This window comes from Streptomyces sp. NPDC048275 (assembly GCF_040652275.1).
GTDB lineage: Bacteria > Actinomycetota > Actinomycetes > Streptomycetales > Streptomycetaceae > Streptomyces.
On the sequence record NZ_JBEZLR010000023.1, the window covers coordinates 1 to 56,258 of the forward strand.

52 protein-coding genes and 6 pseudogenes (1 of these 58 running past the window's edge) are annotated in these 56,258 nt (G+C 69.7%); 35 read left to right on the plus strand and 23 right to left on the minus strand.

Going from position 1 to position 56,258, the window contains the following annotated elements:
* The 4 genes and pseudogenes from AB0D57_RS16210 to AB0D57_RS16225 all read right to left on the minus strand — a co-directional run.
* A pseudogene (locus AB0D57_RS16210) lies at nt 1-200 on the minus strand (hypothetical protein); the annotation flags it as partial.
* Between the two features lie 152 nt (nt 201-352).
* The gene (locus tag AB0D57_RS16215; RefSeq protein WP_362072189.1) at nt 353-1,381 is read right to left on the minus strand and encodes a hypothetical protein; all 1,029 of its coding nucleotides are present in this window, start codon (nt 1,379-1,381) and stop codon (nt 353-355) included.
* A 428-nt stretch (nt 1,382-1,809) separates the two neighbouring features.
* The gene (locus AB0D57_RS16220; RefSeq protein ID WP_266594332.1) at nt 1,810-2,181 is read right to left on the minus strand and encodes a fic family toxin-antitoxin system, toxin component; all 372 of its coding nucleotides are present in this window, start codon (nt 2,179-2,181) and stop codon (nt 1,810-1,812) included.
* Nucleotides 2,178-2,435 carry a hypothetical protein gene (locus AB0D57_RS16225; protein WP_266683082.1) on the minus strand — a complete coding sequence of 86 codons (258 nt, stop codon included), beginning with the start codon at nt 2,433-2,435 and terminating at the stop codon, nt 2,178-2,180. The genes AB0D57_RS16220 and AB0D57_RS16225 overlap by 4 nt, the downstream gene beginning before the upstream one ends.
* A gap of 155 nt (nt 2,436-2,590) precedes the next feature.
* Here AB0D57_RS16225 and AB0D57_RS16230 point away from each other — a divergent pair, with 155 nt between their 5' ends.
* The 8 genes from AB0D57_RS16230 to AB0D57_RS16265 all read left to right on the plus strand — a co-directional run bounded on the left by AB0D57_RS16230 (nt 2,591) and on the right by AB0D57_RS16265 (nt 11,791).
* Complete coding sequence (locus AB0D57_RS16230) at nt 2,591-3,028, plus strand: hypothetical protein (RefSeq protein ID WP_362072192.1); 438 nt, start codon at nt 2,591-2,593, stop codon at nt 3,026-3,028.
* Nucleotides 3,029-3,283: 255 nt separating this feature from the next.
* Nucleotides 3,284-4,720: a hypothetical protein gene (locus AB0D57_RS16235; protein WP_362072194.1), complete on the plus strand. Its 1,437-nt coding sequence runs from the start codon at nt 3,284-3,286 to the stop codon at nt 4,718-4,720.
* Nucleotides 4,704-5,276: a hypothetical protein gene (locus AB0D57_RS16240; RefSeq protein WP_362072196.1), complete on the plus strand. Its 573-nt coding sequence runs from the start codon at nt 4,704-4,706 to the stop codon at nt 5,274-5,276. Before AB0D57_RS16235 ends, AB0D57_RS16240 begins: the two co-directional genes overlap by 17 nt.
* 48 nt (nt 5,277-5,324) lie before the next feature.
* On the plus strand, nt 5,325-6,638 hold the full coding sequence (locus AB0D57_RS16245; protein ID WP_362072198.1) for a hypothetical protein: 1,314 nt from the start codon (nt 5,325-5,327) through the stop codon (nt 6,636-6,638).
* Entirely contained in the window at nt 6,635-7,318 is a 684-nt protein-coding gene (locus AB0D57_RS16250; protein ID WP_362072200.1) for a hypothetical protein, read from the plus strand. The genes AB0D57_RS16245 and AB0D57_RS16250 overlap by 4 nt, the downstream gene beginning before the upstream one ends.
* A 1,193-nt stretch (nt 7,319-8,511) precedes the next feature.
* Entirely contained in the window at nt 8,512-9,084 is a 573-nt protein-coding gene (locus tag AB0D57_RS16255) for a tyrosine-type recombinase/integrase (RefSeq protein WP_362072202.1), read from the plus strand.
* The gene (locus tag AB0D57_RS16260; protein ID WP_083103475.1) at nt 9,081-9,407 is read left to right on the plus strand and encodes a helix-turn-helix transcriptional regulator; all 327 of its coding nucleotides are present in this window, start codon (nt 9,081-9,083) and stop codon (nt 9,405-9,407) included. The genes AB0D57_RS16255 and AB0D57_RS16260 overlap by 4 nt, the downstream gene beginning before the upstream one ends.
* Entirely contained in the window at nt 9,404-11,791 is a 2,388-nt protein-coding gene (locus AB0D57_RS16265) for an XRE family transcriptional regulator (RefSeq protein WP_362072205.1), read from the plus strand. Before AB0D57_RS16260 ends, AB0D57_RS16265 begins: the two co-directional genes overlap by 4 nt.
* 75 nt (nt 11,792-11,866) lie before the next feature.
* Here AB0D57_RS16265 and AB0D57_RS16270 read toward each other — a convergent pair whose 3' ends face one another.
* Nucleotides 11,867-12,535 (minus strand): TetR/AcrR family transcriptional regulator C-terminal domain-containing protein, encoded by a 669-nt coding sequence (locus AB0D57_RS16270; RefSeq protein ID WP_362072207.1) that lies wholly within the window; start codon nt 12,533-12,535, stop codon nt 11,867-11,869.
* A gap of 87 nt (nt 12,536-12,622) precedes the next feature.
* On the opposite strand from AB0D57_RS16270, the gene AB0D57_RS16275 reads away from it, so the two are divergent.
* The 5 genes and pseudogenes from AB0D57_RS16275 to AB0D57_RS16295 all read left to right on the plus strand — a co-directional run.
* Nucleotides 12,623-14,038, plus strand: coding sequence for an MFS transporter (locus AB0D57_RS16275; protein WP_362072209.1), 1,416 nt, complete (start codon nt 12,623-12,625; stop codon nt 14,036-14,038).
* Nucleotides 14,035-14,439 (plus strand): cupin, encoded by a 405-nt coding sequence (locus tag AB0D57_RS16280; RefSeq protein ID WP_362072211.1) that lies wholly within the window; start codon nt 14,035-14,037, stop codon nt 14,437-14,439. The genes AB0D57_RS16275 and AB0D57_RS16280 overlap by 4 nt, the downstream gene beginning before the upstream one ends.
* 193 nt (nt 14,440-14,632) lie before the next feature.
* Nucleotides 14,633-15,652 carry a hypothetical protein gene (locus AB0D57_RS16285; RefSeq protein WP_362072213.1) on the plus strand — a complete coding sequence of 340 codons (1,020 nt, stop codon included), beginning with the start codon at nt 14,633-14,635 and terminating at the stop codon, nt 15,650-15,652.
* Entirely contained in the window at nt 15,649-16,104 is a 456-nt protein-coding gene (locus AB0D57_RS16290) for a hypothetical protein (RefSeq protein ID WP_362072215.1), read from the plus strand. Before AB0D57_RS16285 ends, AB0D57_RS16290 begins: the two co-directional genes overlap by 4 nt.
* Nucleotides 16,105-16,198: 94 nt before the next feature.
* Nucleotides 16,199-16,390: pseudogene (locus AB0D57_RS16295) on the plus strand (transposase); the annotation flags it as partial.
* Nucleotides 16,391-16,648: 258 nt separating this feature from the next.
* On the opposite strand, the gene AB0D57_RS16300 reads toward AB0D57_RS16295, so the two are convergent.
* Genes AB0D57_RS16300 through AB0D57_RS16315 form a run of 4 tightly spaced genes read right to left on the minus strand, consistent with a single transcriptional unit; the run spans nt 16,649 to nt 20,825 of the window.
* On the minus strand, nt 16,649-17,104 hold the full coding sequence (locus tag AB0D57_RS16300) for a lipocalin-like domain-containing protein (RefSeq protein ID WP_362072217.1): 456 nt from the start codon (nt 17,102-17,104) through the stop codon (nt 16,649-16,651).
* Between the two features lie 22 nt (nt 17,105-17,126).
* Nucleotides 17,127-19,334 (minus strand): xanthine dehydrogenase family protein molybdopterin-binding subunit, encoded by a 2,208-nt coding sequence (locus AB0D57_RS16305; protein WP_362072219.1) that lies wholly within the window; start codon nt 19,332-19,334, stop codon nt 17,127-17,129.
* On the minus strand, nt 19,331-20,323 hold the full coding sequence (locus AB0D57_RS16310; protein ID WP_362072221.1) for a xanthine dehydrogenase family protein subunit M: 993 nt from the start codon (nt 20,321-20,323) through the stop codon (nt 19,331-19,333). Before AB0D57_RS16310 ends, AB0D57_RS16305 begins: the two co-directional genes overlap by 4 nt.
* Nucleotides 20,310-20,825: a (2Fe-2S)-binding protein gene (locus tag AB0D57_RS16315; protein WP_362072223.1), complete on the minus strand. Its 516-nt coding sequence runs from the start codon at nt 20,823-20,825 to the stop codon at nt 20,310-20,312. Before AB0D57_RS16315 ends, AB0D57_RS16310 begins: the two co-directional genes overlap by 14 nt.
* Before the next feature lie 503 nt (nt 20,826-21,328).
* On the opposite strand from AB0D57_RS16315, the gene AB0D57_RS16320 reads away from it, so the two are divergent.
* The 5 genes from AB0D57_RS16320 (at nt 21,329) to AB0D57_RS16340 (ending at nt 24,598) form a co-directional block, all read left to right on the plus strand.
* Nucleotides 21,329-21,976 carry an isochorismatase family cysteine hydrolase gene (locus tag AB0D57_RS16320; protein WP_362072225.1) on the plus strand — a complete coding sequence of 216 codons (648 nt, stop codon included), beginning with the start codon at nt 21,329-21,331 and terminating at the stop codon, nt 21,974-21,976.
* Nucleotides 21,977-22,243: 267 nt separating this feature from the next.
* Nucleotides 22,244-23,002, plus strand: coding sequence for an SDR family oxidoreductase (locus tag AB0D57_RS16325; protein ID WP_362072227.1), 759 nt, complete (start codon nt 22,244-22,246; stop codon nt 23,000-23,002).
* 314 nt (nt 23,003-23,316) lie between these two features.
* Nucleotides 23,317-23,934, plus strand: coding sequence for a VOC family protein (locus AB0D57_RS16330; RefSeq protein WP_362072229.1), 618 nt, complete (start codon nt 23,317-23,319; stop codon nt 23,932-23,934).
* Between the two features lie 205 nt (nt 23,935-24,139).
* Nucleotides 24,140-24,337 (plus strand): hypothetical protein, encoded by a 198-nt coding sequence (locus AB0D57_RS16335; protein ID WP_362072231.1) that lies wholly within the window; start codon nt 24,140-24,142, stop codon nt 24,335-24,337.
* A gap of 126 nt (nt 24,338-24,463) precedes the next feature.
* Nucleotides 24,464-24,598 (plus strand): hypothetical protein, encoded by a 135-nt coding sequence (locus tag AB0D57_RS16340; RefSeq protein ID WP_362072233.1) that lies wholly within the window; start codon nt 24,464-24,466, stop codon nt 24,596-24,598.
* Nucleotides 24,599-24,702: 104 nt separating this feature from the next.
* On the opposite strand, the pseudogene AB0D57_RS16345 reads toward AB0D57_RS16340, so the two are convergent.
* Nucleotides 24,703-25,979: pseudogene (locus AB0D57_RS16345) on the minus strand (IS701 family transposase).
* Between the two features lie 79 nt (nt 25,980-26,058).
* On the opposite strand from AB0D57_RS16345, the pseudogene AB0D57_RS16350 reads away from it, so the two are divergent.
* From AB0D57_RS16350 to AB0D57_RS16360, 3 genes and pseudogenes are all read left to right on the plus strand, one after another.
* A pseudogene (locus AB0D57_RS16350) lies at nt 26,059-26,312 on the plus strand (nitrate reductase); the annotation flags it as partial.
* A gap of 390 nt (nt 26,313-26,702) precedes the next feature.
* On the plus strand, nt 26,703-27,083 hold the full coding sequence (locus AB0D57_RS16355) for an anti-sigma factor antagonist (RefSeq protein ID WP_362072234.1): 381 nt from the start codon (nt 26,703-26,705) through the stop codon (nt 27,081-27,083).
* Between the two features lie 31 nt (nt 27,084-27,114).
* Entirely contained in the window at nt 27,115-27,405 is a 291-nt protein-coding gene (locus tag AB0D57_RS16360; RefSeq protein WP_362072236.1) for a hypothetical protein, read from the plus strand.
* Nucleotides 27,406-27,507: 102 nt separating this feature from the next.
* Here the strand turns inward: AB0D57_RS16360 and AB0D57_RS16365 are convergent, their stop codons facing one another.
* Entirely contained in the window at nt 27,508-28,461 is a 954-nt protein-coding gene (locus AB0D57_RS16365; protein ID WP_362072238.1) for a ribose-phosphate pyrophosphokinase, read from the minus strand.
* Between the two features lie 248 nt (nt 28,462-28,709).
* On the opposite strand from AB0D57_RS16365, the gene otr(A) reads away from it, so the two are divergent.
* Together otr(A) and AB0D57_RS16375 are read left to right on the plus strand one after the other, a co-directional pair.
* A complete protein-coding gene (gene otr(A) / locus AB0D57_RS16370; RefSeq protein ID WP_362072240.1) occupies nt 28,710-30,566 on the plus strand; it encodes a tetracycline resistance ribosomal protection protein Otr(A) in 1,857 nt (618 codons plus the stop codon).
* 198 nt (nt 30,567-30,764) lie between these two features.
* Entirely contained in the window at nt 30,765-31,415 is a 651-nt protein-coding gene (locus AB0D57_RS16375; protein WP_362072242.1) for a DUF4230 domain-containing protein, read from the plus strand.
* A gap of 22 nt (nt 31,416-31,437) precedes the next feature.
* Here AB0D57_RS16375 and AB0D57_RS16380 read toward each other — a convergent pair whose 3' ends face one another.
* Nucleotides 31,438-32,817, minus strand: a complete 1,380-nt coding sequence (locus tag AB0D57_RS16380; RefSeq protein ID WP_362072244.1) for a PHB depolymerase family esterase — start codon at nt 32,815-32,817, stop codon at nt 31,438-31,440.
* A gap of 116 nt (nt 32,818-32,933) precedes the next feature.
* On the opposite strand from AB0D57_RS16380, the gene AB0D57_RS16385 reads away from it, so the two are divergent.
* On the plus strand, nt 32,934-33,737 hold the full coding sequence (locus AB0D57_RS16385; RefSeq protein ID WP_362072246.1) for a DUF899 domain-containing protein: 804 nt from the start codon (nt 32,934-32,936) through the stop codon (nt 33,735-33,737).
* Nucleotides 33,738-34,050: 313 nt separating this feature from the next.
* On the opposite strand, the gene AB0D57_RS16390 is transcribed toward AB0D57_RS16385, so the two are convergent.
* Nucleotides 34,051-34,860 carry an SAM-dependent methyltransferase gene (locus tag AB0D57_RS16390; protein WP_362072248.1) on the minus strand — a complete coding sequence of 270 codons (810 nt, stop codon included), beginning with the start codon at nt 34,858-34,860 and terminating at the stop codon, nt 34,051-34,053.
* A gap of 299 nt (nt 34,861-35,159) precedes the next feature.
* On the opposite strand from AB0D57_RS16390, the gene AB0D57_RS16395 reads away from it, so the two are divergent.
* The gene (locus AB0D57_RS16395) at nt 35,160-35,888 is read left to right on the plus strand and encodes a VanZ family protein (RefSeq protein WP_362072250.1); all 729 of its coding nucleotides are present in this window, start codon (nt 35,160-35,162) and stop codon (nt 35,886-35,888) included.
* 95 nt (nt 35,889-35,983) lie between these two features.
* Here AB0D57_RS16395 and AB0D57_RS16400 read toward each other — a convergent pair whose 3' ends face one another.
* The 4 genes from AB0D57_RS16400 to AB0D57_RS16415 form a co-directional block, all read right to left on the minus strand.
* A complete protein-coding gene (locus AB0D57_RS16400; protein WP_362072252.1) occupies nt 35,984-36,361 on the minus strand; it encodes a peptidase inhibitor family I36 protein in 378 nt (125 codons plus the stop codon).
* On the minus strand, nt 36,358-37,059 hold the full coding sequence (locus AB0D57_RS16405) for a hypothetical protein (protein WP_362072254.1): 702 nt from the start codon (nt 37,057-37,059) through the stop codon (nt 36,358-36,360). The genes AB0D57_RS16400 and AB0D57_RS16405 overlap by 4 nt, the downstream gene beginning before the upstream one ends.
* 3 nt (nt 37,060-37,062) lie before the next feature.
* Nucleotides 37,063-37,479, minus strand: coding sequence for a hypothetical protein (locus AB0D57_RS16410; protein ID WP_362072256.1), 417 nt, complete (start codon nt 37,477-37,479; stop codon nt 37,063-37,065).
* A gap of 210 nt (nt 37,480-37,689) precedes the next feature.
* Nucleotides 37,690-37,926 (minus strand): hypothetical protein, encoded by a 237-nt coding sequence (locus AB0D57_RS16415; RefSeq protein WP_362072258.1) that lies wholly within the window; start codon nt 37,924-37,926, stop codon nt 37,690-37,692.
* Between the two features lie 158 nt (nt 37,927-38,084).
* Here AB0D57_RS16415 and AB0D57_RS16420 point away from each other — a divergent pair, with 158 nt between their 5' ends.
* Nucleotides 38,085-39,128 (plus strand): PHP domain-containing protein, encoded by a 1,044-nt coding sequence (locus AB0D57_RS16420; RefSeq protein WP_362072260.1) that lies wholly within the window; start codon nt 38,085-38,087, stop codon nt 39,126-39,128.
* A gap of 296 nt (nt 39,129-39,424) precedes the next feature.
* Nucleotides 39,425-40,384, plus strand: coding sequence for an SDR family NAD(P)-dependent oxidoreductase (locus AB0D57_RS16425; protein WP_362072262.1), 960 nt, complete (start codon nt 39,425-39,427; stop codon nt 40,382-40,384).
* Between the two features lie 13 nt (nt 40,385-40,397).
* On the opposite strand, the gene AB0D57_RS16430 is transcribed toward AB0D57_RS16425, so the two are convergent.
* Both AB0D57_RS16430 and AB0D57_RS16435 read right to left on the minus strand, forming a co-directional pair.
* Nucleotides 40,398-41,231, minus strand: a complete 834-nt coding sequence (locus AB0D57_RS16430; RefSeq protein ID WP_362072264.1) for an alpha/beta hydrolase — start codon at nt 41,229-41,231, stop codon at nt 40,398-40,400.
* Nucleotides 41,232-41,417: 186 nt separating this feature from the next.
* Nucleotides 41,418-42,749 (minus strand): ROK family transcriptional regulator, encoded by a 1,332-nt coding sequence (locus AB0D57_RS16435; RefSeq protein WP_362072266.1) that lies wholly within the window; start codon nt 42,747-42,749, stop codon nt 41,418-41,420.
* A gap of 163 nt (nt 42,750-42,912) precedes the next feature.
* On the opposite strand from AB0D57_RS16435, the gene AB0D57_RS16440 reads away from it, so the two are divergent.
* The 4 genes from AB0D57_RS16440 to AB0D57_RS16455 are packed head-to-tail and all read left to right on the plus strand — an operon-like array spanning nt 42,913 to nt 47,504.
* Nucleotides 42,913-44,229 carry a sugar ABC transporter substrate-binding protein gene (locus tag AB0D57_RS16440; protein ID WP_362072268.1) on the plus strand — a complete coding sequence of 439 codons (1,317 nt, stop codon included), beginning with the start codon at nt 42,913-42,915 and terminating at the stop codon, nt 44,227-44,229.
* A 14-nt stretch (nt 44,230-44,243) separates the two neighbouring features.
* Nucleotides 44,244-45,242, plus strand: coding sequence for a sugar ABC transporter permease (locus tag AB0D57_RS16445; protein WP_362072270.1), 999 nt, complete (start codon nt 44,244-44,246; stop codon nt 45,240-45,242).
* Between the two features lie 34 nt (nt 45,243-45,276).
* Nucleotides 45,277-46,116: a carbohydrate ABC transporter permease gene (locus tag AB0D57_RS16450; RefSeq protein ID WP_362072385.1), complete on the plus strand. Its 840-nt coding sequence runs from the start codon at nt 45,277-45,279 to the stop codon at nt 46,114-46,116.
* A gap of 29 nt (nt 46,117-46,145) precedes the next feature.
* Entirely contained in the window at nt 46,146-47,504 is a 1,359-nt protein-coding gene (locus AB0D57_RS16455; RefSeq protein WP_362072273.1) for a GH1 family beta-glucosidase, read from the plus strand.
* On the opposite strand, the gene AB0D57_RS16460 is transcribed toward AB0D57_RS16455, so the two are convergent.
* Nucleotides 47,501-48,457 carry an aminoglycoside phosphotransferase family protein gene (locus tag AB0D57_RS16460; RefSeq protein WP_362072275.1) on the minus strand — a complete coding sequence of 319 codons (957 nt, stop codon included), beginning with the start codon at nt 48,455-48,457 and terminating at the stop codon, nt 47,501-47,503. The two genes, AB0D57_RS16455 and AB0D57_RS16460, sit on opposite strands and share 4 nt — an antisense overlap.
* A gap of 71 nt (nt 48,458-48,528) precedes the next feature.
* Nucleotides 48,529-51,693, minus strand: a complete 3,165-nt coding sequence (locus AB0D57_RS16465) for a cytochrome P450 (RefSeq protein WP_362072277.1) — start codon at nt 51,691-51,693, stop codon at nt 48,529-48,531.
* Nucleotides 51,694-51,878: 185 nt separating this feature from the next.
* Here AB0D57_RS16465 and AB0D57_RS16470 point away from each other — a divergent pair, with 185 nt between their 5' ends.
* Entirely contained in the window at nt 51,879-52,517 is a 639-nt protein-coding gene (locus tag AB0D57_RS16470; protein ID WP_362072279.1) for a PAS domain-containing protein, read from the plus strand.
* A gap of 62 nt (nt 52,518-52,579) precedes the next feature.
* On the opposite strand, the pseudogene AB0D57_RS16475 reads toward AB0D57_RS16470, so the two are convergent.
* Nucleotides 52,580-52,741: pseudogene (locus tag AB0D57_RS16475) on the minus strand (4-hydroxy-2-oxovalerate aldolase); the annotation flags it as partial.
* Nucleotides 52,742-52,758: 17 nt separating this feature from the next.
* Nucleotides 52,759-52,896: pseudogene (locus tag AB0D57_RS16480) on the minus strand (helix-turn-helix domain-containing protein); the annotation flags it as partial.
* A gap of 141 nt (nt 52,897-53,037) precedes the next feature.
* Between AB0D57_RS16480 and AB0D57_RS16485 the strand changes: the two are divergent.
* The 3 genes from AB0D57_RS16485 to AB0D57_RS16495 form a co-directional block, all read left to right on the plus strand.
* Nucleotides 53,038-54,297, plus strand: a complete 1,260-nt coding sequence (locus AB0D57_RS16485) for an FUSC family protein (protein ID WP_362072281.1) — start codon at nt 53,038-53,040, stop codon at nt 54,295-54,297.
* Between the two features lie 55 nt (nt 54,298-54,352).
* The gene (locus tag AB0D57_RS16490; RefSeq protein ID WP_362072283.1) at nt 54,353-55,411 is read left to right on the plus strand and encodes a hypothetical protein; all 1,059 of its coding nucleotides are present in this window, start codon (nt 54,353-54,355) and stop codon (nt 55,409-55,411) included.
* Nucleotides 55,412-55,525: 114 nt separating this feature from the next.
* On the plus strand, nt 55,526-56,258 hold the 5' portion of the coding sequence (locus AB0D57_RS16495; RefSeq protein WP_362072285.1) for a lactonase family protein. The gene runs 494 nt beyond the window's last position; the window shows 733 of its 1,227 coding nt (coding positions 1-733); its start codon is at nt 55,526-55,528; its stop codon lies beyond the right edge, outside the window.

Sequence of the window (56,258 nt, forward strand, 5' to 3'; positions counted from 1 at the left end):
GCCACCACAAAGCCGGGTTGTGGGTTGGAGGTTGGGGACTGCATCAATGCCCAAACCAGGGCGGCAATACCAGTGGCGCCCTGGACTGACGCGGCAACCAACTGCCCGGTATCCGGATTGCGCAGCAGCCAGAAGAACGGCGTTGATGCCGTCAGCACGACCGCGACCACTATGACCGTGATCTTCCCGCTTCGCGACATACCCACTTGTCCCTCCCAGCAGCCAACGAACGCCTGCCCTCAGCAGCATCGGATGAACTTCGCTGGTACGCAAGGACGCCGCTGCGCGGCCACCGGTTCCAACCACACGTCGCTGGCACGGCTGCTTTCGGCTGCGTGCGCCTTCTCCCAGCTCAGCTCTTCCCTCCAGAGGAGATTTTCCCGTGCCGGTAGATGCACTCCGCCGCCACGGCGTCGGACACGAGCCGCGGCCGGTTGCGCGTCAGGTCCTGGGCGCGGGCGATACCAAGGTGGAGTGCCATCTCCTCACTGGTGCTGCGCGGTTCGACTCCGTCGGTGGACGCGCAATCGGCGGCCAGATCGTCGAAGGCGCGGGCCATCTGCCGCCGCCAGAGACGGTCTTGGTGCCAGGTCACCCGTGGCAAGGAGCCGAAGAGCCCGTCGGCGCCCCGCTGGAGCGACTGGTCACCCAGCGTGGACACTTCCTGCCATGCCTGGTCCGACAGTTCTTGAAGGGCCAGGCGCAGAACCTCGCGGGTGCGCGCGGTGAGTACCTCGTCCCCTTCTTCGTCTTCCTCGTCCCAGTCGTCGCTCCAGGGGTCGGCTCCGCCGTAGCGGGCGCGGGAGCGCAGGTGCTCGCGCACCCGGTGCGCGGACTCCTCGGGGGCGGCGAGCGACGTGTCGATGATCAGCAACTCGTCGGAGAACGCCTCGGCGCTCAGCAGTACGCCCGCCTCTGTGAGGAGCGCCTCCTCTGTGTCACCGGAGACACGAGGGAGGAGCACGGCGAACGCGTTGTCCGCCAGTCGGTCAATGACGCTGGATGTCAGGGCGGCGACGACCTGGGGATCGTCCCAGGGCGCGGCGATGTGGAGGTCGTCGATCACGAGGACGCTGCCCGGGAGGTCGACGAACTCTTCGAACTCCGGGCGGAATTGACCGGCGGCATCGAGGAGTTGCTCCGCCACCACAGCGGCGAAGGACTGCTCGTCGGCCATGCGCTGGCGAAGGTTGTGGGCCTTCCAGTACAGGCCGCGTGTAGCGCGCATACTGCCCACCGTCTCCTCGTCCGCAAGGAGGGAGATCTGCCAGGTCTGGACGCCCTCCGCGGCGGGGTCGATAAGCCGGTGGACATGCCGGAACTCCAGCCTCAGTGTGCTGGGATCCGCCTTGGGCTGGGACCGGGTTGCCTGGTCGGTCATCGACTTCCTCTCGCCGTGCAGGCGCCCGCGACGGGAGCCACGAAACCAGGCTAGCCAGGCGGACCCTCGCCTCGTGCGCCATCAGCACAGACACCGCAGAGCGGCATCCTCCTCGAGTCCGCAGGCCCGGATTCACTGGGCGTAGGAACCCAGGAGCACCCGGGCGAGAAGGAACGGACCGAACGGGATCCTGGTCTCCCGGCCTGCCCGGCCCGCGAGCATGCGTTCGGGCAGAAGAGAGGGGCAGCGGCCGTTGGACGGCGGGTGCCCCTTCAAGTCTCCAGCGAACGTACCAGGTGATCGTCGGCTTGCGGGTGGGTTGTGACTGTCACGCGCTGGTTCGCGCGGCCTCGGCGTAGGTGTCGAAGAAGCGGTCGCCCGTGAGCTTGTGGTCAGCGAACTGAGTAGCGACGGCCTGTGGTTCGCGGTCAGGGTTTCCAGGTGCGCAGGAAGGAGGCAATCCGGTCGGCGGTGCAGCGCGGGTTGTTCAGCTCGTGGGCGAGTGCGGTGAGCTGTTCGCGGGTGGGGTTGACGGGGATGTTGCTGGCCTCGAGATACATGACGGCGGCGGCGCAGGCGACGGTGAGGTTGGAGCGCTCCAGCCAGCGGCATCGGCCCAGGGTATGCACCAGGGCAGCGGCGCGGGAGTAGGTGCCGTCGTAGACGGGTGTGTCGAGGAGTTCGCCGCGATGGCGGGCGACGGCGGCGATGGGGACGCCGTAGTCGTCGGCGGCCGGGTCGCGATGGCCGGCCCGTTCCGCCACTTCGAGGATCCAGGATTCGTCTACGTGCAGGATCACGCGGCGGCGCCCGGCTGCGGCTCGGCGTACGGAGCGTCGAGCTGCCGCTCCAGATCGTCGAGGAACGTGCCGTGCTCGTCGATGAGCCGCTGGGCCGCAGCCATACCGGCGGCGCGGGCACCGGTGGTGTCCTCGATGATGAGCCGCTCCACGTACTTGTTGAAGTCCAGCCGGCGGGCGGCCGCGGCGGCCTTGCCGGCCACGAGCACTTCTTCTTCCAGCCGGACCTGCGTCTGCTTCTTCGCGGAAGTCACACCCTCATGGTAGCAGGGTGGTAGCAGACGGGGTGCCACACCTCGAAACGGGGACCCCCAGCGCGGCGTACGCCCCCGGATGGAATGGCCCTCTTCGAGTGAGCGGCCCCATGGAACGCCAGCCCGCAATGTCTGCTCAGCCCTACGATGCGCTGATGGCTTCTTATGCGAAGGACCCTCGCTGCAACGTCATGGCCGAGGCCCTCGTCCCGTTGCTGCGCCGCGCCTGTCCCGAGGGCGCCGGCGGCTACGGCGGCTCGTACCAGGTGAATCTGGAGGACGAAGAGGCCGTCGGCCTCGGCGGGGTGGAGCTCATCAGGGCCACAATGCGCAAGGCGGCCCGTCAGCTCGGCTGGAAGGTCACCACGATCGGGTGGATCGGCACCCGCTTCGGCGCGACGGTCGCCGTCCAGGACACCCGGGACGTCCCCGAGGAATTCCGGGCCGTGATCGACGCGGCGATGGAGGAACGCATGAGTGCCGCGCTTGCCAAGGTGTGGGGCGAGCCGGGCGAGGCTCCTGTCCAGCGCGGCTCGGTCACCCTCATGACGCAGGAGTTCCGCGCGGCGGTCGCCTCGGCGGCGAATGCCTGATCCGACACGGCCTACGGGCCGTGCCCGGCGCAAAGGGGTACCGCATGGCGCGTGAGCGGGTGCGGTGGCCGGTCGTGGTGGACCGGCGAGGCAGATCGTGGTGGGGTACGCGCCGTTGAAGGTCACGCTCCGACAGGTCTTCTCCGCATAGGTCTGGCCTGTCTCACTGCAATGAGTGGTTTGATCAACTACCTCTAGATAATTCCGTTCTGTCCTGTTCTTCTCTGTTCTGGGTGATATCTCAGGGGAGCGAAGTTGGACCTGTTCTTTGTGAAGCGGCCCCTGGTCGACCGGTACGGCGATGGGCTCCCGGGTGATACGGCGGTGGCTCTGCTGGACCGCCGGGTGATCCCGGACGGCACCCCGGTCGTGCTGGGGCCAGACATGCGGCCGGTGGAGCCGTTGTGCTCGTGGTTCCGGTATCTCGCCTATCTGGGGCGGGACCCGGAGACGATGCGTTCGTACGCGTACGTCGTGCTGCGGCTGGCGGAGTACCTCGCGTCGCGGGGAACCGATCTGCTCGCGGCGGGCGAGGTCGACCTGCTCGCCTACCGTCGGCAGCGGCTCGATGTCCAGGCGGTCCCGATCGGTCCGGTGACGTGGGACCGGGAGGCGGCGACGGTCAACGGGCTGTTCGCCTGGATGACCGAGGCCGGGCACCGGCGGCACGGGCCGCTGCGGATGCCGAAGGCATACGGCTCGGGGATGGCGCACGGCATGCAGGTGCGGCACCTCACGCTGGAGCAGTACCTGTTCTTCCGCGATGTCGGGCTGGGCGGACAGCGTCCGGGCGGCGACGTCGACGGCGGCTTCCGGGGCGGGTTCCCGCACCGCAACCGGGCGGCGGCCGAGCTTGCGCTGATGACGGGGATGCGCAAGCGGGAGTGGTCGACGGTGCTGCTGCCGGAGTTGGCCCGCCGGCCCGGAGGGGCGGCGGGGTTCACGTTGCAGGCGTGCGCGAAGTACAGGCGGCGCCGGGAGATGTATGTCCCGCCCGCGCCCCTCGACCTGGTCGACACCTACGAGCTGCTGGAGCGGGCGGAGATCGTCGAGCGGGCGGCGGCCCGGCTCGCCCGCCGTCACCGCGAGCTGTTCGTCGTCGACTCCGTTGACGAGGCCCGAGGCCGGCTTTCGGGGGTGCTGGGCGGGAGGCGCAGGGTGTTCGCCATGACGCAGATGCCCGCCGGACTGCGGCGGATCACGGTCCGCGAGTGTCCCGGAGGGCTGGAGGCGATGGCCGTCTTCCTCGGCCAGGGCGGACTGATGCTGGGCGCCTCGTCCTGGGACCGGATCCGGCGTCATGCCTGGGAGAGGATGTCCGACTTCGCCGAGCGGGGTCCGGCGCCGGTGCTGCCGCGCAAGCCCTGGCGCTTTCACGATCTTCGCCACACCTACGCCCTACGGCTGCTCAAGCACCTCACCGAGATGCTCATCGGGGCCGAGCTGAGGCGAGCCGACCGGCGTCCGCTGGTGACCTTGGCCGAGCACATCTCGATGAACCCGCTGCTGGTCGTCCAGCACGCCTTGGGCCACGCCAGTCCACGCACCACCTACGAGTACCTGGCCTATCTGGAGGACCCGATGACCTACGTTGACCAGGCATTTAGCGCCTGGGCGGACAGCGATGGCGCCTCCTACGCGGAGATCGCCATCCGGCTCCTGGAGGTGGAGCGGGATGCCGCGCAGGGGTGAACGCACGCGGGACTTCACCGAACCCGCCCAGGACGAACGCCCCCTGCGGCTGGGCGGGCTCTGGGAGCTGAAGACGTCGACCGCGATCGGGCGGAAGGCCACGGTGCGGGTGGACACGACCGGGTTCGCCTGCCGCCGGCTGGCGGACGAACTCGCGGCCGAACTCGCCGACTACGTCGAGCTGAAGAGGCCGCACCCGACCGGGGTGTTCACCTACCGGCGCGGACTGCTGGAGCTGTGCTCGTTCGTGGACCGCCAGGCCGGTGAACAGGCGTCGGCCTGTTCGTTGGCGCTGGACGAGCCGGACGTCAGCTTCTACATCCGGGAGTGGATCAGGGCCCTGCCCGGCCAGTTCGAGGAGGGCTCGACCAGGCCCTACTTCCTGGCCGCCGACGTCCTGTCGCTGATCCGCTTCCGCGGTCAGCACCCGGAGCGGGCGCTGGCGCCGGCAGTCCAGCGGGTGCTGACGATCGCCGTCCCCGTCAACCGCGGCGGGACGCGGGAGCTGGAGGAGTTCACCCGGGTGGAGAAGCGCCAGCTGGTCCGGGCCGCCTGAAAGGACATCCGCGGGCTCAAGGAACGGCTCGCGAGGGGCCGGGAGTTGGTGGCGGCGGGCGCCGACCCGCGCACGGCAGGCTGGACCGACCCGGCGAACCTGGCCTTCGGCATGGCCAACGGTCTGATCGAACCGCTCGACATCTGGGAGGCCCTGCCGAGGCACACCGTCTGGCCGCCCGAGCTGAAGGAGATCTTCGAGGTAGCGGGAGTGCGGTTCAACCCGCACAAGGGCCGCTACCTGCTGACCATCGCGCTCGCCTCGCTGCTCTATCCGCGCAACGTCGACTTGCAGTCGTTCCGCGTGCTGCTGGTCGCCGCGACCGGCCATGCCCCGGAGGAAGTCGCCTACCTGACCGAGGACGACGTGGAGTTCGTTCCCGGCGGAGTACGGCTTCGGCTGGTGAAACGACGCGCTCACAAGATCCGCTACCGCGAGTTCAAGGAGATGGGCGACGAGACCCGGGTCATGCACCCGGACCGGTCCGGGTGCAGGACCAGCGAGATCCTGCGAACCTTAATCGAGGTCACGGCCGGGGCCCGGCGCCGCAGCACCGTCAAGAAGCCCTACCTGTTCATCCGCGCCAACGTCATCCCGACCACGCAGAGCACCCACCGGCGCGGAGAGTTGTCCTTCCGCCCCTTCGAGCCGGTCGGCCGGGGCGGCGGCCTGGACGAATGGGTGGAGCGGACCGGGGTGGTGGTCGCCGGGAAGATGGACATCCGCCGCCTGCGGAAGTCGACCAAGGTCGAGAAGACCATCGCGTTCCGCGGCCTGGTCAGCGACGCCGCCGACGACCACACCGAGCAGGTCTTCTGGGGCCACTACGCGCACGGCACCACGCTGCGGACGATGGCCGGGCACACCATCACCCGCGCGCAACAGGACTGGCTGGAGCGGGCCCTGGCCGGGCCGGTGGTGCTGGACGAACAGACCGCCGGCCAGCTCGGCGAGCCGGAGATCCTCGACGGTCTCGGCCTGGACGCGAAGAGGGCTGAAGACATCGTTAAGGGCGAGCTCGACATGGGCGTCAGCAGCTGCCGCGACCCCTACCAGTCGCCCTACAGCCCGGCCGGCGAGCTCTGCGCGGTCGCCCCGTTGCGCTGCCTGGAATGCCGCAACGCGTTCATCCTGCCCTCCAACCTTCCCCAACTCCTGCTGTTCGCGGAGCACTTGGAAGACCTGGCGGCTCGGCTCGACCCGCGGGTCTTCCACCGGAGCTGGGGACAGAGCCGCACGAACCTGCGGGCGGTGCTGGCCGACGTCCTGCCCGCCGATCTGGAGCGGGCCCGTCGGCAGATCACCGACCAGGGCCTGCGGCTGCAACTTCCCCTCTCCTCGTTCTCGGAGTTCGACTCATGACCTCACCTGCGGGCTTCGGACACGAGGCCGTACGCATCCCTGCCTCGGAAGAAGTACACGGGTTCCTCACCGCCCCGCTGGGCCTGTCGGAGGTGTTCCGCCAGGACGAACCGGTCCTGCAAGGCAGACCACTGCTGCCCGGCGTCGAGGTTCCCTGCTTCGGCCGCACGGACCGCTGGCCCTTCGAGGCTCAGCGACGGCCCGCGAACGTCACCCCGTCCGGCTGGCTCGCCGTGTTCGACAGCTTCCCCAAACAGTGGAACCTGCGGGCCCGCGAGATCAGCATGGCCGTCCTCAATCCGCAGCACCCGGCCCTGATCGAAGCCGGGGTCTGCCTGGACCGCGAGCCTTACCAGCCGGGCACGGTGACCGGACTGCTCTCCGAGCTGCGGACCCTCATCGACTGGGCCCGCGAAGCGGGCCTGAGTCTGCATCCCGCCCACTGGACCAGCAGCGACATGCACCGCTACATCGCAGAGAAGGCCGAGATCCGGTCGGCGGCGATGGTCCGCAACTACGTCGGCGCCGTCCGCCTGCTGCACGAAATCTCCCCGGCGCTGACCGGCGGCGGTCTGGCAGCCGATCCTGGCCGGGACGCTCAGCCCGCACCGTCGCCAAGAACCCCAGAACCGACGAAGTCTCCACCCCGAACATCCCACCCGAGGTCCGGTTCCCGCTGATCAGAGCCGCCTGGACCTACATCGACACCTTCTCCGCGGACATCATCAAGGCCCGCGACACCCACCTGCGGCTCACGCCGCGACCGATCGGCCCGCCGGAACTGCTGCCCGAGCAGGTGTCCAGATGGCTGGCCGCTGCCGACCGCACTGTCCCTCTCCACCACGGCGGGTCCGGTCCGGCCGGCGAACCGAACCGGAGCCTGCTGGCCGAGCTGATGGGCCGCGGCCCAGGCAGCTCGTTCTCCACCAGGAAGGCCACGATGAGCAGGCGGGTCGCTGCCGCACGGTCGATCGTCCTGGAAGCCGTCGCCGCGGGCCGAGGCCGCCCCGGCAGCCTCATCGACAGCATCGCGGAGGTGGACCGCCGTGACGGCAGCCGGGGACCTTGGCACCCGGGCATCGACCCCTGGGCCCTCGGGCACGAATGCCGGGCCCTGCGGGCCGCCTGCTACATCTTCGTCGCGCGACAGCGAAAACGGGGCGGAGTTGCATCTGATGCAGCACTCCGCAGGGTTCGAATAAGCGCGAATCAGCAGGTGACGGGCGCCTGCTCCGCCATCCTCTCGCACCGTGCGAGCGATCTACCAGTGGCTCTTGCGCTCCACCGAGGCTATCCCAACAATGTTGCACCTAACGCAACGGAGGTTGGAGTGGCGAAAGCTGCCGATTTGGCGGGTGCGGCACACCTGATGCTCGTGGACGGGATCTCCTACCTGGACCCCGAGCCGGCTGTGTTCGAGGCCATGCTGGAGGGGTGGACCAAGCAGCAGCGGGCCCGCTTTCTGAAGTGGGACGGAACCATCAAGCCGCGGCTGTCACTGGCCGGTTCGCCGAGTTCTCCAACCAGTACCCGTGGCAGTGGCAGTCGGCGGAGGTCGAGGCGTTCATCGACCACCTGCGCACGAAGACGCCGACGTTCACGGTGTCGAGCGGCCGGAACTACCAGAACCACCTGCGGCTGTTTTGCGAGTACATCACCGACCCGCGCTACGGCTGGATGTCCGTCTGCCAGGAGCGCTTCGGTGAGGTGCCGGTCCAGATCCTGCACGAGTGGAACACCGTCACCCATGTCAGTGAGTACGAGGGCGACCCGCGCCGTCGGCCGCTGACCTACGATCCAGGACCTGTTCGACGCTGCCGACGGGCGGGTCGAGGAGATCCGGAAGCGCGGCCGCAAGGGCGTATTGACCGCGATGCGCGACTCCGCCCTGATCAAGACCTACTACGCCTATGGCATGCAGCGTCGGGAGAACGTCGGCCTCGACCTCGCCGACCTGCGGCGCAACCCGAAGGCTCCGCAATACAAGCGCCACGGGGCGGTGTTCGTACGCTGGGGCAAGTCCTCCAAGGGCAGCCCGCCCAAGCGCCGCACCATCTTCACCGTCCCGGAGATGGACTGGATCGTCGACGACCTCGACCACTACCTGACCGAGGTCCGGCCCCGGTTCAACGTGGGCAAGCACCCGGCGATCTGGGTCACCGAACGCGCCGGGCGACTGTCACGCCGATCGGCGAACGAAGCCTTCGAAGCCGCCAAGCAGGCCGCTGACCTGCCCGAAGAACTCGAATTGCACTGCCTGAGGCATTCCTGTATCACACATTTGACCGAATTTGATTACCCGGAAAGGTTCATCCAGGACCAGGCCGGTCACGGCTATGCCAGCACGACGGCCCTCTATACCGGCGTCTCGGACGAGTACCGCAACCGGCTGCTGCACAAGAAGTTGGGCCAGCGATTCCCCGGCATTTGGGAGGACCCGAAGTGATCAAGAAGATGGGCTACCGCTGGAACCTGCGCAAGCTCATGGCCGACAAGGAGATGTTCCAGACCACCGACCTGGTGCCGCTGCTGGCCGAACGGGGTGTCAACCTCTCGCGCGAGCAGGTCTTCCGCCTGGTCACGCAGCCGCCGCAGCGGCTGTCGATGGACACTCTCGCGGCTCTGTGCGACATCCTCGGCTGCCGGCCCAACGACCTCATCGAGGTTCAGGTCGTCAACGAAGAGGTACGCAAGACCGCCGGCGGCGAGACGCCCGGCCCGCTGCCGGCCGTGCGCCGGACCTCGATCCGGCGGCCGGAGGGCTTGTGACCGCCCCTTCTCCGACCGCCCCGTCGATCGTCGCCCGTCTTGCCGCGCAGGCTGCGCGGATGGAAGCTGCTACGAACGCCGCTGTCGGCCAGGTCACCAAGGTCCTGCCGGCCATCAGTACCGCCGACGCGAACGCGGCGTTGGAAGCGGCAGTGCCGATCCCTGTCCGCGGCGCCGCTCGGTTCCTGGAAGAACTCGCCGATCACATGGCCGCACACCCGGACGCCCTGACCTCGGGCAGCTCCCCCTGCCCACCGGTTCTGCTGCGGCTCGCCCAGGTGCTGCACGAAGCCGGACACCCGGTCGTTCGCCCCGGATGCGCACACTGCGGAAAGATCCGGTCCGACCTGCGGCAACTCCGCCCCGAAGGGCGGCTCTGCGGGACATGCGACGCCCGAAGCCGCCAACGCGAAACCTGCGCACGATGCCAGCGCGACGGCCAGCGCGTCGTCGCCCGACGCCCCGAGGGACCGATCTGCCATCGCTGCTACCGCGCGGACCCAGCCACATTCGAGGAGTGCGCCGAATGCGGGCAGTTCCGACACCCGGTGGTACGACGGGACGACGGCCGAGGGCTGTGCATCAAGTGCTGGAAACGCCCCATGCGCACCTGCGTGAGCTGTGGAAAGACCGCAGCCGCCGCCCTCGTTGACGACGACGGCGCACTCTGCCACCTCTGCTACAACCGCCATCGCCGGCCACGAAGGCTCTGCGGCAGGTGCGGACAGCTCAAGCGCATCGCCCGCAACGCGCGAGACGGGCAGCCGGACCTCTGCGACGGCTGCTACCAGGGCCCCGACGTGACCTGTTCGATCTGCAGCAGGGTCCGCCCCTGCGCCAGCCGCGACGAACAGGGCCAGCCGGTCTGCGCCACCTGCTATCAGCGTCATCGCAGCGGCGAGCCGTGCGCCCGCTGCGGCCGAACCAAGCCGGTCAACACCCGTTGGCCGATCGGGCCGGTCTGCATGACGTGCTACACCGCCGTGCTCCGCTCACCGGCCGAGTGCCCGCGCTGCGGCATGGTCCAGCCGCTGATCGCGCGGGATGACGACGGCGCCGAGATCTGCGGACCATGTGTCGGATTCGCCGCTGACTACACCTGCAAGCAGTGCGGCCGGGCAGGCAATCCTCACAGCCGCGGCCGATGCGCTCACTGCGTCCTCGCCGAGCGGGTCAACGCCCTGCTGGCCGGGCCCGACGGCACGATCACCCCACAGCTGGAACCGCTCGCGGCCGCACTGGCGGACGCTCTCTCACCATTCCCTGCTATCCAGTGGCTCAAGGAGAGCCCGAACACCAAGCTCCTCGCCCGGCTGGCGTCCGAAGGGCACGAGCTCAGCCACGAGCTGCTGGATGAACTCCCGCCCAGCCGGAACCAGCGATACATCCGCCAACTCCTCGTCCACACTGGCGTGTTGGAGGAACGCAACGAGGACATCGAACGCATCCCGGGCTGGCTGGAGCACGAACTCGCGGACAAGCCGGCCGCGCACGCCAGCCTCGCCCGCCCGTTCCTGCACTGGTTCCTGCTTCGGCGAGCACGCCAGCGGGCCGCCATACGCCGCCATCCCGCCTCCGCCGACCGCGACCTGCGGCGCCGCGTCAGCATCGCCCTCGACTTCCTGGCCTGGATGGACCAACGCGGCCTGGCCCTCGCCGACCTCGCCGACCTCGCCGACCTCGCCCAGGAGCATGTCGACGACTGGATCGCCGGGGCCACCAGCCAGCGGCGCTACCTGATCCGCTACTTCCTGAAATGGACCACGAGCCGTCGGCTCACCTGCGAACTGACCGTGCCCTCCATCCCGAGCCAGGAGCCCCAGAACCTACTCGACGACGAGGCTCGCTGGCGGCTCCTCCAACGCTGCCTGACCGACGATGCCCTGCCGACGGACGTCCGGGCCGGCGGCGCGATCACCCTGCTGTTCGGCCTGTCCACCGAACGTCTTTGCCACCTGACGCCTGAACACCTCAAGTTCGGTGACAAGCACGCCCACCTGGTCCTGGGCCGCCACCCCGTCCTGCTGCCTCCACGGCTCGCCGAGCTCCTTCGGCAACTTGCCGAACAGCCCCAACTGCGGCCGCAGCTCTCGCGAGCCCACCCGGGCCCTCGATGGCTCTTCCCTGGCATGGTCCCGGGCAAGCCGATCTCGACGCACGGCATGACCCAGAAACTCAACCGGCACGGCATCCTGGTTCGCACAGCGCGCAACGGGGCACTGGCCGCCCTCGCTGCTGATCTTCCCAGCCCGATCCTCGCCGACGTGACCGGGATGCACCGCCACACCGCGCTCCGCTGGGTCGCCTACGCAAGACGTGACTGGGCCGAGTACCTCGCCGCCCGCGCCGAGGAGGTCACCAGCAGCAGATCGCAGCGATCATGAGATCGGCTTCGTGGGGATCTGAGGTGGAGGCATTGGCACCGGATCGGCGCTGAGAATATGAACTGAATGAGCACGTCAACGGGGAGCCAGGAGGCCGTCTACCAGGGCTCGGAGCCCGTCCAGGTAGGTGTCCTCGGCGGTCAGCGGTGCCCAGTGGTCCGCGACCTGTACCAAACGGGGTAGCTCGCCCGGGTCGAGATCGGCGAAGACTTGCTCCCGGTAGGTGGGACGGTCATCGTCTGTGCGCCGCCGGGCCGCTGTCACGCGGACCACGATTTCTCCGGCGGTGTAGTACCAGATCGCGCGGTAGCCGTGTACTGCCCGCTCGGGGGACAGGCCGCATTCGACCAGGCCGTCAACGATCTGCTCGACAAACCACAGAGCGGATGTGGCCATCAGGTCGTCGGCTGTCAGCACCTCCACGATCCACGGGCAGGCGGCGAGCGCCTCGTGGATCGTGGCAGCGGCGACGACGATCCGCTCGCGGGGCTGAGCAGGCAGGTCGGGTCGGTGCAGCGTCCGCGTGGCGTAGTCGTCCAGCAGCAGGACGAGCAGTTCTTCCTTGTTGCGGACGTGGTGGTAGAGCGCCATCGGCGTACTGCCGATCTCCGTGGCCAGCCGCCGCATGGTCAGCCGGTCCACGCCTTCCGTGTCCACGATCCGACGGGCCGTTGTGACGACCTCCTCGCGGGAGATGCGGGGAGGCCGGCCGAGGGTTTTGCGCGGTGCGGGCGGTTGCGGCATGCCCTCATCATCCCCCAGGTGTCGACAACGTCGATCCCCTGGCGCTATTTTCCTTACATGTATAAAAACTCGCGAGGGCGACCCGGAATGGTGCTGGCAGCCGTGGCCGTCGCCCAGTTCGCCGTCGCCCTGGACTTATCCGTGGTCAACGTCGCCCTGCCCGCGATCCACACCGCGCTGGGGTTCGCACCGCTCGACCTGTCGTGGGTCGTGCACGTCTACGCGCTCACGCTCGGCGGCTTTCTGCTGTTGGGAGGCCGCGCATGCGACCTCTACGGCCGACGACGGCTGTTCGTGCTCGGCTTGGCCGTCTTCGGGCTGTGCTCACTGGCGGGCGGGCTCGCCCAGACACCCTGGCAACTGATCGCCGCCCGCGCCGGCCAGGGCCTGGGAGCCGCCGCGGCCACGCCGGCCACGCTGGCGATGCTCACCACCACCTTCCCCGAGGGCCCGCAGCGCGTGCGCGCGCTCGGGGTGTGGAGCGGGGTGAACGCCGCAGGCGGAGCGCTGGGCGTGCTGGCGGGTGGGCTGCTGACCCAGTACGCGGGCTGGCGCTGGGTGATGCTGATCAATCTGCCCATCGTCGCGGTGGCTCTCGCGCTGGTCCGCGCAGGCGTGCCCGCCGAAGCACGCCCCGCCCGGCGCGAGAGGCTGGATGTGCTCGGTGCCGTCCTGGCCACCGGTGGAGTCGGACTGCTGGTGACCGGTGTCGTGCGCACCGACGCCCAAGGGTGGGACTCCCCGGCCACATGGATGATGCTCGTCGCCGCAGCCATGCTCCTGGCCGCCTTCGTCGTCACCGAATCCCGGGGTTCCGCACCGCTGTTGCGCCTGGGCCTGCTGCGCAGCCGCTGGGTCGCCGGCGCCAACGTGCTGGTCTTCTTCTCCACGGCCGGGCAGTTCGCGGCGTTCTACTTCGTGTCCCTGTACATGCAGCAGGTTCTGGGCATGGGTGCCGCGGCGACCGGTGCCGCGTTCCTGCCCTTCGCTGTAAGTCTGGTCGCGGGCACCCTCGTCGCGACCCGCATCACCGCGGCACGCACCCCCCGTGCGTCCCTGGTGCCTGGCGCCCTGCTGGCCGCTGTGGGCCTGGCCTGGTTCGCCTTCATCAGCCCCGACGGCGGATTCCTCACCGACGTGCTCGGCCCCTGCATCATCACCGGCACCGGCGTCGGACTAGTCATCGCCCCGATCGTCGCCGCCGCAACCACCGGCGTCGCCCGCCATGAGGCCGGCATGGCCTCCGGCCTCATGAACAGCTCCCGCCAACTCGGCGGCTGCATCGGCCTGGCCGCCCTGGCCACCATCGCCGCACACCGCACCGGCACGGCAACCGACCCCGCCGCAATCAACGACGGCTACGCCCTGGGCCTTGCCATTGCCGCCGCCCTCTTCGTGATCGCGGCCGTCGTGGCGATCACCGTGCTGCCCCGCCGCCAGGCCGAAACACCCGCCCTGCAACCCGCCACCGCAGAGAACCGACTGGAAGGAACGCCGTCATGACGTCAACGCCCCTCTCACCCATCGACCTGTTCGCCTCGGCGCTGCACATCCACTCCGACGGCGATGTCCAAGCCGCCGAACGGCAGATGACGAACAGCGACTCCGGCGCCTGGCAGCTCGCGACATTCCACGTGGAGACCGACGCCGACGTACACGCCGACCACTGGGAGATGCACCCGCATGCCGAGGAGGCGGTGTGCTGCCTGACCGGCGGTGTCCGCCTCTACTTCCGTCCCGCCAGGCCCGACGACACCGAGGACATGGTGCAGTTGCAGCCAGGCACCGCCGTGATCGTCCCCCGTGGCCGCTGGCACCGCCTGGAGCTGGACGCCCCCAGCGACCTGATGTCGATCACCCTTCGCCACGGCACCCGCCTCGAAAAACGTACCGACACTCGCTGACAGCGGGGTGACCCGGCCGAGCCTGCCGCCGGGCCACCCGGCGGCAACTGCTCTGGGGAAGGCGGCCGCCGCAGGATGCCTCCTCGTTGATTCGTCCCCTGGGATCCGTCCACCCCTGGTAGAGCCCAGAGCCCAGAGCCCCGGGCGTCACATACTCAGTGTCATCAGTCGGGGCGAGCGATATCGGGGAATAGTGCACGGTCGGAATAACCCCCTCCCGCCAGTAATCCGCGAGGTCGTCCGCGGCAGCGTCGTCGCCGAGTTCTACGGAGCCCCGGCCCTCGTCTCCCGCAAACGCAAGCAGGACCCCGGCCGGCCCATGGAGCACTGGTGGATCATCGAGCCGGTCGCCCGCGCGATCCTCGTCGCCGAAGAACTGTCCGCCCACCCCGAACTCGTCTTTGCCGACCCCGGCCTCCCCAGCAGCACAACCCAGGCCAACCGCTACGAGCACAGCATCAGCCGCAAACTGATCGAAAAGTTCATCGAGCACGTCAACGAGCACACCGACCGCACCGGCCTCGACGACATCCCGGCGGACCGGATCGCCCCGCACATGTTCCGCAAAACGATGTCCATACTGGTCGGCACCGAACCCGGAGCCGAGATCGCGCTCGGACTGCAACTCAAGCACGCAGCCACCAGAGCCCTTGCCAACCGGTCCACCCAGGGCTATGCCGCCTCCGACTCGAACTGGGCCCGGCTCCTGGACACCGCGATCGAGGACGCCCGCTTCATGCGACTGCGTGACCTCTACGACCAGCACCACGCAGGCCAGACGATCGGCTACGGCCCCGGCGCCGACAGACTCACCAACACCTTCGACACGGTCAAGAAGACCGCCATGGAGACCACCCGCACCGCGAAGACCGGCGACAAGCGGACCGAATACGACCTGCTGCACAAGACCCGGATCGCGCTCCGCTTCGGCAAGCTCAACCACTGCACCTTCGACCACAACCACCCCGACGGCGCGAAATGCATCGAAGAAGCGGTCATTCCCGCCGGTCACACAGGCCCGCTGATCGACCGCTGCCAGCCCGGCCGCTGCCCCAACAGCGTCATCACCCCCGAGCACCTGAAGATCTGGAAGAGCGAGGAGACCAGTCTCCTGACCTTGCTGGATACACCCAAGATCGCCCTCTGTCGCCGCGATCAGCTCAACCGCCAGCTCGACGACGTCCGTTCAGTGATCCGAAGGGCTCAGAAGTGACCGCACCAGTCAGCCAAGAGACGGACCACGTCTCGGCCGAGACTGCGAAGGCCCTGCGAGCGGCGATGGAACGACTTCTCGCAGGCCGTCCCTCCCGCACCGACGGGCGTCTGACCAAGGAGAACCTCTACCGAGAAGCCGACGTCAGCCGGGCCACCATGAACCGGGCACACAACATCCTCGCCGAATGGGACCGACGTACCGCTGCCACCGACGCCCGCACCCCCGGCGAAGCCCGCCGCGATGACGAACTCAGGGAACTACGCTCTAAGTTGAAGGCAACCAAGCGCGAGCGGACCCAGCTACAAGGCCGACTCGACGCCTCCGCCACCGTCATCGCCGCCCTGCACCACGACAACGCGGCCCTCCGCGAAGAACTCAACGGACACGGAACCGTCGTCGCCCTCGACGAACGCCGAGCCTCCCGAACCGACGTCATCGGTCCCTGCTGAATGTCTCAGAAGCCTTCCGCTTACCGCTCGGCAGGCTTGATCAGTCGAACACGGTTCCTGTTCGGGTGTTCTCTCGGTGGTCGGGCCGGACCGCGTGCGGTGTTACGGCTCCGACCTGACAGAGGCGGAGTGGCAGGTCATCCGGCCCCTGCTGCCAGTACCCGCATGGTTTCAGGGGCGGGGCGGGCGGCCGGAGGGCTATTGCCACCGCGTGATGCTTGACGCAGTCCGCTACGTCGTCGACAACGGCGTAAGGGCGAACCTGCCCTGTGACTTCCCGCCGTACCGGCGGGTGCACGCGTTCGCCCGCCGCTGGCAGGTGACAGGCTTGCTCGCCGAGCTCCACGACCGGTTGCGCGACAAGGTGCGCCAGAAGGAGGGCCGGACGGTGGACCCGACGGCCGCCATCGTCGACTCGCAGTCACTGCGGGCGGCGGCGAACATCCCGCGCTCCACGTCCGGCTGGGACGGCGGGAAGAACGGCCTGGTCCTGGCCGTCGCGGCACAGCCGCCGAAGGCCAGGGATCACAGCAACTGGATCAGGTCAGTGCGCTTGTGCCCGCTCCCAAGTCAGGACCCCGGTGCGCTGTTTGCCGTGGATGCTCACAGGCGCCGCAAGGGCCAGCTGCAACGTGCTCGCATCCAGGTGCGCCACCCTGAGCTGCGCGCCTCCCATCCAGTTCGGGAAAAGGCTCAAAATGACCTCGTGCACGACAGTGCCGCCGTCCGGAACGCGGAAGCGGCCGGTGTAGGCCAGGTAGTTGCGGGCCGCGTCGGCCAGTTCCTCCTGGCGTCCGTACTCCTGTCTTTCTCCATCGAACGACGGCCGGCCCGGCTTGGCGATCTGGGCGGACATGTACCCGTCGGCGGAGTACATGATGATGCCCACGGGGTGTTCCCCGTACGGGCGCACCACCTCCCCGTCGTCCACGGCCGTGGCCTCGTAGGACACCAGGCGCCAGGTCCCGACGAGGGCGGAACGAAGTTCGGCGGGGGTCATGGGAGCGCGCCTGCGCATCGGTTCACAGCAGTTGGTCCATGGTGATGGGCAGGGAGCGAATACGGCGGCCCGTGGCATGGAAGACCGCGTTGGCGATGGCGGGCGCGAGGCCGACCAGGCCGATCTCTCCGATGCCCTTGGTGCCGATCGGGTTGGCGCGGTCCCACGAGCCGACGAATTCGACCTGCATGTCGGGGATGTCGGCGTTGACGGGAACGATGTAGTCGCCGAGGGTGGCGTTGGCGATGCGTCCGGAGCCGGTGTCACTGACCGTCTCCTCGAAAAGAGCCATCCCGATACCGCCGACCGCCCCGCCGATGATCTGACTGCGCGCGGTCTTCTCGTTGAGGATGCGACCGCCGTCGATGACGGAGAGGGCCCGGGCGACTCGGATGCGGCCCAGGTCCGCGTCGACGTGTACCTCGACGTATTTAGCCCCGAAGGCGCCGGCCGGCACCATGCCCAGTTCCTGCGGCGTCAAGGGAACGCTCTCGCCGTCGGCAGTCAGCTCCGGCAGGCGGTGACGGGCCAGGATGTCCCGATACGACTCGGACCGGGACAGGTCGTCGCGCCGTCGGATACCGCCATCGCCGACCTCCACGTCGTCGATCGTGCATCCTCGCAGCGGGGAGTCGCTGTCGTCCCCGACGAGAACCAGGAAGTCGCTGACGAGCCGTCGGCAGGCTTCGTGAACCGCGCTGCCGACCGCGCCTGTGAGCCCGGACCCGCCCGTCTGCGGAGCCAACGGCATGGTCGATTCTCCGAGCCCGAAGGTGATCTGCCCGGGGTCCAGCCCCAGCAGCTCCGCCGACAGCTGCACGAAGACGGTGTACGCGCCATTGCCGATTTCCGTTCCCGCACTGCAGACGTAGGCCGTGCCGTCGTGGCGGATCGTGGCGCGTGCCCGGCAGCGGGCACGGAACCACGGATAGCCGACGGCCGCCAGACCGTAGCCGACGAGCATGTTGCCCTGGCGCATCGAGCGCGGTTCGGGTGTGCGCCGCGACCACCCGAAGAGCTCGGCACCGCGCTCCAGGCATTCCTTGTGCGCGCGGCTGGACCAGGGCAGCCCTGACGGGGGGTGGACGGCGGCGTCGTTGCGCAGGCGCAGCTCCAGCGGGTCCAGGGCGAGCTTGTACGCCAGCTCGTCCATCGCGCATTCCAGGGCGTAGTTGCCGGTCGCCGCTCCCGGGCCCCGCATCGAGTTCGGGACCGGGAGGTTCAGGCGGGCCTGGACGTCCCGGGTGGAGACGTTCGGGCAGGCATAGGAAGTGGCGGACACGGTGGCGGTGGGCTCGAAATTGTCGTCGTCGATGGCGGTTGCCGTGAGCGCCTCGTGGTGGATGGCCGTGAGTCTGCCGTCACGGGTCGCGCCGATCCGCACCCTCTGCCGTCCCTTGGGCCGGTGGCCACACGCGGTGAACATCTGCGGCCTGGTGAGGACGAGTTTGACGGGGCGGCGGGTCACGAGGGCCGCCAGGGCTGTCAGGACGACGTGTTGCCACACTCGGAGGCCGGCTCCGAAGCCACCGCCGACGTAGGGGGCCATGACGTGGACGGACTCTTCGGGAATGCCGAAGGCCGTTGCCAGGGATGTGGCTTCCAAGGAGGCCCATTGCGTCGAATTGTTGACCAGGAGGGTGTCGCCCTCCCAACGGGCGACCGTGGTGAGGGGCCCCATGGGGTTGTTGGTGTTGTCGACGGTGAGGTAGGTCTCGTCCAGCACGACCTCGGCATCGGTCAGCGCACCGGCCGCGTCGCCCCACTCGGCGTCCCGCCCCCACGGGTTCGTGCGCCGCGCGGCGCGTGGATCGTCCAGTTCGAGGAGAGCCGGAGCCGTCGAGTAGCCGACGTGGACCAGGTTCGCCGCCTCGGTGGCCTCCTCGAAGGTCTCCGCCACGACCACCGCGACGATCTGGCCGTAGTGAAGGATCACGTCGTCCTGCAAAGGCGCGGGCGGGGAGACGCCCAGGGGTGTCGTGGGCCCCCTCTGCACCGGCCCGGCGTTGAGGTGGGTGAGCACGCGCACCACCCCGGGGGCGTGCTCGGCGTCCGTGGTGTCGATCTCCGTGATCCGCCCGGAGCCGACGGTACTGCGCACCAGCACCGCGTGAGCCATACCCGGGTACGCGAAGTCGCTGGGGTACGGCGCTCTGCCGGCCACCTTCAGCGGCCCGTCGACGCGGTTGATGCCGGTCCCGAGCAGCCGGGAACGTGAGGTCGTCGTCATGCGCTGACCCCCGTGACGGTCTGCAGCGAGCGCACGAGTGTGCGCTGGGCCAGTTCCACTTTGAAGGCGTTCTGCGGATGCGGCTCGGCTCCGGCAAGCGCGGCGCGGGCGGCGTTCGTGAACACCTCGATGCCGGCTCGGCTCCCGGTCAGTACCGCCTCCGCCTCCACGGCGCGCCACGGCACGGTGGCCACACCGCCGAGGCCCACCCGAACCCAGCGGATGACGTCGTCGTCGCCGAGCACCACGGCAGTCGCCGCAGAGGCAAGCGCGAACTCGTAGCTCATCCGGTCGCGTACCTTCAGGTAGTCCGACCGGGCCCCATGCGGCAACAGCGGCACCTCTACGGCGGTGATGAGCTCTCCGGGGCGCAGGTCGTTCTCGATGTCCGGTGTGTCCCCCGGGGTCCGGTAGAAGCCGGTCAGTGGAACATCGCGGTCTCCCTGGGCACCGGTGATGTGGACGACCGAGTCCAGGGCGATCAACGCGACCGCGACATCCGAGGCATGGGTCGCGATGCAGTGCTCGCTGGTACCCAGCACCGCATGACTGCGATGGGAGCCGGTCATGGCGGCGCATCCCGTGCCGCGCCCGCGCTTGTTACAGGCGCGCACGGTCGGATCCCGGAAATACCGGCAGCGCGTGCGCTGCAGCAGATTGCCGCCGATCGTCGCCATGTTGCGGAGCTGGACCGAGGCGCTGCGCAGCAACGCCTCCCGCACGAACGGCAGCCGCCGGCCGACCACGGGGTCGACGGCGAGTTCTTCCATGGTGACCAGGGCTCCGACGAACAGCGTGTCCTGCCGCTCCTCGATGCCGTGCAGCGGCAACCGGGTGATGTCGATCAGCCGACGAGGCCGCAGCACGCCGTCCTTCATCAGGTCGAGCTGCGTAGTGCCTCCGGCGAGGTAGTCGGCACTGCTGTCCGCCTCTGCCTCCGCCAGTGCCGCGGAAACCTCGCGGACCCGCACGTAATCAAAGGGCTGCATCGTGATGACCAGCGGCTTCCTGAATGGCGGCGACGATGTTCTGGTAGGCGCCGCAGCGACAGATGTTCCCGCTCATGTACTCGCGGATCTCCTCGGGCGTGCCGGCTCTGCCCTCGGACATCAGGGCCAGTGCCGACATGATCTGTCCCGGCGTGCAATAGCCGCACTGGAAACCGTCGTGCTTCAGGAACGACTCCTGCACGGGGTGCAGGTTGCTCTCATCGCCGATGCCCTCGATGGTCGTCACCTCTTGCCCGTCGCACTGGGCGGCGAGTGTCAGACACGAGAGGATGCGTTTGCCGTCCACGTGGACCGTGCAGGCCCCGCAGGTGCCCTGGTCGCAGCCCTTTTTCGTTCCGGTCAGACCCAGCCGGTCGCGGAGGGCGTCGAGCAGGGTGACGCGCGCATCCGTGCGCAGGGGATACTCCTCGCCATTGACGCGCAGGGTGAACGCCGTTTGGGAAACGGCTCGTACTGCGCCTGGCTTCGGCTGCGATGTCATGGCACTCCCGGTTTCCGGCGCGCCCCGATATCTGCCCCATGGGCAACCGCACGCGTATCGACAACCGCGTGCGACGACCACTTGCGCAGGACACACGATCAGTGGGCCGGCGTCCTACCAGCCTGGACCACCGTAGGCAGTGACCGCCCAACGCGGTCCACGCTACGCGTCCCCGCGCAGCACCGCATCCGGGCCCGTTCCGGCAGGCCACGACCTCCATCGGCTCCGGGCCACGGACGAGTCACGGGCAGGAGCGGGCGGGCATCCGGACCGGACGAAGCGCACCGCTGGACGATTACGCGGGAACGGCTTTCCGCCCAACGATCGGTCCAGCTCACCTTGCCGGGTACCATCCGGCGCGGATGCTGTTCGACCCGACGAGTGACAGACTGAAGTCCGAGTTGGCCGTCTGCGCCAGAGGACCTGGGGCCTGTCCTGGCCGTCCACTCCGTCTTGCATCCCAGCAGCGATCGATCCGTTCGCTGACCAGGTGGGAAGTGTTCATGACTTCTGAAGCGCCGTACCCTCCGGACCAAACCGCTCTTCTGATCGTCGACCCATACAACGACTTCCTTTCCGAAGGCGGCAAGCTCTGGCCCCGAGCAAAGGAAGTGGCGGAAGGCGTCGGCCTGCTCGACCACATGCGCACCATGCTCGCCACGGCCCGCAGCCGGGGCTTTCGCGTCTTCATCGTGCCCCACCACCAGACGACGCCGAACGACTACATCACGTGGGACCACCTGTCCCCGACCCAACAGCGCATCGTGACCCAGCAGACCTTTGCGGAGGGCAGCTGGGGGGCCGAGTGGCACCCCGACTTCCACCCCCGCGAGGACGAGCTCGTCATGCGCCAGCACTGGGCCTCGAGCGGCTTCGCGAACACAGACCTTGACTTCATGCTCAAGCAGCACCACATCCGGAAGATCCTGCTGATCGGTATGCGGGCCAACACCTGTGTGGACACCACCGCACGCTTCGGTCAGGAGCTGGGCTACCACGTGACCCTCATCCGCGACGCCATCGCCTCCTTCAGCTGGGAGGAGATGACAGCGACATTCGAGCTCAACGCGCCCCTGTACGCCCACGCCATCCTCACAACAGATGAGTTCGTCGACAACGTGAACGTCGGGGCCGGCAAGGGCTCCCCGTAATGCCAAATCCCCGGCATCCGGGTTTGGTCGGCCGGGCGCTGGGCCGGCCCGCCTCGGCGGCTCGCCTACGGATCCTGCGCATCCCCGGCGCGCAGGAGCGCGGCACGAACCTCTCGACCGCGAGGCGCGGGGCCGCCGTTGGTGTGGAGGGGCGAGCGCCGGGGCGGGAGCACAACAGGGGAACGAGCGCCCGGAAGAAGTGGAGGCGATCATACGGAGCGAGCGGAGGGACGTACGGAAACCGTGTTCTGAGGGTGGTGACCCCCTGTGAATGGGACCGATGGAGGAGCCGGTGGAGCCCGCGGAGGCCTGGCCGGGCAGACGGTCGTGGTGGTGGGAGGCAGCGCGGGCATCGGTCTGGAGACCGCACGACAGGTGCGTGCGGCCGACGGCGAGCTGGTGCTCGTGGCGCGCGACGCCGAACGCCTGAAGCGGGCGGCGGACGAAGTGAACCCGCTGAGCACGGCCGCGTTCGACGCCCAGGACACCGACCGCCTGGAGCGCTTTCTCGGAGACCTGCCCGGGCAGGTCGACCATGTGATGGTCACGGCGGGCAGCCCGTCGTACACCCCCATCGCCGAACTCGACCTGGCCGAGGCCGGGCATGACTTCGGCGGGCGTATCGCGATGATGCTGGCGGTGGCGCGGGCGAGCCGGGAGAAGGTCAGGGCCGGGGGAACGCTGCTGTTCATCGGCGGCACCGGCGGCCGGCGGCCCGCGGCCGGGATGGCCGTGATGGGCGCCCTCACCGCGGCGCTGCCGGCGCTGACCGCCAACCTGGCACTGGAGGTCGCCCCTGTCCGGGTCAACCTCATCGCGGCCGGGTTCGTGGACACACCGCTGTCGGCCTCCCTCCTCGGTGACCAACTGGAGGCACGACGCGAGGAGTTGAGGAAGACGCTGCCCATTGGCCGAGTGGTCGGACCGGCGGATGTCGCCGCCCTCGCACTGCACATCATGGTCAACGGCGCCCTCACTGGCGCCACGTACGACATCGACGGCGGCCAGCAGCTCGTCGCACACTGACCGCCCACTGCCCGCGGCCCGGGCCGCAGTCGGGCGTCGAGCGCGTGGGTCCCGCAGGCAGCACCGCTTCGTCCGGCGCCTTTCGTGATCCGCCGCGGGCGAAGTGGGCGAGCGTCCACATGCGGCCTGATCGAACGCGTGTCTACGCTGGAACATGGCACAGCCGTTCGACAGGGCGTCAGGGCGCTGCCGGGCCGGCGTGAGACTAGGCGCTCGCAACGCGATTCGAGTGCCGGGGGATGCATCCTCCGAGCCCGGCGCAGCCGCGGATCCGGTCGTCGCCGGTATCCCCTCCGAGACGGGAGGCGCAAGCCATGGACATGAAACTCGAGGTCGTCGTGGTGCCGGTGTCCGACGTGGACCGGGCCAAGGACTTCTACACGGCGCTGGGCTGGCGGCTCGACGCGGACATCGCCCCTGACGGGGACTTCCGGGTGGTGCAGGTGACCCCTCCGGGTTCCCCGGCGTCGGTCATCTTCGGTAGATCGGTCACCGATCAGGCCTCGGGCTCGGCTCGAGGCCTGCACCTGGTCGTCGACGACATCGAGGCCGCCCATGACGAGCTGATTCGGCGCGGCGCCGAGCCGAGCGATGTGTTTCACGACGTCGGCGGCGTCTTCCACCACGCCGGCGCTGACGCCCGGGTGCCCGGTCCTGATCCGCAACGCGGCAGTTATGGCTCCTTCCTGTCGTTCAGTGACCCGGACGGCAACGGCTGGCTCCTGCAGGAGGTCACCACACGGCTTCCGGGACGGCTGGATCCCGCGACCACGTCGTTCGCCTCGGCCGAGGACCTGGCGGGCGCCCTGCGGCGGGCCGCGGCGGCGCACGGTGAGCACGAGGCGCGCATCGGTGCGGAGGACCCGGACTGGCCGGACTGGTACGCGCGGTACCTGGTGAGCGAGCAGGCCGGGACGGAACCGCCCTCGTGAGCGGTCGGATGCGCGGTCCACGGCAGTCTCGTGAGCCTTTACGAGTCTGGCCATGTGCTCCGGTCGCTGCTCGTCACCAACACCGCGGGTGTCTCAGCCGCAGGCAAACCCGCAAGTTCGACCCCAGCCATGACGACACCTCATAAGCGCAGACAAACCTCTATCCGGATGTCTCACGAGACATCGAAACGGTGGAGAACAGGTCATGTACCGGCTGGTCCCCGAGGGCGTCCTGCCGCACACGGCTCCGATGTACCGCCACCTGTCCGCGCAGCTGGCGCAGGCCCGGCGCGAGGGCCGCTTCCCCGACCTGATCGACACCGTCCGCGCAGTCCACGCGCCGCTGGCCTGCCCGGACGCGGACGCGTTCCGTCCGGGGCGTCGGACGAGGCCCCGGAGGTGAGTCGGCGGCCCAGGGCATGCCGAAGAGCACCAACAGGTCGGGGAAGCCGAGGGGGGGGTACCGGGCGGGCTGCTGTCGGCGGTCGCGGTGGTGGAAGCAGGCAGGGGCTTGGGCAGCAGTTGAGCGATGCCGGTGAACACGGTCGGCCAGCAGCTCGGCTTCTTCGCGGGCCTGGCGGGCTCGGAGGCGGTCGGGGAGCGGGTCTCCGCGGCGTCGATAGTGACTGACCATGGCGCGGGTCTGGTGGAGTCGGCGCCATAACTCGCAGGTCAGGACGGTCTCCACGGGGTGGCGCAGGTTGAGGTGGGTGGCGGCCAGGCAGTGCCGGATGGTGTGGGCCGAGGGCCGCAGGAGCGCGCCGGGGATCAGCCAGCGGCCTCGCTCTCGTCGATGCTCGGGGCTTTTCCCTGGTCGGGGGCCTGCTCCGGTTTGGTGTCCGGCTCGGGTTCGGGGGTCTGGTCGGGTTCGTGGATGGCGGCGCGTTGGATGCTGAGGAACGCGGTGGCCAGCATGCAGGCGGTGACGTGACGGTGCCAAGGGGTCCACTTGCGGACCTGGCACTGGGCCAGGCCGACGAGCTGTTTGTTGATTTCGTTGTCCTCCTCGATCTGCCAGCGGCCGCCAGCCCTGGCGATGACCTCCGAGACTGTGGTGCCGGTGGGGGCGTGGACGAGGAAGTAGGCGATCTCCCGGTGGAGTTTGCCGTCCTTGCCGCGTCGGTTGGGGTGCAAGGAGCGTCGCAACACCAGCCAGTGCGCGTGGCCGTCGGCCGGGTTCTCCTCCTTGACCCGCACGGCGAAGGCCGTCCAGTCGTAGAGGCGTTCGCCCTTGGCGCCGTCGCCCAAGGAGCGGCGTTCCCACTGGTCGCGGGTCTTCGCGTAGTGGAGCAGGTCGTCGGCGCGCCGCACCGCCGGCTGACGCGGCTTGCCCGGCGGGCCGTCGATGGGGAGGTCGACCGGGACGGCGAACACGTACGGCACCGCGCGGTCGTGGCACCAGACCCGAAGCTGCAGGTCACGGCCGTAGCCCGCATCGGACAGCACCCACGAGAACGGAACCCCGGCCGCCTGGGCGTTCGCGAGCATCGCGATGGCCAGCTCGGGCTTGGTGGCGAAGCGGGTCTTGTCGGGCACCCCGGCCTCACGGCACCTGTCGCGGTCGTTCGTCCATTCCTCGGGCAGGTACAGGCGGCGGTCGATGAAGGCGTGCCCGGCGGCGGTGGCGTAGGTGAGCATCACCATGGTCTGGCAGTTACGGACATCACCGGTCAGCCCGCAGTGCTGAAAAGCCACCCCTACCGATTCGTCCCCTTCTTCTGCGCCTGGGTGTCATCGATGACGAGTGAGGCGTGCTCGCCGCCCAGATGTGTGATGACGTAAGCGCGGACCGCGTCACGCAGTCGGTCGGCGTCCCACACCGATCCGTTGAGCAGCCACTGCATCCGGTCCGCGGTCACATGCCCGGCACGCTCCGACAGCGTCCAGCCGTTCTTCCTCGGCAGCTCCGCCAGCAGCCCCTCGACGAAATGCGCGAACACCACCCGCGGCTCCGGCCGGTTGAACAAGTACCCCAACGAACGTGTCAATGCGGACGGTTCGGCATCCCACCCGGCTATCTGCTCAGCCGTCACACCCGGCATCATGCCCGGTCAACTACGCGCTGATCATCGCCTCGTACCTGGCCATGACCGACCGCCCGGCCGACACGGTCACGTACCAGCCGCCCGCCGTGCGGCGGTCCACCTCGCACTCCGCGCGGGTACCAACGTGGCCCTGCTCGACACCCTGCTGCACGAGATCATCCAGACCGACCGGATCGACCGCGACTTCGTCGAAGCGCACACCGTCGGCTTCGAGGAACTCGCCGACCGCGTCACCGACACCGCCCCGGCGTGACCGCCCGTATCTGCGACGTACCGGCCGGGAAGATCACCGAGGCTGCGGAGACCCTCGGCGGTGCCGAACACCTCACGGCCCGCGCCACCACGGGATCGGCTCCGGCCACGACTGCAGGCGGCGGCGCGTTGCAGTGGCGGTCTGCGACGACGCTCCGCTACACACAGACGCAGTGGTCGACCGGACCGACAACGCCACGCCTCGAAACAGGAACACACAAGGAGATCAGCACCGACCCAGCACGGGACAGGTTTCCTGGGGTGATCACAGGTGCCTCCAGGTCAGCACACACTCAGCACGGGTAGAGCAAGAGCCCCGGATCACTCCGGGGCTCTAACGCTGCGACCTGTACGTTTGCCGTCAGGGATGATCGCTGCTATACCGGCGTCTCAGATACCAATCGAACATGCTGAAATTCGCTCCAACGAGGGTAGTTTGCAGAGCAGGGAACGGTTGGAGGCGATGTCGTCGTGACACACGGCCCCGCACCGCTCACCCGGCATCTGCACATCCACCGGATGCGGGGTCACACCGTGCTGGAGTTCCACGGGGAGATCGACATCCTCGCGGCGCTGGAGATCACCCCGTATCTGGACTCCGCCACGGGGCACCGGAGGCCGCAGATCGTGATCGACCTGCGGCCGGCCGAGTTCTTCGACTGCTCGGGGCTGCGCCTGCTGTACCGGGCCAGGCGCCGGGTACTCGACCGGGGCGGGCGCATTCACCTCGTCTGCACCCAGCCGGTGACGCTGCGCGTCCTGAAGGTGACCGGCCTGGCGCACCTCCTGCCGCCCTCGGCATCCCTGGACGAGGCGCTGGGGCAGCCCGAGGCCACGTCGGGCTCGTTCTGATGCACAAGACACCGAGGAACCAAAACAGCTCATGAACAGTTCCGCGGACGACATCATCCGCACGGTGGTCGACACTCTCAAGCAACGAGCCTCGGCTCGAGGAGAAACCGTGCCGGCCCTCGATTCGGTCCGCCACCTTGTCGCGAACGATGAGGCGGACCTCGCGATCGACTACCTCATCAACACGGTCAACTCGTTCCGGCTCGCGCTGCGGCAGGACGAGTACGACCGGCTCATGTCGGCGGCCGCCCGGCTCGACTACGCGGACAGCGTGACCGACATCGATCCCCGGTTGCTCGTCCCCGCCTCCGACGACGTCTGACGGCCTGGCCCCCGTACTGTCGGGGCCAGGCCCCCGTCATCGGGTGCGTGGGAGAGGACCTGGTGCAGGCCGCGACCGTGCGCACCGGCCGCCCGATCATGTCTATTCACTCCGGGGCGCGTCGAACAGGGCGCTGACGGACTCGCCGTTGTGAATGCGCCGCACGGCCTCCGCGAGCGCCGGAGCGATGGACAGGATCCGCAGCTTCTCGGTGTGTTCCTCGACCGGGACCGGAACCGTGTTGGTGCACACGATCTCCAACACGTCCTCCTGGTCGCTGAGTCGCTTGAGCGCCCCCGCCGCGAACAGCCCGTGCGTGCAGGCGACCCGGATCGAGCGAGGCTCCAACTCCCGCAGCCGCTGCAGGAGTTCGAGGACGGTGCTGCCCTTGGCGATCTCGTCGTCCAGCACGATGACATCGCGCCCGGTGACCTCACCGATCACGGAGCTGATGCTCACCCGGTCGTCGGCGAACCGCTGCTTGGCGCCGGCCGCCACCTGGGCGCCGATCAGCCGTGCGAAGGCGGCGGCCTCCTTGGCGTTGCCCAGGTCCGGCGACACCACCGTCGTACGCGACAGGTCGTAGCCGCGGAAGTGCACCGCCAGCTCCCGCAGGGCGTGCAGGTGGTCGACCGGCACCGAGAAGAACCCGTGGACCTGCGGGGAGTGCAGTGTCATCGCCAGGACACGGCTCGCCCCGGCCGCCACCAGCAGGTCCGCCACCAGCCGCCCGCCCATGGAGATCCGCGGCATGTCCTTCTTGTCCGAACGGGCGTACGAGTAGTGCGGCATGACCACCGTGATCCGGCCCGCGGACGCGCCCCGCGCCGCGTCGCACATCATCAGCAGTTCGACGAGATGCTCCTGGACCGGGGCGACCAGCGGCTGTACGAGAAAGACATCGCGCTCCCGGCAATTGGCCTGGAGCTGCACCTCCAGGCAGTCGTTGGCGAACCGGCTGACCCGGGTCGGGCTGAGGGGCACACCGAGATGCGCGCAGACCTCGGCGGCCAGTTCAGGATGGGCACTACCGCTGAACACGGCGATGTCACGCACGACCGCTCCTCGCATGATCGAACCGGGATGCGTCGCCGGTTGGCATGATCGTCCCGGGGTGCGTGCCTCATGCTACTGGGACCTCACCGGGTACTCCCGCCGGGGGAAATTCGGTTGCGGACGGTCACCGGGGACGCGGCATCATGGCATCGCCAGCGCCCCTCACCCACGGGAGAACGACATGCGCCGATTCCTCGGAACTGCTCAGCGCCCCCACCGGACGACTGTTCTCGAGGACTCGACCACCTATGCACACCCTGAACATCGGAATTCTGGCCCACGTCGACGCGGGTAAGACCAGCCTCACCGAGCGGCTGCTGTTCGACGGCGGCGCCCTCGACCGGCTCGGCAGCGTCGACGCCGGTGACACCCGCACGGACGACGGACAGATCGAGCGACAGCGCGGGATCACCATCCGCTCGGCCGTCGCCGCCTTCACCGTCGGGGACGTCCAGATCAACCTGATCGACACCCCCGGGCATGCGGACTTCATCGCCGAGGTGGAGCGCGCCCTGGAGGTACTGGACGGCGCGGTGCTGCTCCTGTCCGCCGTCGAGGGCGTCCAGGCGCAGACACGCGTCCTGATGAAGACCCTGCGCCGGCTCCGGCTGCCCACGCTCATTTTCATCAACAAGATCGACCGGGCGGGGGCACGGGACGAGGCTCTCCTCGACGAGGTCCGGCGCCGTCTCACGCCGAACGTCGTCCCGCTCACCGGCGTGCGTGACATCGGCACCGCGTACGCCCGGGTCGTGCCGCGGCCGCTGGACGAGGCGGCGGCCGGCACCCTCGCCGAGGTCGACGCCGACGTGCTGGCCGGGATGGTGGACGGGCCCGCGCCGACCCCAAAGGAGCTGGCCGCGGCGCTCGCCGCGCACACCGCCGACGGCTCTCTCCACCCCGTCTGCTTCGGGTCCGCCCTAGGCGGGCAGGGAGTGGCCGAACTCGTCGAGGGGCTGGTCCGGCTCGTTCCCCCCCTGAAGGCTCCGGACTCCGCGGAGCCACGGGGCACGGTCTTCGCCGTGCGGCCCGGCCCCGGCGGTGAGCGGACCGCGTATCTGCGGTTGTACGACGGTGAAGTGACACATCGTCAGCGACTCACGTTCCGGCGTCGCGAGGCCGACGGCCGCACCACCCAAGTGCCCGGCCGAGCGAGGGAACTGGACGTCGTCGGGAGACCGGGGGCGGGCACGCTCACCGCGGGCAACATCGCCGCGGTCCGCGGCGTCGGCGGCATCCGGGTCGGTGACCGTCTCGGTGAAGTCACCGACCGGGCACCGCAGTTCGCAGCTCCGACGCTGGAGACCCTGGTCCGGGCCAGGCGTCCCGACCAGGCCGCTGGGCTGCGCTCCGCCCTGCTCACGCTGGCCGACCAGGACCCGCTGCTGCACGCCCGGCCTGCCGCGTCCGGCGGCACCGCGCTGCTCCTCTACGGCGAGGTCCAGAAGGAGGTGGTGGCGGCCACGCTCGCCCAGGACTTCGGCATCGAGGCGGACTTCGAACCGAGCCGGGTGCGATTCCTGGAACGGCCGACCGGCACCGGTGAGGCGTACGAGGAGATCCAACGGCACGGACACACCGGGTTCTGGGCCACCATCGGGCTGCGCATCGAGCCGGGACCACGCGGCTCGGGCGGAGCTTTCACGTACGAGACCGAACTCGGAGCCCTCCCCCGCGCCTTCCACCAGGCGATCGAGGACACGGTCCACGCAACCCTGCTCACCGGTCCGCACGGCCGGCCGGTGACGGACTACCGGGCCACGCTCGTCCGCTCCGGATTCGCCGCGCCGATCAGCACGGCCGCCGACTTCCGCGGTCTCACCCCGATCGTCCTGCGGCGCGCGCTGGAGCGGGCGGGGACGCGGGTGTACGAGCCGTACCACGCGTTCGAGGTGGAGCTCCCGCTCGACGCACTGGCCCCGGTCACAGCGCTCCTCGCCTCCCTCGGGACGCGGTTCGAGGAGACCACCGGCGGCCGTACCGACTGGCTGGTCACCGGAGAACTGCCGGCCCGGCGGGTGCGGGACATCGAGCTGCGACTGCCGGGGCTCACCCACGGAGAAGGTGTCTGGTGGTCTCACCCGTCGGGCGACCACCGCGTGTAGTCCGGCAGATGCCGTACGCGGGGCGGACGCGGTGCTCCGTTGGCGTACGGCGAACTGCGGTGGGAGCGCGGGCCATCCGTACCGCCGGGGTGGATGCGCTCCCGCCCGCGCTCCCGCCCGGGCCACCAAATCCGCCAACAGAGCGGCCTACCAAGGGATTTGAGGGGCATCCGGTTAGCAGGAAGGAGGACCGTCGACATGACGACGTCCATCAAACGCATGCCCGGGTGGGCCAAGGTGATCAGTGCTGTCGCGCTGGTGCTCGTGCTGTTGTTCGCCGGGCTGCGGCTGGCCGTTCTGCCTGGGCTGCGCGACCTGTTCGGCACCGAGACCAACGACCGCTCCGGACCCGCCCTCCTCAAATCGATCCAGGACATGAGCCGTTACAACGCCGCTTCCGGCAACTTCCAGGTGGTGGTGGACCTGGAGAAGGACGCCAAGTTCCTGCCCGACGCGATCCGCGGCACCCGCACGCTGTACGTGGGGGCCGGCACGGTCGACGCGTACGTCAACCTCGGCGGGCTCGCCGAGAAGGACGTGACCGTCAACGCCGACCGCACCTCGGCCACCCTCCGACTGCCGCACGCGGCCCTCGGCAAGCCCGCGCTCGACCCCGACCGCTCCTACGCCGTCTCCAAACAGCGCGGTCTGCTGGACCGGCTCGGCGACTTCTTCTCCGACAACCCGAACGACGAGCGCGCCGTGCAACAACTCGCGTCCAAACACATCGGCGCGGCCGCCAAGGACAGCGAACTCACCGAACGGGCCGAGAAGAACACCACCAGCATGCTCGACGGTCTGCTGCGCTCGCTGGGCTTCAAGGAGGTGACCGTCACCTACCGCGCCTGAACGGAGGCCCTGTGGCGGGCGGTCAGGTGACGGTGCAGGCCGTGCCGTTGAGGGTGAAAGCGGCAGGAGTCCCGGAGTTGCCGCTGTGGCCGGCCTGATAGCCGATGGTCACGGCGGCGCCCGGGGCGATCGTGCCGTTGTACGCGGCATTGGTCGCGGTCACGGTGCCGGTGGTCGGCGCGTAGGTGGCGCCCCAGCCGTTGGTGATGGTCTGGCCCGAGGGGAGGGTGAAGCTCAGCTGCCAGCCGTTGACGGAGGTGGTGCCGGTGTTCGTGAGGGTCACGGAGGCGGTCAGGCCCGTGTTCCAGGCGCTGGTGGTGACCGCCACCCGGCAGCCGCCCGGCTGGGGTTGCGGCGCGGGGCCGGTGCTGTCCAGGCCGAAGAAGGTGAGGACACGGGCCGCCATGCCGCCGGTCACGAGGTTGTGGCCGACGCCCTGCAGGCTGATGGACTCGACCGGAGCCTGGTCACCGGTGGCGCCGTAGCGGGTGCGGGTCCACCCCGCCTGCGGCGAGTCCGTGGCGGCGGATGTCTGGCTCACCCCGAGGACGTTCGTCCACTGCTTGATCCCTTCTCCGAAGTTGGGGTACCGCAGGGTGGCGTCCTCGGTGCCGTGCCACAGCTGCATGCGCGGCCGGGGCCCCGTATAGCCGGGGTAGGCGGCGCGGACCAGGTTCCCCCACTCCTGCGGGGTGTGGGTCACGGTGCCGTTCGCGCAGGCGCTGTTCCACTCGGAGCCGTCGGTGGTGGCGAAGCAGCCGAACGGCACCCCGGCGAACGCGGCGCCCGCCGCGAACACGTCGGGATAGTCGCCCAGCAGGACGTTGGTCATCATCGCGCCGGAGGAGATGCCCGTGGCGAAGATCCTGGACGTGTCCGCGCCGTAGGTGCGGGTGACCCAGTCGACCATGGACTTGATGCCGACCGGGTCGCTGCCGCCGCCACGGCTCAGGGCCTGGGGCGAGGAGACGTCGAAGCACTTGCTGGCGCGGGTGACCGACGGGTAGACGACGATGAAGCCGTAGCGGTCGGCCAGTGCGGCGTACTCGGTGCCGGAGTACATCGCCGGGCCGGAGCCCGTGCAGTAGTGCACGGCCACCAGGACCGCCGGGTGCGCGGTGACACTGTCCGGCACGTACAGGTACATCTGGAGGTTGCTGGGATTGGTGCCGAAGTTCGTCACCTCGGTGAGGGCCGCGGCGGCGGTCTCAGCGGGTGCGGTCTTGGCGAGTGCCGTCCTGGCGAGTGCGGTCTCGGCGGGTGCGGCGGACACCCGGACGGGCGCCGCGGGTGCGGCCGAGGCCTGGGGTGCGGTGAGCAGCACCGCGGTGAGTAAGGACACCAGCGCGGTGAGCAGCGCGCCGAGTGCGGGTCGGAGCGGCCTTCCGATGCTGGATGACATGGACATGATCTCCATGGAAGCGCTCCCGCGCCCCACGGGCAACCGCCGGTGAAGACCGAATACTTTCGGGGTCGGCGTGCGCCTGTGTCGATGGCGCCCGACCCTGGACGCAAGGGGTGCTGCTGAGCGGCGCCCAGCTCACCCCTCCCTGCCTGGCGCACGAGCTCAGACCGAACGGGAAGGTGAATGTCGCCATGAAGACAGCCCCGATCGTCTCGCCGCAGGAGTGGGAGGCCGCGCGCGAGCAGCTCCTCGTGGAAGAGAAAAAGCTGACCCGCGCTCGTGACGCACTGGCCGCCAAGCGTCGCCGGATGCCGTGGCTGGCGGTGGAGAAGAAGTACGAATTCGACGGGCCGAAGGGCAAGGCAAGTCTGCTCGACCTGTTCGAGGGGCGCCGCCAGCTGATCGTCTACCGCGCCTTCCACGAACCCGGCGTTTTCGGCTGGCCCGACCACGCTTGCCGCGGCTGTTCCATGGTGGCTGACCACGTCGGCCACCTTGCCCACTTGAACGCCCGCGACACCACGCTCGTCTTCGTCTCGCGCGCACCGCAGCCGGACATCGGCCGTCTGAAGGCGCGGATGGGCTGGACGATTCCCTGGTACACGATCACCGACGATTTCGACAACGACTTCGGTGTGGACGAGTGGCACGGCACGAACGCGTTCATCCGCGATGGCGACAGCGTGTTCCGCACCTACTTCATCAACGCCCGTGGCGATGAGGCATTGGGCAGCACCTGGAGCTACCTCGACATGACCGCGCTCGGGCGGCAGGAGACATGGGAGGACTCGCCCGAAGGCTGTCCCCAGACCCCACCGTACGAATGGTGGAACTGGCATGACGCATACGACGACGCCGAACCGGCCCCGGAGTGGCTGGCCATAACCGGCCGAGGCACCCGAGAACAGGCCGACTGAGCCCTTCGCCCTCGAGCCGCTCAGAAGGCCGGACCGGCGCCTCGCGACGCGTCGCCTCCGACGGGACAGCCGATCCTGGTGGCGTCGACCTCGGTTTCGTAGTAGTCTTCGGCGAACCTCTGGAACGCCTCCGGCGTCCGGTCGGTCAATACCTCGAAGAGCCATTCGGCACCGTCAGGATCCGGATGCCCCTCCGGGAACTCGATCGCCCCCGCCCGCCACCGGCACTGCGAGCATCCAGTGGGACGCTCGCAGTGCCGGGTACCGGATGCCGACGGGACACGCGGACTGGGCCAACAGGGCTGTTGGCTGGTCAGCCGTTCTTGCGGGCCACTCCGCCGTAGATGCCGATCGGCGGGGCGTTGAGCTTCGGGGGCTCGTCCGAGCGCCAGTCCGTGACCTTGACCAGGCCGGGCTCGACCAGGGTGAAGTCGCCGAAGAAGTCGAGGACTTGGGCGTGGGGCCGGAGGTTCAGGGTGGCGGTGGCACTGTTGTAGACGGCCGCCGCGTCCTCACGCCGGTCCTCGTGGATGTCGCCCGTCGCGTGCGACAGGATGAGGTAGGAACCGGTGGGCAGCGCGTCACGGAGAGTGGCCAGGATGCCGTCCGGGTCCTCCGCGTCGGTGATGAAGTGCACGACGGCCACCAGCAGGAGAGCCACCGGCTGGTCGAAGTCGATGACCTTGCGCACCTCGGGATGGTCGAGGACGGCACGGGGATCACGCAGGTCGGCCAGGACGACAGTCGTGTCGGTGTCCTCCAGGAGGGCCATCGAGTGAGCGCTCACGATCGGATCGTTGTCGACGTAGGCGACGCGGGTCTCGGGAGCGATCGCCTGCGCGATCTGGTGCACGTTGGGCGCAGTGGGCAGGCCCGTGCCCACGTCGAGGATCTGCCGGATGCCGCCTTCCTCGACGACGTGTCGGACGGCGCGCTCCATGAAACGCCGGTTGGCACGGACGCCGGCCCGCACCTCCGGAGCCACCTTCATGAACTGCTCGGCCGCCTGCTGATCGACCTCGTAGTTGTCCTTCCCGCCCAGGAAGTAGTCGTACATCCGGGCCGGGTGGGGCTTGGTCGTATCGATCTTTAATGAGTGAGCGCCGCTGCTCGGGGAGGTCATGCTGCCTGGCTCCGTCCTGGACTCGCATCTCGCCATGGGATGTACCGCGGCGAGTGACTGTCAGAACATCATCCTGGCATGACCCGGTTCCGGTCCATCCCGGGCCCTCCTTTTGGAAGGGCCGGTGGCCGCACACAGGGCGAGGAGCAGCAGGACAGGCCGGCGAGGTGGAGAGGTTCTGCGCCATCCAGACCAGTCGCACCTCCCCACGACCGCGAGGCGCGAAGGCGCCCGGCATCGAAGCCCGCTTTGCGGGTAACCACCTTTACCAGAAGGGCAGTTGAAACCGGGAGGATCGAATGGCGCGTACGGCGTTACGCTCGGGCACCCCGCGCTCCACCCGCACCGCGAAATCCGGTCGGCGCCCATCGGCGCCCCCGGCGGGGCGCAAGGCACTCCCGCTGCCCGTGCGGCTGCTGGTCATGCTGCTGGCCTTCGTGGCCATGGTGGCGTTCGCCGTCGCGCTGGCCCGGCTGACGCTGGAGCCGTCCCCGGCGTCGAAGGCGCTGATCCACACCAATCTCCACCCCGGGCGTTCCCTGGAGGCCTATCTCGACCAGCCGGAACTGCGCGACGCCGCGAAGCAGATCGGCGGGAACGTCCTGCTGGGTGTGCCCTTCGGGCTGCTGCTGCCGGTGCTGGTGCCGAGGGCCCGGGGGATCCTACGCGTGCTGCTGCTCACGGCGGCGGTGATGCTGCTGGTCGAGCTGGTCCAGGGGGCGCTGATCACCGGGCGCGCCTTCGACATCGATGACGTCATCCTGAACACCACCGGGGCACTGGTGGGTTATCTGCTCCTGGGGCGGCGGCTGGGCAGGGCGGTGCATCCCCGAAACCGTCGCCGGGGCAAGGGCGGGGCTTCGCAAAGCCGTCCCGGCAAGGGCAAGGCTCCGAAAGCCGGGCAGAGCAAGGCCGAGACGCCGAAGGCCGGGCAGAGCAAAGGCGAGACGCCGAAAGCCCGCCGGAGCAAGGGCAAGGGCGAGGCTCCGAAAGCTCGGCGCAGCAAGGGCGAGGTTCCGGAGGGCTGAGCCGCCGCGCAGGGCATGACCGTTCGCCCGCGGCCCCGCCGCGGGCGAACGGCGCCGGTCGGCCGGTGTGTCGGCCGGTCGGCACGTCAGGCAGGTCAACAGCCGGTGGACCAGGTGTGCGAGTCGCCACGGTCGTTCGCCACGGCGTTGTAACCCACCTCCTCACCCGGTGCGAGACAGATCGTCATGTCGCCGCCCTGCCAGGCGTCCTCGTAGACCTTCACGTGGTCCTTCACGCCCGGTCCGGAGATGCCGTGATTGGCCCAGGAGGAGTCGGTGTCGGCGATCCAGCTCTCCCACCAGCCGTCGTCCCCCGACCAGTTGGCCCGCTGGCCGTCGAAGTTGGCGTTCTCCCAGACGCAGAAGTTGCCGCTGGGGCAGTCGGCCGCGCCGGATGGTGTGGCCAGAGCCAGGCCACCAGTGAGAGCGAGCAGGGCCGCGGCGGCGGAGAGAGCGAGGCGCTTAGTGATCACGAGGAGGTACTGCCTTTCTTCCGGGTTACCTGGGCGGTCCGCTCGGCGTACAGGGCCGCCGCGCGGTGCAGTGCGCGGGTGCGCAGCTCCCGGTAGGTGGTCAGTTGTCCGTGCCGCTCGGCGCGGACCCGGGCCAGCAGAGCCGGCTCCAGCTGCCTGCGCAGCCGGGCGAGGCCGCTCTTACGGGCGCAGCGCGCGGACACGGCGGGATCGGGGCGGCTGGGACGGTGCCCGTGCGCCGGGGTGACGCAACGGGTCCAACGGACGGTCGCGGCACGGTAGTCGGGGTCGTGTTTCATACGCTGCCGGGCCTCGGCGCGCAGGTTGTTCACCACGACCCGGGTACGGAACCAGAGCCGCTGGTCGCCGTACAACTCGCGCTGCGCGGCGGCGAGGCAGCCGTCCGTGTGGGCGGTGACGGTGTAGCCGGTGGCGAGGGTGACGGAGAGCTCGGGGCGGCCACGGCCGAAGAGGGCACCCTGCAGTCGCCCGTCCGCCGCGTCCGAGGTGTGTTTCAGGGTCAGTCCCTGCCGTGCCAGGCAGCGGTCGACGAGCGCCTGCTGGGCGGTGTCGATGAGGTCGTCGCGGTCGCGCTCGGTCCTGGGCAGCTCGGGCGCCCGGTGCGCCGGTGTCGTGGCGCACCCTGCCAGCGCCAGCACCGCCAGCGCGGCGGCACACAAGGCGCGAAGGAGTCGCACGGGTCAGCCGACCTCGCAGCCCATCGTGGTGTCGGCGACGCCGTCGAGGCGGGCGCCCCAGGGCCAGTTGTCGGCCAGGTCGTGCGCCCGGATCAGCCGGTGGTAACAGGTGCCGCGGGCCCAGTCGATGGCGTACACGGCGGTGTCGGCGTTGGACCGGAAGGAGGCGGCCTTGTCATGGAGGAAGTCCGGGACGTCCGTATAGCCGGGTGGTGTGTAGCACCACGACGAGCCGTGCTGTCCCGCGGCGGTCCAGAAGCAGACGTCTCCGGCCCGCGACGCGGCGGGGGCCTGTGTGGCGGCTGGGACCCGTGCGACGGAGGAGGCCGGTGCGGCGGCGGGGGCCGCGCTCGCGGGTACGGCGGTGAGGAGGGCGGCCGCGGCGAGGAGGGATGCGGGCACGACGAAGCCACGGAACATGACGACTCCCGAGGAGGAAAGAGGATGCCGGGGCGGGTCCTGCTCACCCGGCAAGATCAACCGTGCCCACGCCGGAGCGGTCCCATGCACGGTTCCCACCGATTGGTGATCTTTCCTAGGGTGTGGGGTCATTCCTCCCAAGACAGCTCACACCGGCGCGAAACCCGGGGTCCGCGCGCTCCCATGCGGCGTCGTCTACCGCGGCGTCTCCTAGTGCAGCGTCCAGGTGAGCTTGTCGCCGCCCACCCAGCGAACCACCTCTGGATCGTCGAGGTCGTGGACCGTGATGCCGTACGCAGCGGCAGTCGTCAGGACGTCGATGATCGCCTTCGCCTCACCGACCACTTCACCGTCGATCTCCATGATGCGGAACGGCGGCGTGCCCGGCTGCACCCGGAGCACCATGATCCGCGGGTTGGAGATGTACGGGCTCGCAATTTCGGTCATGACTAGAGCGTAGAGCGATTTCCTTGGGTCAGCGGAGGCGCGATGCGACCCCTGCCGCGTCGGCGGCCCCGGTGCGGCCGGAGAGGGCCGGCGGGGGCGGAAAGCACCTGCCGTGCGGGCCGACGGCGGCTGGGCAAGGCTGGTGGGAGGAGGTGCCGATGGATCCCGTCGAGGCCCTGGACCGGATCGCGTTCCTGCTGGAGCGGACCCAGGCCCCCACATACCGCGTACGAGCCTTCCGTACCGCGCAGGCCCTGCTGGCCGCGCTGCCCGACGGCGAGGCCGAGGAGCGCGTGGCGGCCGGCACCCTGGAGTCGCTGAAGGGCATCGGGCCGAAGACGGCGCAGGTCGTCCGCGAGGGGCTGGCCGGTCACGTGCCCGCCTATCTGGAGAAGCTGGAGCAGGAGGCCGGGGGGCCGCTCGCCCCTGGCGGCGAGCGGCTGCGGGCGCTGCTGCGCGGCGACTGCCATCTGCACTCAGACTGGTCGGACGGCGGCAGCCCGATCGATCTGATGGGCCGGACCGCGGCACGCCTCGGGCACGACTGGGCGGTGCTCACGGACCACTCTCCGCGGCTGACCGTGGCACGCGGCCTGTCCCCCGAGCGGCTGCGTGAGCAGCTGACGGTGGTGGCGGAGCTCAACCGTCATTGGGCTCCCTTCCGGCTGCTCACCGGCATCGAGTGCGACATCCTCGACGACGGATCGCTCGACCAGGAACCGGAACTGCTCGACCGGCTCGACGTCGTGGTGGTGTCGGTGCACTCCAAGCTGCGCATGGACGCGCGGTCGATGACCCGCCGCATGATCGCCGCCGTCCGCGATCCGCTCTCGGACGTGCTCGGGCACTGCACGGGCCGCCTGCTCACCGGCCGCCGCCGTCCGGAGTCGGAGTTCGACGCGGACGCGGTCTTCGCGGCCTGCGCGGAATCCGGTACGGCAGTGGAGATCAACAGCCGCCCGGAGCGGCTCGACCCGCCGCGCCGGCTGCTGCACCGGGCGGTCGACGCCGGGGTGCTGTTCTCGTTGGACACCGACGCGCACGCGCCCGGTCAGCTCGACTGGCAGATCCACGGCTGCGCGCGGGCCGAGGAGTGCGGGGTGCCCGCCGAGCGCGTGATCACCACCTGGACCGCGGACGAGCTGCTGGCCTGGGCCCGGGACGGGGAGACGCCGTCACGCGCGGCAGGTGACTCCCCGTGACGCACATCACGACGCATGCCCTGGTCCACGGGAACACCCACCGGTAGTTTCCCGTTAAACCAATTGTGGGTGCGGATGGGAGAGTGTCCCCGGGCCTCACCTTTTGCCCACAGGGACGATCGTTCGGCTGAAGCCCTGTGGAGCGTTTCGCCGAGAGGCGACCGCCATCCGTGGCCACCACAGACGGCCCCGACCGAGATTCCCCCGTCCGGTCGGGGCCTTTCCCTTGCCCTGTGCGAGGGCGGCCCGCCGTGTCCGCTTGACTTCGAGTGCTCTCCAATTCGTAGCGTCGCGGTATGACCACTGCACAGCACAAGATCGGCTCGGGGTTCGGCGCCCACAGCACCGCCGACGAGGTCCTCCAGGGCATCGACCTCTCCGGGAAGCTCGCGATCGTCACGGGCGGGTACTCGGGGCTCGGCCTGGAGACGACGCGCGCGCTCGCCAAGGCGGGTGCCCACATCGTCGTCCCGGCGCGACGGGTGGACGTCGCCCGGGAGGCGGTCGACGGCATCGACGGGGTCGAGGTGGACGAACTCGACCTCGGCGACCTGGACAGTGTCCGTGCCTTCGCCGAGCGGTTCCTCGCCTCGGGCCGCACCGTCGACATCGTCATCGACAACGCCGGGATCATGGCCTGCCCTCAGACCCGTGTCGGGCCGGGCTGGGAGGCCCAGTTCGCCACCAACCATCTCGGCCACTACGCGCTCGTCAACCGGCTCTGGCCGGCGATCGAGCCGGGCGGGGCACGGGTCGTCTCCGTGTCCTCCGCCGGACACCACAACTCGGGAATCCGCTGGGACGACGTGCACTGGCGCGACGGGTACGACAAGTGGGAGGCGTACGGGCAGGCGAAGACGGCGAACGTCCTCTTCGCCGTCCACCTCGACCGGCTCGGCCGGGACGCCGGCGTACGGGCCTTCGCCCTCCACCCCGGCGGCATCCTGACGCCGCTCCAGCGTCACCTCGCCAAGGAGGAGATGGTGGAGCGCGGTTGGATCGACGAGGACGGCAAGCCGCTGAACCCGGCCGGCTTCAAGTCGCCCGAGCAGGGCGCGGCGACCCAGGTGTGGGCCGCGACCTCGCCCCAGCTGGCCGACCTGGGCGGTGTGTACTGCGAGGACTGCGACATCGCCGAGCCCGCTCCCACCGACGGCGAGCGCGTCGGCGTACGGGACTACGCGATCGACCCCGAGCAGGCCGCGCGTCTGTGGGCGCTGTCGGCGGAGCTGACCGGGGTGAACGCGTTCGCGTGACCTTCACGGGACGTCAGCCGAGGGCCATGAACTTCCGTAGATCCGCGGTCAGTTGCTCGGCGTGCGTCGCAAACAGGCCGTGGCCCGCGTTCTCGTAGACCTTGAGGGTGCTGTCGGGCAGCAGCTGCGCCGCCCGGCGGCCGGTCAGCTCCAACGGTGCGGACGTGTCGTGCGTACCGTGCACGACGAGGACGGGCAGGTCGAGCTTCGGCAGCTCCGGGGCGACGTTCAGGGTGACGCCGAGGTCTCCCAGGGCCGCCCCGGCACGCGCGGTCGAGCCGTGGCAGCGGTCGATCATGGACTGTACGTAGGCCGGGGAGAGTTCGTTCCCGGGGAGGTCGAGGGCGAAGAACGCGTGGGCCCCGTCCGCGAAGAAGGCGGCCCGGTCGCGACGGAAGGCCGCGTTGCCGGCCTCGATGACGGCCGGGTCGACACCGCCGGGATGGTCCGCGGACCGGACGGCCCCTGGCACCATGCCCGCGACGAGCGCCGCCCTCGCCACCCGCTCGACGCCGTGCCGGGTCAGGCAGCGCACCACTTCCGCGGTCCCTATGGAGTGCCCGACCAGCGTGAGGTCCCGCAGGTCGAGGTGGCGCAGGAGCCCGTCGACGTCGTCGGCCAGGCTGTCGAGGTCGAACCCGCCCCACACGTCGTCGGACCGGCCGTGGCCGCGCCGGTCGAAGCCGACGCACCGGTATCCCTCCTCGGCGAGCGGCAGCATCTGGAACTCCCACATCTCCGTCCCGCAGTAGGAGCTGTTGACGAACACGACCACCGGACCCATGGCGGGCCCGTAGTCGACGAAGTGCAGCCCGGTGCCATCGACGGGGCTCTCGAAGTACGGCATGGGAATCCTCCCGGAATCCGGTGACGGGGCGAGTGGGTACGCCCTTCATGGTTCCGGAGGGCGGGGCGACGGGTCGATTACGTCGGACGTCATGCCGATCGGCGACAACCGGGGCGTCTGCCCCTCCACCCTCGTGCCGACCGCCGGGGCACCAGGACACCCGCCTTTCCACAGTTCCCCGGCCTCTCAGTGCGGTGCCCGCTCCTCCAAGGCCGTGCGCCAGGCCGGAGACGGGCCTTCGCTCGCTGGTTCGGCGCGCCGCCCGCCCCGTGCGAAGAAGTCGGCCAGGGGCAGGATCGCGGCGCCGACCGTGACGGCGTCCGGGCCGAGCTTGCCGAGGTCGATGGAGACGCGCTCGGCGGGGTAGCGCAGGGCGTACGAGGCTGCGTACCGGCGTACGGCGGGCAGGAAGCGGGTGCCGAGCTGGAGGCCCGCCCAGCCGCCGATGAGGATGCGTTCGGGCTGGAAGAGGTTGATCAGGTCGGAGAGGCCCGCGCCCAGGTACTCGGCGGTCTCCTCCAGGACGGCGAGCGCCACCGGATCAGGCTCGCCGTCGGGGGCGCCCTGCGGCGGGTAGGCCGCGGCGAGCATCGCCGTGAGCGCGGTCTCCTCATCGGTGCCCTCCGGGGGGCGTCCACCCTCCTCGCGCCAGCGGTCGAGAAGCGCCTCGGCCCCCGCGTACGCCTCCAGGCAGCCCAGAGCGCCGCAGCGGCAGCGACGCCCCCTGACCCGTACGGTCAGATGCCCCCATTCCACGGACCGGCCGTTCTCCACCTCCTCCGTGACGAGGCAGGCGCCGACGCCGGAGCCGAAGAGGACGACGACCGCGTTGCGGGCGCCGCGACCGGCGCCGAACCACATCTCGGCCTGGCCGAGGGTCCGGGCGCCGTTGTCCGCGAAGTACGGGACGGTGTCGGGGAGTTCACAGGCGGAGCGGAGCAGGGATTCGAGCGGGACGGCGTCCCAGCCGATCGTCTGGCCGTGCACCACCGCGCCGAGTTCCTTGGTGCGGGCGACGATGCCGGGGACGCCGATGCCGACGCCGAGCAGCCGCTCCGGGGCGATGCCCGTTTCGGCGAGGACCTCGGCGATGCCGTCGCGGATGTGGCCGACGATGACGTCGACGTCGTACTCCTGGCGCTTCGACGGCCGGTCGGCCTCGTATCCCTGGTGCTCCAACGGCCGTTCGGTGCGGGCGAGTTCGGTGAGGGTCAGATCGAACAGCTCGACGCGGACGCGGGTTTCGCCGACGTCGACACCGATCATGTGGCCGCTGCCGGGCGCGACGCGCAGCAGGGTGCGCGGGCGGCCGCCGTCGGAGTCGACGCTGCCCGCCTCCTCGACGAGTCCGTCGGCGACGAGTTCGGCGACCACGTTGCTGATGGATCCGGAACTCAGTCCGGTGGCCGGGCCCAGCTCGTAGCGGCTCATCGGTCCGTCGAAATACAACCGTTGCAGTACGGCGGTGCGATTACCCCGCCGCAGGTCACGCACTGTCCGCCCGTTCCGCCCCGCCATGAGATTTCCTTCCGGCCTGCCCGACCTGCAAGATACCCCTGCGCGATCCCTTGACGCGACTTTCTTCCAGGTCTTAACTCACGTTCTAAATTAAGCCATGAGGGCCGTTCAGGAAGTGAACACAATCCTGTGCGGCTCTCCTCTGGAAAGGGACGCCTGAGCCATGCGCAGAATCCGAGCCGCGGCCGCCGGTGCGGTCACCGTCTCCATGCTGACCGCCGTGACCGCCTGTGGTGGCGGCTCGTCGACGGGGGGCGGGTCCAACGACTCGCCGAAGACGCTGACCTACTGGGCCTCCAACCAGGGCGCCAGCGTCGAGATGGACAAGAAGGTCCTCCAGCCCGAACTCGACAAGTTCGAGAAGGACACCGGGATCAAGGTCAAGCTGGAGGTCGTGCCCTGGTCGGATCTGCTCAACCGAATCCTCACCGCGACCACGTCGGGTCAGGGCCCCGACGTCCTGAACATCGGCAACACCTGGAGCGCATCCCTGCAGGCCACGGGGGCGCTGCTGCCGTGGGACGCGAAGAACTTCGACAAGATCGGCGGCAAGGACCGCTTCGTCGATTCGGCGCTCGGCTCCACCGGCGCACAGGGCACGGACCCGGCCGCGGTGCCGCTGTACTCGATGGCGTACGCGCTCTACTACAACAAGGCGATGTTCGCCGACGCCGGCATCTCGAAGCCGCCGACCACCTGGGACGAGTTCGTCGCCGACGGCAAGAAGCTTTCCAAGGACGGCAAGTGGGGCGTGGCCTTCGAAGGCTCGAACCCGGCGGAGAACGTCCACCACGCCTTCATCTTCGCCAAGCAGCACGGGGCCGACTTCTTCACCGCCGACGGGAAGCCGGACTTCACCAACGACGGCGCGGTCGAAGGGGTCAAGCAGTACGTCGACCTGATGGCCACGGACAAGATCATCGCGCCGGGCAACGCCGAGTACGCGCAGAACCAGTCCGTCAGCGACTTCGCCACGGGCAAGACGGGGATGCTGCTGTGGCAGTCCGCGTCCGCCAACCTGGAGTCGCAGGGCATGAGCGCGGACGACTTCGGCATCGCTCCGGTGCCCGTGCAGTCGGGCACCCCGGGGACCGGCACGAACGTCAACTCGATGGTCGCGGGCATCAACATGGCCGTCTTCAAGAACTCCGACAACCTCGACGGCGCCACCGAGTTCGTGAAGTTCATGACCAGCGACGCGGAGCAGAAGATCCTCAACACGGCGTACAGCTCCATCCCGCCGGTCAAGACCACGCAGGAGGACGCCGCCTTCAACACCCCGGCGAACGCCGTCCTGAAGGACACGCTCGCCAAGAGCGCCGTCGCGCTTCCGCAGGTCGCCGACGAGTCCCAGTTCGAGACGGCCGTCGGTACCGCGATCAAGAACCTGTTCGCCGACGCCGCCGCCGGAAAGTCGGTGACCACGGAGTCGGTGAAGGCCGAACTCGAGAAGGCCCAGACGCAGATGCCGACGAAGTGAGCGCGAGCACAAACATGACCACCACGACCGCCTCCCAAGAGGCCGGCGATCGCACGGTGCGCAAGAACACCCCCGGTGCGGCGCGTGGCCCGCGCCGCACCGGGCGGATCAAACGCATCGGACTGCCTTACCTGCTGCTTCTGCCCGCCCTGCTCCTCGAACTGCTGGTCCACCTGGTGCCGATGGTGATCGGCATCGTGATGAGCTTCAAGGGGCTCACGCAGTTCTACATCCGTGACTGGGGTACCGCGCCCTGGTCCGGCCTGGACAACTACAAGGTGTCGGTGGACTTCGACGCGCCCGTCGGCAAGGCGTTGCTCGACTCGTTCTTCATCACCATCGGCTTCACCCTGCTGTCGGTCGGCCTCTGCTGGCTGATCGGCACGGCGGCCGCGATCTGCATGCAGGACGCCTTCCGAGGCCGCGGCCTGCTGCGCGCCCTGTTCCTGGTGCCGTACGCGCTGCCCGTGTACGCGGCCGTCATCACCTGGGTGTTCATGTTCCAGCACGACAACGGCCTGGTGAACCACGTCCTGCACGACCAGCTGGGCATCACCGACAAGCCGTCCTTCTGGCTCATCGGCGACAACGCCTTCTACGCACTGCTCACCGTGTCCGTGTGGAAGGGCTGGCCGTTCGCCTTCCTCATCGTCATGGCGGGCCTGCAGAACATCCCCAAGGACCTGTACGAGGCCGCCGCCCTCGACGGCGCCGGTGTCTGGCAGCAGATCCGCCGCATCACGCTGCCGTCGCTGCGGCCCGTCAACCAGGTGCTGATCCTGGTCCTGTTCCTGTGGACGTTCAACGACTTCAACACGCCGTACGTCCTGTTCGGCAAGACCGCTCCGGCGTCCGCGGACCTCATCTCGGTGCACATCTACCAGGCGTCGTTCGTCACCTGGAACTTCGGCACCGGCTCCGCCATGTCCGTCCTGCTCCTGCTCTTCCTGCTCGTCGTGACGGGCGTCTACCTCCTGCTGACCTCCCGAGGAAGGAAGACGGCCGATGTCTAGTACCTCCACTACCTCCACGACGCCCCGCTCACCGATGGCGCCACCGCGGTCCTTCCTGTGGACCCGGCGGATCTTCCTCACCCTGCTCACCGGCTTCGTCCTGGTGCCGGTCTACGTCATGGTCTCCAGCTCGCTGAAGCCGTTGCAGGACGTCCAGGCGAAGTTCCAATGGGTGCCGAGCAGTCTGACCATCCGCCCGTACATCGACATCTGGTCGACGATCCCGCTCGCCAGGTACTTCGTGAACTCGCTGATCGTGGCGGGCGCCGCGACGGCCTGCTCGGTGGTGATCGCGGTCTTCTCCGCGTATGCCGTCAGCCGCTACAGCTTCCGCGGCAAGCGCGTCTTCACGGTCACCGTGCTGTCCACCCAGATGTTCCCCGGCATCCTCTTCCTGCTGCCGCTGTTCCTTCTCTACGTCAACATCGGCAACGCCACCGGCATCGCCCTGTTCGGATCCCGCGGCGGGCTGATCCTGACGTACCTCACCTTCTCCCTCCCGTTCTCGATCTGGATGCTGATCGGGTACTTCGACTCGGTGCCGCGCGACCTGGACGAGGCGGCACTGGTGGACGGCTGCGGGCCGCTCGGCGCGCTGTTCCGGGTCGTCGTGCCGGCCGCGATCCCCGGCATCATCGCGGTCGCCGTCTACGCCTTCATGACCGCTTGGGGCGAGGTGCTGTTCGCGTCGGTCATGACCAACGACGAGACCCGCACACTCGCCGTCGGGCTCCAGGGCTATTCCACGCTCTACAACGTCTACTGGAACCAGATCATGGCAGCCTCGCTCGTCGTCAGCGTGCCCGTGGTCGCGGGGTTCCTGCTCCTCCAGCGCTATCTCGTCGCCGGGCTGACGGCCGGAGCCGTCAAGTGACCGACACCCCCCATTCCGAAGGGACTCCTGTGACCATCGACCTCGCCGCCCTCCCGCACGACTTCCTGTGGGGCACGGCCACATCGGCGTACCAGATCGAGGGAGCCGTGGCGGAGGACGGCCGTTCGCCGTCGATCTGGGACACCTTCTCGCACACCCCCGGCAAGATCGACAACGGCGACGACGGGGACCTCGCCTGCGACCACTACCACCGCTGGCGCGAGGACATCACACTCATGCGGGAACTGGGCACCAACGCCTACCGGTTGTCCATCGCCTGGCCGCGGGTGATGCCCGGCGGCGACGGCCCGGTCAACGCCAAGGGGCTCGACTTCTACGACGCGCTGATCGACGCCCTGCTGGAGGCGGGCATCACGCCCTCCGTCACCCTGTACCACTGGGATCTGCCGCAGGTGCTCCAGGACCGGGGCGGCTGGCCGGCCCGCGACACGGCCCTCCACTTCGCCTCGTACGCGGCAGTTGTGGCGGAGCGGCTGGGTGACCGCGTCCAGCACTGGACCACGCTCAACGAGCCGCTGTGCTCCGCGTGGATCGGCCATCTGGAGGGCCGGATGGCCCCGGGCTGGACAGACCTCCCGGCCGCGGTGCGCACCTCGTACCACCTGCTGCTGGGACACGGCCTGGCCACGCAGGCGATCCGGGCGGCGGTCCCGGACGCCCAGGTCGGCATCGTCAACAACCTGTCCAGCATCGAGGCCGCCACCGACCGCCCCGATGACGTCGCGGCGGCTCGCCGTCTGGACGGTCATACCAACCGCTGGTGGCTGGACCCGGTCCACGGCCGCGGCTTCCCGGATGACATGCGCGAGGTATACCGAGTGGAACTCCCGGAGCAGCCGGGCGACTTGGAAACCATCGCGCAGCCTCTGGAATGGCTGGGCCTCAACTACTACTTCCCGTCCACCGTCGCCGACGACCCCACCGGGCCGACCCCGCACGTCCGCACGGTGCGCCGTCTCGGCGTACCCCGCACCGGCATGGACTGGGAGGTCGAAGCGGCCGGCATCGAGCGTCTGCTCCTCCGTCTGACGGAGGACTACGGCGCCCGCAAGCTGTACGTCACGGAGAACGGCTCCGCCTATCCCGACGTCGTACGCCCCGACGGGACCGTCGACGACCCCGAGCGGACGCAGTACCTGGAGCAGCACCTCGCGGCCTGCGTGTCGGCGGTCCGCAAGGGAGCGCCGCTCGCGGGGTACTTCGCCTGGTCCCTGCTCGACAACTTCGAGTGGGCGTACGGCTACGACAAGCGCTTCGGGCTCGTGCACGTCGACTACAAGACGCAGAAGCGCACCATCAAGGGGAGCGGGCACCGATACGCGGACATCATCCGGGCGCACGGCGGGAGGGGGCGCAGCGCCGCCTAGGCAGGTTCGTCGAGGGCGGCAAGCAGCTCCGGGGCCACGGCCTCGCGCACCCAGGCGACGTGTTCGGCGCCGGGTGCGCGGGGCACGGTCTCGACGAGCATGATCAGGTAGAGGTAGCTGCGGTAGAGGGCGAGGCGTTGTCGGGCCGGGGTGTCGAACTCCGTTCGACCTCCCGTCTCTTGATAGCCGGTCAGGAAGTCCTCGTCCTGTTCGATGTCGCCGAGCAGGGCCAGGGAGACGAAGTCGGCCAGGGGGTCGCCCCAGAACATGCGCTCGCCGTCGATCAGACCGCCGATCCGGGGGGCCGTGTGGTCGTCCGAGTGTTCCACCAGGATGTTGCCCTGCCACAGGTCGAAGTGGACGAGGTGCGGGACCGTGACCTCGTCCAGGGCGTCGTACGCGGTCTTCGCCGTGCGGGCCACCTCGTCCACGGGTCGGGGCAGCCAGGCGTCATAGCGCCGGGCGTCCTCCAGGACGGCGTCGTACATGGCGGTGAAGGCGGTGCGCCAATCGGGGGCGAGCGGACCGAGGGCACCGGAGGGGTAGCCGAAGCCGGGGCCGGTCACGCCATGGAGGCGGGCGACCAAGTGGCCCACCTCCTTTCGCAGGGCCGCTCGTTCGCCAGGTTCCAGGTGGTCACTCCACGGTGTCCCCGGGCAGTGGGTCATCAGGAGGTGGCGCTCCCCCGTCGTGACGACTTGGGGCGCGGGTACGCCGACCGTCGCGGCCTCCCGATAGAACTCCGCCTCCGACACGAGGAGTTCGCGCTCGTGGCTCAGGCCGGGAGCGGTGGTCGGCGGAGGGATCTTCAGCACGTACCGCGTGCCGTCGGCGAGCCGTAGTTCCTCGACCGTGTTGTACGTTCCGCCCGCCAGGGGGCGACAGTCGACAAGGCTGTTCGGAGGCAGTCCCGCCACGTCGAGAATCCGCCGTGCCCGCTCCCAGGTGTCCACCGCAGCCCCCTGTCGTCTGTGGGCCCACTCTGCCAGCTGGGCCCACAGGGCCGCACTCCTTCCGGTACTCCTTATCCGGCGGCGTACACGTCCTCGACGTAACGCCCGGACGCGATCAGGTCGTTCAGCCACTGCTCGGAATCCCCGCCCGGTGTGCGGTCCGCGTGGAGCGTACGGAAGGCTTCGCGGACGCCGGGGGCCATACGGGAGCCGTCGCCGCAGACGTGGACACGGGCCCCGGCGTTCAGCAACTCCCAGACCTCGTCCGCCTCGGCGGCGATCCGGTGCTGGACGAAGGCCACGTCCCCGACAGGGGCCGCGCTGAAGGCCGGGCGCAGGGAGACCGCCCCGGCCGTTTCGGCGGCGCGGAGTTCGTCGGCGTGCAGGAAGTCCGCGTCCGGGGCGTCGCAGCCGAAGTAGCAGACGGCCGTGGCCAGTTGTGCCCCTTCGGCGAGCTGCGCGGCGCGGTCGGCGATGGCGCCGCGGAACGGGGCGAGTCCCGTGCCCGCCGCGACCATGACGACGGGAGTGCTGTCGTCGATACGGAACGCCTCCCGGCAGGGCTGGACGCGGGCGAGGACGGTGTCGCCGGGTTTGACCGTGTTGAGGTAGCCGGAGCCGACTCCCGTGTACGTCCCGATGCCGGAGCGGGCCGGGGCCTCCAGGAGTGAGACCATCAGGTCGGCGGCGTGGGCCGGGTCGGTGGCGGGTGACGAGGAGACCGAGTAGTGGCGCGGTCGCAGGGGCGTGAGGAGGCCGAGCAGGGTCGGCCAGTCCAGCGCGCCGCGCAGGGCCGGGTACGCCTCGATCACCTCGACCAGGGTCCGGGGGTCGTCCGTGAGCGCCGCGAGGGCCGCTCGCTCCGGCGGGCACGGGTTGGCCGCGGCGAGGCCGGACAGTTGTGCGGCGGTCGGCCGGTCTTGCAACTCGACTTGATACGTGAGGAGTTGACGTATCGTCACGGGTCGGTCGACCGCGATTCCGTCCCGGCGCGGTCGGGTGGCCCGGATGTCCAGGAGCGTGTCCAGGTCGAGGCCGAGCGCGGTGGCGGCCCGCTCGACGAGGGCCGGGTCGTTGACGGGGAGCACCGTGAGGTGATCGCCGGTGCGGTAGGTCGTGCCGTCCGGGAGCGCCAGGCGGACGAACCGCTTGGTTCGCGGGTATCCGGGCGCGGTGAGGTCGTACGCCTCGGTGACGGTCATGGGGACCAGGCCGTGCCGCTCGACGAGGGCGTCGAGCGGACCGCCGGTCAGCGCCCGGACCTCGTAGGCCGCCGTGAGCTCCTCTGTGTCCGTGGCGTCGGGATCGCCGTACTGCTCCAGCAGCGCGGTGCACAGCCGGGCCGTGAAAGCGCGCACCGTGCCGCCGAGGTCGCCCGACGCGTCGGCCGCCGCGCGTTCCAGGAACCGGTTGGCGCCCAGTTCCGCGAGGCGCTCGTCGATGCGGGTCGGGAAGTGCTGGTAGGTGGCTGCCCAGTTGCGGTCGCCGACGCCCAGGACGGTGTACGTGATGTCCTCGGCCCGCGCGGTCCCGTCGAGCCAGGCCGCGAAGGCCGTGGCGTCGTCCGTGGGCTGTCCGTTGTAGGAGGCCGCGGTGATGACGACGAGGCGGTCGGTGGGCAGCCCGTCGGCGTACGCGTCCAGGGGCGCCACCTCGGTCTCGCAGCCGATCGCGGCGGCCTCGTCGGCGAGGGAGGCGGCGAACTCACGACAGGTGCCGTAGTTGCTGCCGTGCAGGAAGAGTGCGCGGGTGCCGGGGCGGACGCGGGCGGGCAAGGTGTCGGTGCCGGCCACGGCCTCCGCCTGGACCTGGACCGCGCCGGGCAGCGTCGCGTGGACGCGGTCGGCGGCCGTGCGGGGCGAGAGCGTGAGGGTGAACCCGTCGGGCTTGAGGGTGAGGGTCTCCTTGACGGTCAGCGCGTAGTCGGCGTGATCGTGCAGCCGGTAGCGGTGGACGAGCATGGCGAGCAGCATGGTCGCCTCGTGCAGTGCGAACTGCCGCCCGATGCAGGCGCGTTCTCCGGTGCCGAACGGCTTGAAGGCGTGCGGCGAGCGCGCGGCCTCCGCCTGAGCCGTGAAGCGGGACGGGTCGAACAGCTCAGGGTTGTCGCCCCACTCCGGCTGTCGGTGCAGCATCGGCACGAGCACGGTGACCGGCTGCCCGGCGCGCAACGGTATCCGGCCGCCGAGCAGCGTGTCCTCACGGGCGTGCCGGCTGAACGCGGCGGCGGTGGGCCACAGCCGCAGCGCCTCGTTCAGCACCTGCCGGGTGTAGGTGAGGCGGCCGATCTCGTCGAACGTCGGCTCGAGGTCGGCCGTGTCTCCCCACAGGGCATCGACCTCACGCTGCACGAGCTGGAGTGCGGCCGGGTGCTTGGCCAGGTAGTACAGCGCGAACGACATCGCGCCGGAGGTCGTCTCATGGCCCGCGATCAGGAAGGTGATCACCTGGTTACGGATGTTGGCGGTGTCGAGCGTGCTGCCGTCGACGGGGTGCTCGGCGGTGAGCATCAGCCCGAGGAGGTCGTCGGCCTCGCTCCGCCCGGCGTCCACGCGGGCGGCGATCACATCGTCGACGACCTGTGCGAGGTAGTCGGCGTCGGTCCGGAAGGCCGCGTCGGCCGCCGAGTGGTCACTGCCCGGCGTACGGCTCAGCCGGGTCATGCTCCATTCCAGACAGCGGACCATGGACTCGACGAAGGGGTGGGGTTCGTCCCGGTCGAAGGAGCCGAAGTCGTAGCCGAATCCGGCGAGTCCGATGGTGTCGAGCGTCATGCGGGTCATGTCGTCGGGGACCTTCACGGGCTGTCCGTCGCGGGCGCCGCGGTCCCAGGAGTCGATCAGCCGGCGCGCCACGCGCAGCATCACGGGGTGGTAGGTGCGCATGGAGCCGAGCGCGAAGGCGGGCATCAGGATGTCGTGCGCCTTGGCCCAGTTGGGCTCGTCGTTGTACGCGGTGAACAGTCCGTCGGCGGCGAACTCACGGACGTTCTCCAGCGCGGGCCCGATGGCCTTCGCGAACCGGCTCTCGTCGGCCAGGTCGGTGACCAGGTCGAGGTCGCCGACGAACATCGCGTCCCGGCCGTGCAGCCGGCGCACGAGCACGGGCCCGTGCCGGCGCATCAACTCCATCAACTGCTGGAGCGGCGTGCGGCCGGGGCCGGTGGCGGAGATGTCGATCAGGGGGACGCCGTGGAGGGTGTCCGTTGTCTCGGGGTGCGGCGCGGTGGGGGGCATGGCGCGACAACTGCCTTTCGCGGTACGGGAGTACTGCTCTCCAGCTTGATCGCGGGGCCCGGGCCGCCCGTGCCATGGCACTGCATGATTGTGTAGTGCCAAAGGCCGGTTCACCCTTGCGTCGAAGACGTCGGCGTGGCAGGTGGCGGACGGCAGGCGGAGAGGCGCCGGAGGGAGAGACGCGGGTGGACCTGACACGGGCGAACGGCGTGGTGTGGCGCAACCGGGCCCTGCTGCTGTTCGACCGGATTCCGATGCCGGTCGCGGTGTGTGACGTGTACGGGGCGATCGTGCTGGCCAATCCCGCGATGGCGACGGAGTGGGGCGAGACGCCGGGGCGGCTGCGGGGGCGGAACGTGCTGGACCTGTTCCGGCCGCAGGAGGCGACACAGGTGGAACGGATCGCCCAGGCACTGCGGCTGCGTCATCGCTCCCGGTACCCGATCTCGGTGCGCTGGGAGGCTGCGGACGGGCGGCGGCGCCACGGGGAGCTGACCGCGGAGCCCGTCAGTGACAGCGCCGAGGCGTCCACCGCCCTGCTGGTCATGCTCCGTGTGCTCGGCGCGTGCCCCGGCACGACCGAGCCGGCCGCCCCGCCCGTCGGCGCCACCGAGGCCCGCATCCTGGCACTGCTCGCCGGGGGCGCGACCACGGCGCAGGCCGCCCGGGAGACGGGCCTGACGGTGGACGGCGTCACCTACCATCTACGGCGCCTGTCCGAGCGCTGGGGCGCGGCCACCCGTACGGAACTGGTCGCGCGTGCCTATGCGCTGGGGGTATTGACGCCGGGAGTGTGGCCACCCACGGCCGTGCCCGCGCCCTGAGGGGCAAACGGGCGACGCAGTGCCACACCTTCGTCAGGTCCCGCGGCCCGTGCGTGCCGCGGTCAGACCGCGCTCACCGCCGCCCTGCGTTCGGCGAGCAACTGGAGCGCCACGTCGATGATCATGTCCTCCTGGCCGCCGACGTACCCTGCCTCGCCCACCCGCTGGAGGATCTCGTGGGCCGGGACGCCGTACCGCTCCGCGGCGCGCTCCGCATGTAGGAGGCCCTCCGGTGCACCCCGAGCCGCTCGGCCACCTCCTGGACGGCCAGCCCCTGGGGACGGGCCGCGACCAGCTGCAACACGGACAGCCCGCGCGCCAGAGTCTGCGAACCGCTCACCCGCGAGGCCGTCTTGTCGACCTCCTGCTTCTCACTCATCCACGCATCGTACGAGGACACCTTCGCCGCTCGTACGAGGACGACTCCGCCGCCCCCGCGAGGCACTTGTCGACCGCGGTGAAACGGGTGCGCGGATCCGAGGCGGGTTCGGTGCGCCAGCGAAGGGGGAAAGGGCCAAGGATGCGAGACGTACGTGGTGTGTGGGACGCGGCGGGTGTACAGGTGCGGAAGTGGCGCCAGGAACCCGTGATCGTCCAGTCGGTGCGGTCGGCTGCGGCCGCGACCGTCGCGTACGTGATCGCGGTGCGGGTCAGCCCGGAGCCCGCGCCGCTCACCGCCCCGCTGACCGCGCTCCTCGTCGTGCAGGTCACGCTGTACGCCACCCTCACGACCGGTATCCGCCGGGTGAACTCCGTGGTGGCCGGCGTCCTCGTCGCCATCGGCTTCAGCGCCCTGGTGGGTCTGACCTGGTGGAGTCTGGCCCTGCTCATCCTCGCCTCGCTGGCCGTCGGTCATCTCGTGCGGGTCAGCGAGTTCGTGCCCGAGGTGGCGATCAGCGCCATGCTCGTGCTGGGCGTGACCAGGGTCGGCGACATCGCCTGGGCCAGAGTGGTGGAGACGCTGATCGGCGCGGCGGTCGGACTCGCCTGCAATCTGCTGTTCGCTCCCCCGGTGTGGGTGGGCCCCGCAGGGCAGTCGATCGAGGGCCTGGCGCGGCACGTACGACAGCTGATGCTGCGCATGGGCGAGGAGGCCGCCGGCCGCACCCCCGTGGAGCACGCGACCGCCCGACTGCACGAAGCGCGACGCCTGGACCACGACATCGTCAAGGTGGACGCGGCGCTCACACAGGCCGAGGACAGTCTGAAGCTCAATCCCCGCGTGCGTGAGGGCCTGCTGCACCGGATCGTGCTGCGCACCGGCCTCGACACGCTGGAAATCTGCACGGTGGTGCTGCGGGTGCTCGCGCGCACCCTCACCGACCTGGCCAAGGAGCGCGATCCCGAGCCTTTGTTCGAACCGCAGATCGGCGCGGCACTGGAACAGCTGCTGTCCGAAGTGGCCGACGCCGTGGTGAGTTTCGCCGTCCTGGTGACCACGGACGTCAGTCACAGCGCCGAGTCGGCCGAGTCCCGGCTCGCCGCGGAGCTCACCACGGCGACAGCCACCCGCGACAAGCTGGCCCAGCTGCTCCTGGACGAGGTCCGGCGGGACGCCCGCCAGTGGCAGCTGCACGGCGCCGTCCTCACCGAGGTCAACCGCATCCTGGACGAGCTCGACACGGAGCACCGCTCACGTCGGCTCATGGAGGAGCTCGACCGTGGCACGCGCGAACAACGCGAGCGCCGGTCGTACCTCGCCCGCCTGCGGCAGCGGCTGCGCCCCGGCCGATCGCAGCGGAGTCGGAACCATCCCCCGGCCTCTGGTCGTTCCAGGTGAGGACGGCCGTTCCGGGTCAGGGATCGGGACGGCGACCACAGGGGGGAGCAGACGGATGACCGAGAGCGGCGTACGGATCGACGGAAACTCACTGCGGCTGCCGGGCAGGGTGCGGGTCCGTTTCATGCGGACACTGCGCCTGCCCGAGACGGGCACGCACGAACTGCCCCCGGGGCTCGGCGAGTTCCCCGTGCGCCGTGTCGAGGACTACGCGGACACGGTTCCCGCCGAGTGGCTTGCGTGCGGCGGTGTGATGCTGCCGGTGTATCTGCGCGAGGCCATGTGGCTGAGCTTCGCGGGCACGTCGGAACCGGCCGCGCTCCAGGTCGGCGTCGGCAAGGTGTGCGCGGTCTCGGGCAGGCCGTGGAGTTCCCGGCTCACCCGGGACCCGCAGAACTATGTGGTGCTGCCGCGTCAGCCATGGCTCGACGGCATCAACTCCGGCAAGGGCAAGGTCCGTCAGTTCGTCGCCGTGCCGCTGGGCCTCGGAGCGACCGTCGAGGGCCAGGTCACGGGCGAGGAGGTGTGGGGCGGCCTCCAGCTTCAGTCCTTCCCGCTCGATGACGCGGAGCTGGCCGTGTGGCGCGAGGCGGAACACCGCAGGACACAGCAGCGTCGGGAGATGACGGCGCCGACCGGAGGGTTCGGCGCCGCGTTCCCGATGGCCGCCCCGCCCGCGCCGGGCGCCGCCCCGGCCCCCGCCGGTGCTCCGTCGGGTCGCTCGCGCGGCGCCGCCGCGATGGGTCTGGGGGTCGGCGGCTCGATGCGCCAGGAGGTCTACCGGGACGACCGGCCGCTCGAGGCCTGGGCCAAGAGGCCCGCCGGACGGGTGTTCGTGCATCTCGTGACGCCTCCCGAGTGGCGCCGCATCACGGGTGAGGCTCCCCCGCCGTCCCCCATCGACCGCGCGGCCTACACACGGGCCGGACTGCCCTGGTTCGACTACTACGACCAGGACGCCACGGACCTCGCTCCCACCGACACGCTGGGCTCGGTGCGGCCGGTCGGCGACTGGCTCGGCGCCGATCACGAGCCCTGGCAGCAGCCCGCGCCCCACCAGGTGAAGCCGCTGGGGGACGCGCCGGGCAAGCCGGTCGAGGACGGTGACTGGTGATCCGGGCATGGGCATTGCGCTCTGCGCAACACCCATTGCCATTTTTGCCTTTCCCGGGTGCCGCACGCCAAGGTGGCCGTCACGGCTGAGGCAACCGACACCCGAGGTACAGGCATGAACAGTGGTGCAGAACCGGTGCGAGGCTCCGGTGGCGGCTGGAGCAGGCGGCGGGTCGTCGGAGCGCTGGCGGGCGTCGCCGTGGTGGCGGCGATCCCGGCACCGGCCGCGCCGCGCACCGAAAGGGCGGCAGCCGCGCCGCGCACCGAACCCGCGCCCACCACGACCGCGCCCACCGCCGGCTCCGCCTCCCCCGCCGTCCGTCGGCTGTTCCTCGGCACCTACACCTCGGCCGAGGGCGGTGGTAGGGGCATCGGCCTGGCCACGTACGACGCCACCACAGGTGACATCACGGCCACCGGCACCATCGCCGGCGTCGGCGACCCGTCGTACCTCGCGCTCCATCCGAACGGCCGCACGCTGTACGCCGTTGACGAGCGCCAAGAGGGCGCCGTGACGGCCGTGCACGTCACGACGGACAAGGTGCTCGGCACCCAGGGCACCGGCGGCGCGGGCCCCTGCCATCTGTCGGTGCATCCGAGCGGGCGCTGGCTGCTGAGCGCCAACTACACGTCGGGCAGTGTGGCCGTGCACCCCATCGACGCCTCGGGCGCCCTCGGTGCGCGCACCGATCTGGTCACGCACTCCGCTCCGGTACCCGGCCCGGGCCAAGAGGGTCCGCACGCGCACCAGTTCGTCACCAGCCCCGACGGCGGCCATGTCCTCGCCGTCGACCTGGGCACCGACACCCTCTACACCTACCGCCTGAACGCGGCCAAGGGCACGCTCA

What these genes read in the sequence shown, in the direction of transcription:
- AB0D57_RS16215 (WP_362072189.1), bottom strand. Translation starts at nt 1,381, where the DNA reads ATGACCGACCAGGCAACCCGGTCCCAGCCCAAGGCGGATCCCAGCACA.
- AB0D57_RS16230 (WP_362072192.1), top strand. Translation starts at nt 2,591, where the DNA reads ATGGCTTCTTATGCGAAGGACCCTCGCTGCAACGTCATGGCCGAGGCC.
- AB0D57_RS16240 (WP_362072196.1), top strand. Translation starts at nt 4,704, where the DNA reads ATGCCGCGCAGGGGTGAACGCACGCGGGACTTCACCGAACCCGCCCAG.
- AB0D57_RS16250 (WP_362072200.1), top strand. Translation starts at nt 6,635, where the DNA reads ATGACCTCACCTGCGGGCTTCGGACACGAGGCCGTACGCATCCCTGCC.
- AB0D57_RS16255 (WP_362072202.1), top strand. Translation starts at nt 8,512, where the DNA reads ATGCGCGACTCCGCCCTGATCAAGACCTACTACGCCTATGGCATGCAG.
- AB0D57_RS16270 (WP_362072207.1), bottom strand. Translation starts at nt 12,535, where the DNA reads ATGCCGCAACCGCCCGCACCGCGCAAAACCCTCGGCCGGCCTCCCCGC.
- AB0D57_RS16275 (WP_362072209.1), top strand. Translation starts at nt 12,623, where the DNA reads ATGGTGCTGGCAGCCGTGGCCGTCGCCCAGTTCGCCGTCGCCCTGGAC.
- AB0D57_RS16280 (WP_362072211.1), top strand. Translation starts at nt 14,035, where the DNA reads ATGACGTCAACGCCCCTCTCACCCATCGACCTGTTCGCCTCGGCGCTG.
- AB0D57_RS16300 (WP_362072217.1), bottom strand. Translation starts at nt 17,104, where the DNA reads ATGACCCCCGCCGAACTTCGTTCCGCCCTCGTCGGGACCTGGCGCCTG.
- AB0D57_RS16305 (WP_362072219.1), bottom strand. Translation starts at nt 19,334, where the DNA reads ATGACGACGACCTCACGTTCCCGGCTGCTCGGGACCGGCATCAACCGC.
- AB0D57_RS16310 (WP_362072221.1), bottom strand. Translation starts at nt 20,323, where the DNA reads ATGCAGCCCTTTGATTACGTGCGGGTCCGCGAGGTTTCCGCGGCACTG.
- AB0D57_RS16315 (WP_362072223.1), bottom strand. Translation starts at nt 20,825, where the DNA reads ATGACATCGCAGCCGAAGCCAGGCGCAGTACGAGCCGTTTCCCAAACG.
- AB0D57_RS16320 (WP_362072225.1), top strand. Translation starts at nt 21,329, where the DNA reads ATGACTTCTGAAGCGCCGTACCCTCCGGACCAAACCGCTCTTCTGATC.
- AB0D57_RS16330 (WP_362072229.1), top strand. Translation starts at nt 23,317, where the DNA reads ATGGACATGAAACTCGAGGTCGTCGTGGTGCCGGTGTCCGACGTGGAC.
- AB0D57_RS16335 (WP_362072231.1), top strand. Translation starts at nt 24,140, where the DNA reads ATGTACCGGCTGGTCCCCGAGGGCGTCCTGCCGCACACGGCTCCGATG.
- AB0D57_RS16340 (WP_362072233.1), top strand. Translation starts at nt 24,464, where the DNA reads ATGCCGGTGAACACGGTCGGCCAGCAGCTCGGCTTCTTCGCGGGCCTG.
- AB0D57_RS16360 (WP_362072236.1), top strand. Translation starts at nt 27,115, where the DNA reads ATGAACAGTTCCGCGGACGACATCATCCGCACGGTGGTCGACACTCTC.
- AB0D57_RS16375 (WP_362072242.1), top strand. Translation starts at nt 30,765, where the DNA reads ATGACGACGTCCATCAAACGCATGCCCGGGTGGGCCAAGGTGATCAGT.
- AB0D57_RS16380 (WP_362072244.1), bottom strand. Translation starts at nt 32,817, where the DNA reads ATGTCATCCAGCATCGGAAGGCCGCTCCGACCCGCACTCGGCGCGCTG.
- AB0D57_RS16390 (WP_362072248.1), bottom strand. Translation starts at nt 34,860, where the DNA reads ATGACCTCCCCGAGCAGCGGCGCTCACTCATTAAAGATCGATACGACC.
- AB0D57_RS16395 (WP_362072250.1), top strand. Translation starts at nt 35,160, where the DNA reads ATGGCGCGTACGGCGTTACGCTCGGGCACCCCGCGCTCCACCCGCACC.
- AB0D57_RS16410 (WP_362072256.1), bottom strand. Translation starts at nt 37,479, where the DNA reads ATGTTCCGTGGCTTCGTCGTGCCCGCATCCCTCCTCGCCGCGGCCGCC.
- AB0D57_RS16415 (WP_362072258.1), bottom strand. Translation starts at nt 37,926, where the DNA reads ATGACCGAAATTGCGAGCCCGTACATCTCCAACCCGCGGATCATGGTG.
- AB0D57_RS16420 (WP_362072260.1), top strand. Translation starts at nt 38,085, where the DNA reads ATGGATCCCGTCGAGGCCCTGGACCGGATCGCGTTCCTGCTGGAGCGG.
- AB0D57_RS16425 (WP_362072262.1), top strand. Translation starts at nt 39,425, where the DNA reads ATGACCACTGCACAGCACAAGATCGGCTCGGGGTTCGGCGCCCACAGC.
- AB0D57_RS16430 (WP_362072264.1), bottom strand. Translation starts at nt 41,231, where the DNA reads ATGCCGTACTTCGAGAGCCCCGTCGATGGCACCGGGCTGCACTTCGTC.
- AB0D57_RS16435 (WP_362072266.1), bottom strand. Translation starts at nt 42,749, where the DNA reads ATGGCGGGGCGGAACGGGCGGACAGTGCGTGACCTGCGGCGGGGTAAT.
- AB0D57_RS16440 (WP_362072268.1), top strand. Translation starts at nt 42,913, where the DNA reads ATGCGCAGAATCCGAGCCGCGGCCGCCGGTGCGGTCACCGTCTCCATG.
- AB0D57_RS16445 (WP_362072270.1), top strand. Translation starts at nt 44,244, where the DNA reads ATGACCACCACGACCGCCTCCCAAGAGGCCGGCGATCGCACGGTGCGC.
- AB0D57_RS16450 (WP_362072385.1), top strand. Translation starts at nt 45,277, where the DNA reads ATGGCGCCACCGCGGTCCTTCCTGTGGACCCGGCGGATCTTCCTCACC.
- AB0D57_RS16465 (WP_362072277.1), bottom strand. Translation starts at nt 51,693, where the DNA reads ATGCCCCCCACCGCGCCGCACCCCGAGACAACGGACACCCTCCACGGC.
- AB0D57_RS16485 (WP_362072281.1), top strand. Translation starts at nt 53,038, where the DNA reads ATGCGAGACGTACGTGGTGTGTGGGACGCGGCGGGTGTACAGGTGCGG.
- AB0D57_RS16490 (WP_362072283.1), top strand. Translation starts at nt 54,353, where the DNA reads ATGACCGAGAGCGGCGTACGGATCGACGGAAACTCACTGCGGCTGCCG.